Below are 57,671 nucleotides of genomic sequence, written 5' to 3' on the forward strand. Positions count from 1 at the left end.
CTTGCACGGATAGACGTTCGACGGTGCGATCGCGGGCAGCGTCGATCCGGTGCGGCGGCGCTTGGTGCCGCTCGCCGAATAGTCGGACACGGTCGATTCCATCACCTGCAGCACCGCTTCATAGAGCGCCGAATCGACGATCTGGCCTTCGCCCGTCTTGCTGCGGTGGTGGAGGGCGGCGAGCGCGCCCATGCAACCGTAAGTGGCGGCGAGCGTGTCGCCGATCGAGACCCCCATGCGTGCAGGCGGCAGGTCGGGATAGCCGACGATGCCGCGCCACCCGCCCATCGCCTCGCCGATGCCGCCGAAACCGGCGCGCGACGAATAGGGACCGGTCTGGCCATAGCCCGACACGCGCACGACGATCAGCCCGGGATTGGTCTTGCGTAGTTCGGCGGGGTCGAGATTCCATTTCTCGAGCGTGCCGGGACGGAAATTCTCGATCAATATATCGGCCTTGGCGATCAGCTCGCGCGCGAGCGCCTGGCCTTCCTCCGACCGCAAATCGACCGCCACCGAATATTTGTTGCGCGCGATCACGCGCCACCAGCTCGGTTTGTCGCCCTGGCCCCAGTTGCGCATCTGGTCGCCGGTCTCCGGCGGTTCGAGCTTGACGATCTCGGCGCCCATGTCGCCGAGAAGCTGGCCGCAGAAGGGACCGGCGATGAGCTGCCCCATCTCGACGACCCTGATGCCTTCCAGCGCGCCCCCGCTGCCCGTCTCGCTCATATCGTTCCTTTCGCGGCCGACTCTGGTAAGACGACCTGCCTCGCCCATGGCCTTTGTATACTTAGAATGCTATGTAATTTTCAACCTGCTAAATGACTCGGGATAATCGGGACGCAAGATGTTGAAAAATCATGCTGTGGAACTGGTCGAGGTCGGCCCGCGCGACGGGCTTCAGAATGAAGCGGCGATCGTTTCGACCGCCGACAAGCTGGAGCTGATCCGCCGTGCGATCGATTATGGTGTCCGCCGTATCGAGGTGACGAGCTTCGTCAATCCGAAGAAGGTGCCGCAGCTCGCCGACGCCGAGGAGCTGGTGGCGATGCTGCCCGACCGCGACGACGTGACCTGGATCGGGCTCGTCCTCAATCGCCGCGGCGCCGAGCGCGCGCTCGCTACCGGTCGGATCGACGAATTGGGTGCGGTGTGCGTGACGAGCGATAGTTTCGGCATCCGCAATCAAGGGCAAAGCTCGGACGAATCGCTCGCCGCCGCGATGGAGATCGTCGCGCTGGCGAAAGCGGCGGGGCGCAGCGGCCAGATCACGATCGCGACCGCCTTCGGCTGCCCGTTCGAGGGCAAGGTCGCGATCGATCGCGTCGTCGAAATGGCGAAGCGCGCCGCCGATGCTTCCCCACGCGAAATAGCGCTCGCCGATACGATCGGCGTCGGCGTGCCCGCGCAGGTTTCCGAGATGGTGGGCCGCGTGCGCGAGGCGGTCGGCGACCTGCCCGTGCGCGTCCATTTCCACAACACGCGCGGCACCGGCGTCGCGAATGTCTGGGCGGCGGTGAACGAAGGCGCGGCGACGGTCGATGCGTCGCTCGGCGGGCTCGGCGGCTGTCCCTTCGCGCCCGGCGCGGCGGGCAATGTCGCGACCGAGGATGTGATCTACATGCTCGAACAGTGTGGCATCCGGACGGGCGTGACGCTGCCGCAGGTCGTCGAGGCGGCCGGGTGGCTCACCGGCGTGATGGGCCGTCCGCTCCCGGCGATGGTCAGCAAGGCGCCCGCCTTTCCCTAGAAGGTCGCGAGCAGCGCCATCATCACGCCGGCGACGACGAGGAGCAGCCCGACGATCTCGTGCCAGCGCACCGGCTCGCGCAGGTAGAAATGCGCGAAGCCGATCGTGAAGACGACCTCGACCTGCCCGACGATGCGCACCAGTGCCGCCGGCGCCGCCGCGAAGCCGATATACCAGCAGGCCGAGCCGAGCGCCGACAACAGCCCGACCTGGCTCGAGTTCCGCCATGTGCGGCAAACTGCGCGCGCGGTGTCGCGGTCGCGCAGCAAAACCCACGTGAGGTGCAGTCCGGTCTGGATTGCCATGACGACAACGAGCGTGACGAGTGCCGAACCGATCAGGTCGACGCCGTCGAGCTCGGCGGTCGCAAGCTTCACCGCGATCGCGGCGAGCGCGAACATCGATCCCGCGCCGAGCCCGCACAGCGCGGCGGGCTGGCCCAGTGCGCGGCATATCTCACGCCCTGAAACCCCGCGTCCGGCCAGCGCGAGCACCAGCACGCCAGCAACACCCGCAACGATCCCGATCCACGCGAGCAGCGGCAGCCGCTCGCCGAGGAACAGCGCGGTGACGAGCGCCGCCTGCACCGCTTCGGTTTTTGAAAAGGCGGTGCCGACGACGAACCCGCGATGCCCGAACGCCATGATGAGCAGGATCGTCCCCGCCATCTGGGTGACCGCCCCGGCGACCGCGAAACCGCCGAAAGCGGTGCCGAACGCCGGGATCGCATCATGCTGGATCGTCAGCCAGATCGCGGCGAAAACGAGTGCGAAGGGCAGGCCGTACAGATAGCGAACCAACCCCGCGCCGCTGACGCTGAGCTCGGCGCGAAGCCGCTGTTGAAGCGCGGTTCGCCACGCCTGGAACAGGCCGCCGAACAGCGAGGCGGGAAGCCAGATCGGGTTCATCCCGCCCGCTGCCCGTGCATTTGATCTTCGACTCGTATCGCACTGTGCATGCGGCCCCATGCAATAGTTTTATTACTAAGTATATGGCGTGCACCGATCGCTGCCCCCGACCTGTTACGCCAATCAGCTAGACCCGCGGCGCGGCAAGTTGCAGGACAGGTGCGGGAGAGCAAATGACGCACATATATACCGCCGGGCCAGCGATCTGACATGGCCGAACTCGACCTGCCACTTTCGGACGAGCAACAGATGCTGCGTGATAGCATCCAGCGCTTCCTCGCCGACAATGCGCGTCCCGGCTGGCGCGAGCTTTCGGAGTCGCTCGGGCTAGCCGGCCTCGCGCTGCCCGAAAGCGCTGGCGGTTTCGGCGGCGGTCCGATCGACATCGCCGTCGTCATGGCCGAGCTGGGGCCGGCACTCGCGGGCGCCGACTGGCTTTCGCACGTCGCGGCAACGGCGCTGCTGGCGCGGGTCGTGCCCGATCATCCGGCGCTGGCTGATCTTGCGGTGGGCGGCCGCCGGATCGCCATCGTCTGCACGGCTTCGACCGCAGCGATGCCCGTCGTCGACGGCGAGCTGGCTCGCGGCAGCGCGGCACTCGTTGCAGGGGCAGCCGAAGCCGATTTGCTTCTCCTCGCGAGCGACGAGGCGTTGCTGCTCATCCCCGCCGATGGCGACAAGGTCGAACAGCGGCATCGCATCATGCACGACGGCAGCGTCTCGGCAGACCTTGCCTTCACGCTCAAGCCGGGGGACACCACTTCGCTCGCGAGCGGTAACGCCGCGCGCCTTTCGGCCGACTATGCGAACGACCTGATCCTTGCGGCGCGCTGCGCCGAAGCGGTCGGCCTGATGCAGCGAATGATTGCCGACAGCATCGATTATCTCGGCCAACGCAAGCAGTTCGGCACGCCGATCGGGCGTTTCCAGTCGCTGCGCCACCGCGCGGCCGACATGCAACTCGCGGCGATGAAGGCGGCGGCGCTGACCGAGGAAGCGATCCTCGCGGTCGATCAAGACCGCGCCGACCGCGCCCAGGCGGTCAGCGCCGCCTGCATCGAGGTCGGCGACGCGGTGCGCATCGTCGGCGAAAGCGCGGTACAGATCCACGGTGCGATGGGGCTGACCGAAGAGCTCAACCTCGGCGGCCATTTCAAGCGCGCGCTCGCGATTGCGGCGGCATTCGGCCCGCGCGCCGGTCATCTTGCGCGTTTTGCCGAGGCGGCTGCCTAACCCAGCATCGTCCTTGCGATCAGGTCGCGCTGGATCTCGTTCGATCCGGCGTAGATGGTCGCCGCGCGGTCGTTGAGGTAGCGCGGCACCGCGACCGCCAGCTCGGCGGGCGTCTGCCCGTCGGCGTCGGCCCATGCCGCGTGGCCCGCGATTTCGCACGCCAATGTGTCGATGCGCTGCGCGGTCTCGGTCCCCAGTATCTTGAGCGCCGAGGCATAGAGGGCCGCGCTGCCGCCAACGCCGCGCATCGCCTTCATCTCGAGCGCCTGCAGCGCCTTCAGCGTCACCGCCTCGCGGTCGAGCTGCGCGCGCAGCACCGGTTCGATGTCGTCGCGCGCGCGCAGCCGTTCGAGCCGTCCGATCAGCCCCGGCGCATATTTGCCGCCGCGCTCGAAGGTCAGCAGATGCTTCGCGACCGACCAGCCTTCATTCTCTTCGCCCAGCCGGTTCGCCTGCGGGACGCGGACGTCGTCGAAGAAGACCTGATTGAATTCATGGTCGCCCGCGAGCGTGCGGATCGGTTCGACTATGATCCCCGGCGTCGCCATGTCGAGCAGCAGGAAGCTGATCCCCGCCTGCGGCTTGCCTTCGTTCGACGTGCGGACAAGTGCGAACATGCGGTTGGCGAAATGCGCGTGCGTCGTCCAGATCTTCGACCCGTTCAGGATATAATCGCTGCCATCGGGCACCGCGCGCAATTGCAGCGCGGCCAGGTCGGATCCCGCGCCGGGCTCCGAAAAGCCCTGGCACCAATAATCCTCGCCCGATAATATGCGCGGCAGATAATGCGCGCGCTGTTCGGCGCTGCCATAATGCATGATCACCGGGGCGACCATCTTGAGACCCATCGGCGCGAGGTTCGGTGCCCCGGCCTGCGCGCACTCGGCGGCGAAGATGTAACGTTCGATCTCGCTCCATCCCGGGCCGCCGAATTCGGCGGGCCAGTCGGGCGCTGCCCAGCCTTTGGCATGGAGGATGCGCTGCCACGGCAGCGAGATGTCGGGATCGATAAAGACGCTTGTCGCACGCGCCGCACCGCGGCGGATATCGTCGGGCAGATGCGCGGCGAGGAAGGTGCTCACCTCATCGCGAAAGGCTGTCAGCGCCGGGTCGTTCAGCATGTCCATGCCCCGGACTTGTAGGTCGCGGTGAGGCGGGGCCAAGCTGGCACCTGCATCAGGCCGCGCGCGCGCCGACGAAGCCCAGCCCCGCGGCGATCTGGATCGACTGCGCGCGCCCGGTCGCGCCGAGCTTTGCCGCGGCGTTGCGCAGGTGGAACCGCACCGTCGATACCGACAGTGTCAATATGATCCCGATCTCGCCGTCGGTCTTGCCCGCCGCTGCCCAGCGCAGGCACTGCACCTCGCGGCGGGTCAGCGTCTGCGGCACGGTGGCGTTGCGCGGCCGGTCGCGCGCTTCATTGTGCGTCGCGACGAGCTTGAGCGCGAGATTGTGCAGGTCGCCGGCGTGCTTTGCGAACAGCGCCTCGACCCCGACGGGTTCGCGCGAGCACCAGAAGACGGCGCCGACCAGCCCGCGCGGCAGATGCACCGGCGCGATGATCGCTTCGCCGAAATTGGGCGTGTTTTTCGCCTGCGAGCAGTCCACCTCGTCGAGCAGATGCGTCGGCCGCCATGTGCCGAGATGTCCATCGCTGTAATAAAAGGGTTCGGCGACGAGCCGCGCGGCGGTCAGGAAAGCCAGTTGCAACGCCAGCTTGCGGTCGCGCCAATAGGCATAGTTCGGGTCGACCCATCGGAAACTCGTTTCGGCATAGGGGCGACCCGCCTCGTCGCTCATCGGTTCGGGGTCGCCGAGGTCGGCCTGCGCCGCGACGAAGGGCAGGCCGATCTTGTCGCCCGCTGCCTGCACCGCTGCAATCAGCGCGGGCATTTCCGCCCAGGATTCGCGCTGATGATCCATGCTCCGCTTTTCCCTCCGCTATCCTGACACAGGTGTCAGCTTGTTCGTCCGGCCGCAATCCTCTGTTTTGTCACGGTCCGGTTTCGCGCGACGCTCGCACAAAGACGAGCTCCGCGACAAGCCGTTTGAGGGAGGATGAGTGATGAAGGCAATGCGTATTTTCCTGGGCGCGGGTTCCGCGATGGGGCTCGCCCTGGCGGTGCCGGCGTTCGCCGCCGAGGAAGCGCCCGCCAATACGGTCGCGGCCGAAGGCGACATCATCGTCACTGCGCAGCGCCGCGCCGAATCGATGAACGACGTCGGCATGGCGATTCAGGCGGTCGACGGCGCGACGCTCGAAAACCTCCGCGTCACCGACATGCGCGACCTCACCACGGTGGCGCCGAGCTTCACCGTCTCGCAAAGCTATCAGGGCGTGCCGACCTATACGCTGCGCGGGATCGGCTTCAACACGATCAACCTCTCCTCGACCTCGACCGTCGGTACTTACGTGGACGAAGTCGCCTACGCCTATCCGATCATGAACACCGGCCCGGTCATGGACCTCGAACGCGTCGAAGTGCTCAAGGGGCCGCAGGGCACGCTCTATGGCCGCAACACGACCGCGGGCCTGATCAACTTCATCACCGCCAAACCGACCGACAGCTTCGAGGGCAGCATCAAGGCCGATCTCGGTAACTATCAGACGTATAATATCGGTGGTCATATCTCGGGCCCGCTCGGCGAGGGAATCGCGGCGCGCATCGCGTTCCGCAGCGAGAATAGCGACAAGGGCTGGCAGGTCAGCAATACGCGGGGCGAACGGCTCGGCGAGGTCGAGAAATATGGCGTGCGCGGGTCGCTCGCGATCGATCCCGCGCCGGGGACGCATTTCGATCTGTCGGTCACATATTGGCGCAACAAGTCGGACACCGTTGCCGGGCAGGGGATCGGTTTCACCCCCGCGACCAACCCGGTCAGCGGCACCAGCAACTCGCGCTTCTTCAACGCGCCGGGGCTTGCCACTTATCTGGCGAACAATTTCCCGACCAAGGCGAGCCAAGCCGACTGGGCGCCCGAAGCGTCGCGCTCGGCCGATATCGGCACCGGGCTCGGTCTCGATGGCCCGCTCGCCGAGGATAATCGTTTCTGGGGTCTCAAGCTGCGCTGGGACCAGGATCTCGGTGAGACGGCGAAGCTCGTCTCGCTCACCAGCTACAACGACTTCAAGCGCAACGCGCTCTCCGACTGGAGCGGCGCGCCGTTCGAAATCCTCCTCCAGAACACCGTCGGGCGGATCAAGAGCTTTGCGCAGGAACTGCATGTCGAGGGCGAGGCGGGCGCGGTGAACTGGCTCGTCGGCGGCTATTATGCGAACGACCGCATCATCGATTCCAACCGCACTCTGCTCGGCCAGAACGCCAACGTCGGACTGATCCGCGCGGCGGGGGCGCCGCTTCTCGCCAGCCCGATCTTCAATTCGGGCGGCTATACCCCGCTGCAACTCAGCCAGGCTTTTCGCACCTATGAGGATTTCGGGCGCATCCGCACCAGGACCTGGAGCATTTTCGGCAACGCCGATGCCGAACTGACCGACCAGCTCAAGCTCACCGTCGGGGTGCGCTATACCGAGGACAAACAGCGCTACAACGGCTGCTCGCGCGACTTCAACGGCAATATGCTGCCCAACGTCAACGTCGTGAACCGCGCGCTCTATCTGCAAACCTATGGCATGCTCGCGCCGCAGATTTCGCAAGGGCAGTGCAACACCTTCGACCCCGCGACGGGCACCTTCGGCGAGGTGCAGTCGCTGCTCAAGGAAAACAACGTCGCGTGGCGCGTCGCGCTCGACTGGTCGCCGAACGACGACACCTTGCTCTACGCCTCGGTGTCGCGCGGCTATAAATCGGGGACGACGCCGATCAACGCCGCAAACCTCGCGCGCCAGAATGCGCCGGTGAAACAGGAAAAGCTGACCGCCTACGAAGTCGGCGTGAAGGCGACGCTCGCCGACCGCGCGGTGCAGGCCAATCTCTCGGCCTTCTATTATGATTATCGCGACAAGCAGATCAGCACCTATTTCGCCGATCCGATCTATACCGCGCTCTCGCGCCTCGATAATGTCCCCGACAGCGAAGCCTATGGCGTCGAGGGCGAGCTGACGATCCGGCCGGCGACCGGCCTTACGATCGCGGCCAATGCGCTCTATCTGAAGACACGGATCAACGACTACAACGGCACCAACGCGGCGGGGCAGCCGCAGAATTTCGACGGCGCCGAATTCATCTACAGCCCCAAATTCCAGGGCAGCCTGACGCTCGCTTACGACACGCCGGTCAGCGACACGGTCAACCTGACCGGCGCGGTCAGCGCGCGTTACCAGAGCAAGTCGAACACGATCTTCGAGGATCTCGATCTCTACAAGGTCGATGCCTATGGCACGGTCAACGCGAGCCTTGGCCTGAAGGACGAAAGCGGCTGGTCGGTGTCGCTGTGGGCAAAGAACCTGTTCGACAAATATTACTGGTCGGCCGTCGCCAGCAACGCCAACGTCGTGGTGCGTTTCGCCAACCAGCCGCGAACCTATGGCCTGACCGTGGGTTACGAGTTTTAAAGGAGAAGAGCCGCGTGGCGCGTTTGGCGATGCAGAGTGAATATCTCGGGACGGCGATCGATTTCGCCGCGCCCCTCGGCGAGCCCGCGCTGCTCGCGCCCGACAGCGTCCAGTGGCGTATCTACAAGAACCCGATCGCGCTCGGCATCGGCGGGATCGCTGCGGTGCTGCTCGAATTCGCCGAGCCGCGTATCCGATCGGGGGTGTGGGACCATTCGACCTACAAGGCCGACCCGATCGGCCGCTCGCGCCGCACCGGGCTCGTCGCGATGCTCGCCTGCTATGGCCCCGCGAGCAGCGCGAAAGCCGTCATCGGGCAGGTGAACCGGATGCATGGCAAGGTCAAAGGCGATACGCCCGGCGGCACGAAATATCGCGCGCTCGATCCGGTATTGCTCGATTGGGTCGCCGCAACCGCTTCTTATGGCTTCCTGATGGCCTATGACCGTTTCGTTCATCGGATCAGCGATACCGACAAGGACCGCTTCATGGCCGATGGCGATGCGATCGGGCGCGAGTTCGGGGCGCGGCATACGCCGCCCACTGTCGATGCCTTCATGGCAATGATGGACGAACTCGAACCGTGCTTCGAACCGCATCCGATCATCTTCGAATTTCTCGACATTATCCAGTCGGGCCGCGCCGCGCCGGGCGTGCCGCGTTTCCTGCATCGCGCGATCGCGCGCGCGTCTGTGTCGCTGCTTCCGGGGCATATCCGGCGCCAGCTCGAACTCGGCCCGCGTTACGATCTGACGCGGTTCGACCGCACCGCGCTGCGCATCGCCGGCCGGCTTGCCGACCGTCACGTCGATCGCACCGCGCCGCATTGTCAGGCGAGCGTCCGCCTTGGCCTGCCGCATGATTTCCTGTTCAAATCACCCGCCGAGCAGCGGCGCTTGCTCGCCGCCTAGCTGCAGCGATTAAAGCCTGCGCCGCGCACCGCGCGCCCCGGCGTCGCGCCGCTATGCTCGCCATTCCGCAACACGCCAACGCCGTTGACGAAAACGTCGCGCATCCCGACCGAATATTGGTGCGGTTTCTCGAAGGTCGAGCGGTCGCCGATCGTCGCCGGATCGAACACCACGACATCGGCATAATAGCCGGGCTTCAGCGCCCCGCGATCCTTGATGCCCAAATTGGTCGCGGGCAGGGTGGTGAGGCGGTACACCGCCTGCTCGAGCGAAATCAGCTTTTCGTCGCGGACGTAGCGCCCGAGCAGCCGCGCGAAATTACCATAGGTACGCGGGTGTGCGCCCGATTTCAGGAAGACGCCCTCGGTCGCCTGCGACGCTGCGTCGGAGCCGAAGCTCATCCATGGCAGCTGGATCTGCCTCCGCACATTGTCCTCGGACATCAGGAAATAGACGGTGCCGACGCGCGAGCCGTCCTCGACGACGAGGTCCATCGCGACCTCTTCGGGGCTTTTGCCGCGCATCGCCGCGACCTCGGCGAGCGTCTTTCCGGTCAGCGGTTTCAGCGCGTCATTCTTGAACCCCGACAGGATCATCTTGTCGGCGCCCGCGCCGAAATAGAGATTTTCCCAGTCGCTGCCCGGCTTCTTCATCTCGGCGGCGACGCGCGCGCGGATCGCGGGGTCTTTCAGCCGCTTGATCCACTCCTCGAGCCCGCCTGCCTGCACCCACGTCGGCATCGCGGCGTCGAGCCCGGTCGCACCCGCGGTATAGGTGTACATGTCGGTCGTGATCTTCAGCCCTTCGGCGCGCGCCGCCTCGATCTTCTTCACGATCGTGTCGAGCTTGCTCCAGTTGCTGCGCCCCGCCATCTTGAGGTGATAGATTTCGGCCGGCGCGCCCGAGCGGCGCGAAATGTCGATCAGCTCGTCGACGGCTTCCTCGATCCGGTCGCCTTCGGAGCGCATGTGGCTGATATACATGCCGCCGCATTTCGCCGCTTCGCTCGTCAGCGCAACAAGTTCGTCGGTCTCGGCATAGGATCCCGGCGCATAGATGATTGAGCTGCCGACCCCCATCGCGCCTTCGTTCATCGCCTGACGGACGAGAGTGCGCATCCGGCCGAGCTGTTCGGGGGTCGGGTCGACATCGCCTTCGCCCAGCTCATGGACGCGCACCGTCGCGGCGCCGACGAAGCTCGCGACATTGGTCGACACGCCGCGCTTTTCGAGCCAGCCCAGATAATCGCCAAGCGATGTCCACTCGATGGGAAATTTGATGTCGCCCTGTCGTTCGGTCTCCAGCGCCTTCATCTTGGCGTTCACCGGCCCCATCGACCAGCCTTCGCCCATTACCTCCAGCGTGACGCCCTGCCTTATGTCGCTTTGGCTCTTGGGGTCGGCGATCAGCGACTCGGTCGCCCAGCTCAGCATGTTGATGAAGCCCGGCGCGACCGCCATGCCCTTGGCCGCAATCTCGGTCTTTGCGGTGCCGTCGACCTTGCCCACCGCGACGATGCGGTCGTCCTTGATCGCGACGTCGCCGACGACCGGCGCCTTGCCCGACCCGTCGTAGATCGTCCCGCCGCGGATGATGAGGTCGTAGGCGGGCGTCTGTGCGGCCACCGATGCGGATACCAGCATCGAACTGCAAAGCAGCATGAAGGAAGGTGCGAAGCGCCGGTGGGATGCCATCAGTTTCTCCGTGATCTGGGGTGTCAGCCGTGCAGGCTCATCAGGCTGTCCATCAGCCCGTCGTCGGCGCTCGAGCAGACGCCGAGAACCAGCGCCTCCTCATATCCCTCGGCGACGACATAGGCGTGGCCCATCGACGAATCGAGATAAATGCCCTGACCGGTCTTCAGCGCGACGGGGTCATAGAATTCGGTGTGAATCTCGACCTCGCCCTCAAGGACGAAGATGAATTCCTCGCCCTGATGGCGGACGAGATCGCCGAATTCGCGCGCACTGTGCGCGCGGATTCGCGTGATGATCGGGATCATCCGCTTTTGCCGCAGGTCGGTGCACAGATAGTGATAGTCGTAATTGTCGGTGGTGACGCGCACCGCCTGGTCGATCGTGCCGATGCTGCGGCGGCCGGTGACGCGCGGGGCCGTATCTTCGTCATCCTCGGCGAACAGGTCCGACATGCGGATGTTGAGTCGCTGGCTGAGCTGCTGGAGCTTGTCATAGCTCAGCGTCAGCCGGTCGTGCTCGACCTTCGACAGCGTCGAGACGGGGATGCCCGATTTCGCGCTCATTTCCTTGAGCGTCCAGCCGTTTCGCGAGCGAATGCTCTTCATCACCGTGCCGAGCGTTGGCGGGGCTCCGCGATCAGCCATTAATTTTTCCATTCCATATTTGACAATTTTCCAATCAGGATCATTATGTCCCTATCGGGCCAATAGATGTTGGTCCCTTGGTAAGGGGTCGCGCGGCTTGCTGCAAGATGTGACAGGCCGCGACAATGAAAAGGGGAAAGCGATGCGTTTCATCCGCAAGGCGATGATCGGGCTGGCGGCTTTTGCCGCGCTGCCGCTGGCGGCGCAGGGGCCTGTGCCCGCGCCCACCGTGAAGAAAGTCGAAACTGCCGCCGTTCCGGTTGCAAAAACCGCCACGGCGCCGGTCGCGCTCGACGCCAAGGATCTCGAAGCCTGGCTCGACGGCTATCTGCCCTATGCGCTCGAACGCGCGCGCATCCCGGGCGCGGTCGTCGTCGTCGTGCGCGGCAATCAAGTGGTGCTCCAAAAGGGCTATGGCTTCTCCGACGTCGCCAAGCGCGCGCCGGTTCTTCCCGAGACCACGCTGTTCCGGCCGGGATCGGTGTCGAAGCTCTTCACCTGGACCGCGGTGATGCAGCAGGTCGAGGCGGGCAAGATCGACCTCGACAAGGACGTCAACGCCTATCTCGATTTCAAGATTCCGCCCTATGAGGGCAAGCCGGTCACGATGCGCAACATCATGACGCACACCGCGGGTTTCCAGGAATCGATCCGCCATCTGATCAGCAGCGATCCCAAAGCGGTGATGACGCTGAAGAAGCAGATGCCGCTCGCGCTGCCCGACCGCGTCTTCGCGCCGGGTACGACGCCCGCTTACTCGAACTATGCGACCGCGCTCGCGGGCTATATCGTCGAGCGGGTGAGCGGCGAGGATTTCGACGATTATGTCGACAATCATATCTTCAAGCCGCTCGGCATGGCGCATTCGACCTTCCGCCAGCCGCTGCCCGCCCATCTCGCGCCGCATATGGCAAAGGGCTATCCCGACGTCACGCAAAAGGCGAAGCCGTTCGAGATCGTGGTCCCGGCACCCGCGGGCAGCCTGTCGGCGAGCGGCGCCGATATGGGCAAGTTCATGATCGCGCATCTGAACGACGGTGCGGGCCTACTGAAGCCCGAAACCGCGAAGCAGATGCATGATTTCAAGGCGCCCGGCGTCGGCCCGCTCAACAGCATGGCGCTCGGATTCTACGAACAATGGGTCAACGGCCACCGCGCGATCGCGCATGGCGGCGATACCGTCTGGTTCCACTCCTATCTGTGGCTGTTCCCCGACGCCGACATCGGCGTCTATATCTCGATGAACAGCGCGGGCACGCAGGGCGATGCGGGCGCGATCCGCAGCGCGCTGTTCCACAAATTCGCCGATCGCTACCTGCCCGGCAGCGAGAAGCCCGGTACCGTCGACGCCAAAACCGCCAAAGAACATGCGCAAATGATGGTCGGCCATTATGTCAGCAGCCGCGGCAGCTTCACCAATTTTGCCAGCCTGTTCGGCCTGCTCGGCCAGTTGACGATCTCGCTGACCGAGGACGGCAAGATCACGCTGCCGGCGCTCGACGGCCTTGGTGCCGGCGCACGCGACTGGGTCGAGGTCGAGCCCTTCGTATGGCGCGACACCGGCACCGGCGAACGTGTTGCCGCCGAGGTCAAGGACGGCCGCGTCGTGCGCTGGAGCGTCGATGGCGGTTCGCCCTTCATGGTGTTCGAACCCGCGCCGGCGAGCGTCAATGCGGCGTGGCTCAACCCCGCGCTGATCTTCGCTTTCGGCATCATCCTGCTCGCGGCGCTGGCATGGCCGGTGCGGGCGCTGGTACGCCGCAGCTTCAAGGCGGACTTCGCGCTTGAGGGCAAGGCGCGGCGCGCCTACCGCCTGTCGCGGGTCTTCGCCTGGCTCGCGCTCGGCGCGCTCGCCGGCTGGATCGGGCTGATCGCGGCCTTCTCGGCGGATATCGGCAGCCTCGGCGGCCCGCTCGACTGGCTGATCCACCTGCTGCGCATCCTGACGCCGCTCGCCGCCTTCGGGCTGCTCGCGACGGCGGGTTGGCACCTGTGGCTCGGCATCAAGGACAAGCGCCGCTGGACGATGAAACTCGGCGCGGTGCTGCTGATCCTCGCCGCGCTGATCCTCGTCTGGGTGACGCTCGTCTTCCATCTCTATGGCTTCGGGATGGTCTATTGATGGCGACGCAGCGCATGCGGGAATTGACGCTCGACCTTCGGGTCGAGCGTTTTCCATACCATCAGCCGTTTCGCATTTCGGGGCATGTCTTCACCGAAACCGCGCTGCTCGTCGCCGAGCTTTCGGACGGGACGCACGTCGGGCGCGGCGAGGGCGCCGGGGTCTATTATCTCGGCGACGATATCGACCATATGCTGGCAGAGGCGACGCGCGTGCGCGGGGCGATCGAAGACGGCGCGACGCGCGATGATCTGCAACAGCTTCTCCCCCCGGGCGGCGCGCGCAACGCGCTCGATTGCGCCTTCTGGGATCTGGAGGCCAAACAGACGGGGCTCCCGGTATGGGAACTCGCCGGGCTAAGCCCGCCCAAGGCGCTGCGCTCGACGCTGACGCTCGGGGCCGACCGTGCGGAGACGATGGCGAAAGCCGCGCTCGCGATCGATCCGGATGCCCCGATCAAGGTCAAGCTGACCGGCGATCTTGCCGACGATATCGCGCGCGTCGTCGCGATCCGCACCGCGCGGCCGCACGCGTGGATCGGGGTCGATGCCAATCAGGGTTATGACTTGGCGACGCTCGCCGAATTGCTGCCCGTGCTGGTGTCGGCGCGCGTGGCGCAGCTCGAACAGCCGCTGAAGCGCGGGCGCGAGGCCGATCTCGACGGATTGAAGCGCCCCTTGCCGTTCGTGGCCGACGAAAGCGCGCTGTCGCTCGCCGACACCGCCTCGCTCGTCGGCCGCTTCGACGTCGTGAATATCAAGCTCGATAAATGCGGCGGGCTGACCGAGGGGCTGGCGATCGCGCGGCAGGCGAAGAAGCTCGGCCTCGACGTCATGGTCGGCAATATGATGGGCACCAGCCTGTCGATGGCGCCATCCTATCTCGTCGGTCAGCTGTGCGACATCGTCGATCTCGACGGGCCGACCTTCCTTGCGCGCGATCGCGATCCGGGCGTCAGATATCGCGACGGCATGATCCATTGCCCGGCGGAAATTTGGGGATAATGACAAATTTATGTCCTAAACCGGTTGACAATTTTCTGATTAGGACAATAGTATAAATTGAAACTATAAAAGAGGGAGGTTGGGATGACGGCGTCGTTCCAGATTACGCGCCGCGCGGCACTCGCGGGCGTGGTGGGTGTCGCTGTGTCGGCGCCGATGATCAACAAGGGCGCCTATGCCTTTACCGCAGCGCCGGGGAAGAGCTACTCGCGCCGCGCGGTCGATCTGGTCGCCTCGTCGCTCGTCATCGACATGCTCGCGCCGCTTAAGATCACGCTCGACGAGAATTATGTCGCGCACCGGCTGACCGACGCCGAAGCGGCCGAGTTCCGGGCGAGCGGTATCACCGGCTTTCACAATGCTTATGGCCTTGGCGGCCCCGATGCGAAGGCGCAGGCGCTCGAATTCCTCGCCGGCTGGCAGGGTTTTGCCGGGCGCAACAGCCATGTCTTCACGCTCGTCGACACGGTCGCCGATCTCGACCGGGCCAAGGCCGACAAGAAATGCGCGGTCATCATGGGTATCCAGAATGCCGAACATTTCGAGCGGGTCGCCGATGTCGCGCTGTTCCGCCGGCTTGGCCTGCGCTGCGCGCAGCTGACCTATAACAGCCAGAATCGCATCGGATCGGGCAGCACCGAGCGCGTCGACGGCGGCGTCAGCGATTATGGCGCCGCGATCATCGCCGAGATGGAAAAGCAGCGCATGCTCGTCGACGTCTCGCATTGCGGCGACAAGACGACGCTCGACGCCATCGACATCGCCAAGGGGCCGATCGCGATCACGCACAGCAACGCCCGCGCGCTGGTCGACCACCCGCGCGTCAAGACCGACGCGGCGATCAAGGCGCTCGCGGCGAAGGGCGGGGTGATGGGGATCACCGGGGTGCGCATGTTCGTTCGCACGAGCGATCCGACCAATGTCGGGCATATGGCCGACCATATCGATCATGTCGCGAAGCTCGTCGGGGTCGACCATGTCGGCATCGGCTCGGACGCCGATCTGCACGGCTATGACGATATGAAGCCCGACGAATATGCCGCGCTCAAAGGCAGTTACAAGGGCAGCTACGCCTTCCGCGACAAGATCGACATCGACGGCTTCGACCATCCGCTCAAGACCTTCGATCTCACCGAAGAACTCATTCGACGGGGCTATTCCAACGAAAACATCCGGGCCGTGCTCGGTGGCAATTTCCGCCGCCTGCTGGCCCAAGTCTGGGGGTAAGACGATGAAACAGGGACTCTTTATTGCAGCAAGCATCGCCGCGGTCGCCGCCGCTATGCCGGCGCAGGCGCAGGACGCTGCCGCCGTCGAGGCGAGCGGCGAAATCGTCGTGACCGCACAGAAGCGCACGCAGAATGTACAGGATGTGCCGATCTCGATCGCCGTCGTCAGCGGCGAGGCGCTGCAGGAACAGGGCTCGGCCTCGCTCGTCGATTATGCGGGCTATGTTCCGGGCATGAACGTCAGCAATGGCGGCACGCCGGGGCAGACCACGATCACGCTGCGCGGCGTCGCGCCGCTCAATTCGGCCCAGACGGTCGGCATCTATCTCGACGACGCGCCGGTGGGGTCGAGCGCGATCTATAACCGCGCCGGGCAGTTCACGATCGACCTGATGCCCTATGACCTCGAACGGATCGAGGTGCTCAAAGGCCCGCAGGGCACGCTATATGGCGCAAGTTCGATCGGCGGCCTCGTCAAATATGTGACCGTCCAGCCCGACACGCGCGAGTTCAAGGTCCGCGCGGGCGTCGAAGGCTTCACGATCAAGGATGCGGGCAGCCTTGGCTGGGGCGGGCAGGTATATGTCAACGCGCCGATCGCGACCGACACGCTCGCGATTTCGGGCAGCTTCGCGTGGCGCAAGACGCCGGGCTGGGTCGACAGCGTCAACAATGCGGGGATCAAGGACCAGAACGACTATGAACAGCGCGGCGGCCGCGCCGCGCTGCTGTGGACCCCGACCCCCGAACTCAGCGTCAAGCTTGCCGGTATCTGGCAGTCGCTCGATTCCGACGGCAACGGCATTTACGCCGCCGATCTCACCGGCAAGCGGCTCGGCAACGGCCACTCGTACAATAATTATGTGCCCGAATCCTACGACATCGATCTCGACTATTATTCGGCGACGATCGACTATGATTTCGGCGCCGCGACGCTGACCTCGGCGACGACGTACAGCAAGACGCAAAGCGCGCAGGTGCAGGACGCAAGCTATGCATTCGGCGTGCTCTTCCCATTGCTCACCAATGGTGCGATTCCGCCGGGCATCACGCCTTTCTCGCTCGACCTCGGACTCAAGAAATGGACGCAGGAAGTGCGGCTCGCCTCGCCGAGCGGCGGGCGGTTCGAATGGCTGATCGGCGGCTTCTTTACCGACGAGGAGACGAGCAACGCGCAGCTCGTCCGCTCGTTCGACATGGCCGGAAACCCGATCGCGCCGCTCGATCCGCTGGCGATCGTCGGACTGCCCGCGACCTACAAGGAATATGCGGTCTTCGCGAACGCGACCTTCAAGCTGACCGAGCAGTTCGAGGTCACCGGCGGCCTCCGCTGGGCGCGCAACGAACAGACTTTCACCCAGATCAGCTCGGGCGCGATCGTCCCGACCGCCAATGATCCGGGCGAATCCGCCGAGAGTGTCTGGACCTTCTCGGTCAGCCCGCAATTCCACATCAACGAGGATGCGATGCTCTATGCGCGCGTCGCGACGGGCTATCGTCCCGGCGGCCCGAACGTCATCGTTCCCAACGTGCCGCCGAGCGTCGATGCCGATCGCATGACCAATTATGAGGTCGGCTTGAAGGCCGATTTCGCCAACCGGATGCTCACCGTCGACGCCGCCTTCTTCTGGATGGACTGGACCGACATTCAGGTCACGCGTGCCTTTGGCGGCGTCTCGGGCGGCGCGAATGGCGGCAAGGCGACGAGCAAGGGTTTCGAAGGCAGCCTGGCGCTGCGCCCCGCGCCCGGCCTGACGATCAGCGCGACGGGAAGCTATACCGACGCGACGCTCAGCGAGGATGTGCCCGACATCAGCGGTGCCAAGGGCGACCGCCTGCCCGCGGTGCCGAAGTTCAGCGGCGCGCTGCGCGCCGATTATGAATTCGAACTCGGCGGCGGCAACAAGGGCAGCTTCGGCGCCGGCATTCGCCACGCGGGCAACCGCCTGTCGCTGGTCGAGAGCGATCCGCTTGTCGCGCGCGCCAAAGCCTATACGTCGGTCGACCTCAACGCCTCGGTGACCCTGGGCGATCACTGGACAGTGCGCGCCTATGCGCGCAACCTGTTCGACAACAAGGGTGAGATGGCGCGTTCGACGCTCGCCGACGGGCTCAACCGGCCGAGCTTCCTCGCGATCTCGCCGCTACAGCCGCGGACGATCGGCGTTGCGCTCGACATGGCCTTCTGAGCGAATTGGAGTTGGACAAGATGAACGCGCCTATCGGCAGGCTGGAGGGCAGCCTGACCCTGCCGCAGCCCTATCTGCTGTTCCTCGGCGACACGACCAATGCGGCCTATGCCAAGACTGCTTTCGGGCTGGCCGACTGGGCGGGCGATCGCTGCACGGGCGAATGGGCGATCGGCGGGTGCACCGTTTCGACCGGCCTGCCGCGCCTGTCGCCCGCCGACGCGCGGGCGGCGGGCGCGCGCTCGCTGGTGATCGGCGTCGCCAATCAGGGCGGCATCATCGGCGCGGCGTGGGTCGCGGTGCTGGTCGAGGCGATGGAGGCGGGGCTCGACATCATCAACGGTCTTCACACCAAGCTCACGAGCGTTCCTGCGCTCGTCGAGGCGGCGCGGCGTACGGGGCAGCGGCTGATCGACATTCGCACGCCGCCGCCCGCGATTCCGGTGGGAACCGGGCGCAAGCGGACCGGCAAGCGGTTGCTGACCGTCGGCACCGACTGCGCGCTCGGCAAGAAATATACCGCGCTCGCGTTGCATCGGGCGTTCATCGCGCGCGGCCTCGATGCCGATTTTCGCGCGACCGGCCAGACGGGCATCATGATCGCGGGCGGCGGCATGCCGATGGATGCCGTGATCTCGGACTTCGAGGCGGGGGCGGCCGAAATGCTCAGCCCCGACGCGCCCGCGGACCATTGGGACGTGATCGAGGGGCAGGGGTCGATCTTCAACCCCGCCTACGCCCCGGTGTCGCTTGGCCTGCTCCACGGCAGTCAACCCGACGTGTTCGTCGTCTGTCACGACCCGACGCGCAAGGTGATCCTCGGCATGGAAAGCTTTGCCTTGCCCTCGGTCGAGGAGGTCATCGACATGACGATCCGCCTCGGCAGCCGGACCAATCCCGCGATCCGCTGCGGCGGCGTGAGCTTCAACACGTCGAGCTATGACGCCGACGCGGCCGAAGCGCTGATGGCGGCCGAACGGCATCGGCTGGGACTTCCGGTCGCCGATCCGATCCGCGGCGGCGCAGGTTTCGACGCGCTCGTCGAAAGCATTCTCGCGTGAGTGTGGGCGAGACGGGCAGCGGGTCGAGCTGGTTCCAGCGCTACCTGCTGCCCGGATTTGCGCTGAAGGCCGTCATCATCGGCGGCGGCTATGCGACGGGGCGCGAGCTGGCCGAATATTTCGTGCCCTCGGGGCCATGGGGCGGGCTGTCCGCAATGCTGCTCGCGACGCTGATCTGGAGCGTCGTCGCGGCGCTGACCTTCGCGCTCGCGCTCAAACTCGGCGCCTATGATTATCGCAGCTTTTTCAAAGGGCTTCTCGGCCCCGCATGGGTCGCGTTCGAGGTCGCCTACATCATCTTCGTTGTCCTGATCCTCGCGGTGTTCGGCGCTGCTGCGGGCGCGATCGGCGCGGCGACCTTCGGCTGGCCCGAACTCGTGGGTGTGGTGCTGCTCGCGGTATCGATCGTCGCGGTCACCGCGTGGGGCACCGGCGCGGTCGAGCAGATGTTCAAATATGTCTCGATCCTGCTCTACGCGGTCTATGGCCTCTTTCTGATCCTCGCGCTCGCGAGCTTCGGCGGGCTGATCGGGCAGGGGTTCGCGAACGCGCCGCCGCCGTCTGGCAACTGGATGGCGGGCGGGCTGACCTATGCCAGCTATAATATCGTCGGCGCGGTGGTGATACTGCCGGTGCTGCGCCACCTCAGGAACCAGCGCGATGCCGTCGTCGCCGGGCTGATCGCGGGGCCGCTGTCGATGCTGCCCGCGATCCTCTTCTTTGTCGCGATGATGGCTTTCTATCCCGCGATCGGCGACGAGACGTTGCCGTCGGACTTCCTGCTCCGCCAGATGACGGTGCCAGGTTTCCATGTCCTGTTTCAGGTGATGATCTTCGCCGCATTGCTCGAAAGCGGGGCGGGCTCGGTCCATGCGATCAACGAGCGTATCTCGGGCGCCGTCGAAAGCCGCGGCCGGCCGCCGCTCACCCCCGCGGCGCGCGCGCTTATCGGCGCGGTCATCCTGACCGGCTGCATGTTCGTCGCGGGCGAGATCGGCCTCGTCGACCTGATCGCGAGCGGATACCGCTTCCTCGCCTGGCTGTTCCTTGGCGTGTTCGTCCTGCCGCTTATCACCATCGGGACGTGGCGCCTGCTGCGTCCGTCCACCGCTCCCCATATGGAGGCTTTGCCATGAAACGCCTGCTTGCCCTGTCGCTGATGCTGTCGGTCGCCGTGCCCGCATGGGCCGAACCGCCCGCCGATATCGGCGAAAGCGTCGAGGTGCTGCGCAAGAAGGTCGGCGCCGCGGGCGTCTCGATCGCGATTGTCGAGGACGGCAAGACCACCCTCTCGCGCGGCTGGGGCGTGCGCAAGATCGGCGAACGCGCGGCGGTCGATGAGCAGACGATCTTTCAGACCGGCTCGACCGGCAAGGCGATGACCGCCGCCGCGCTCGCGATCCTCGTCGACGAGGGCAAGATTGCGTGGGACGATCCCGTCATCAAGCATATGCCCTGGTTCCGCATGTACGATGCATGGGTGACGCGCGAGATCACGATCCGCGACCTGCTCGTCCACCGCAGCGGGCTCGGGCTTGGGCAGGGCGACCTGATGTTCGTGCCGCGCACGCATCTGACACGCAAGCAGACGGTCGAGCGCGTCGCCTATCTGAAGCCGCAGACGAGTTTCCGTTCGGCCTATGCCTATGACAATATTCTCTATGCCGTCGCCGGCCAGTTGATCGAGGAAGTCACCGGGCAGACGTGGGAGGACTTCATCCGCGCGCGCGTGCTGCGTGCGGGCGGCATGAAGAATGCGACGAGCGACAGCGAAGACCGTTTCCGCATACCGAACCGGTCATGGCCGCACGCGCGGCTGTCGGGCGCGCTGCGCGGTCTCGGCCCGCAGGCCGCGCTCAACGAGCGCGATGAGCTCGGCCGCAACGGGGCCCCCGCGGGCGGGCTCGCGCTCAGCGCCGACGACATGGCGGCGTGGCTCAAGATCCAGCTTGCGCACGGCGCGCTGCCGAACGGCAAACGCCTGTTCAGCGAAAAGCAGGCGGCCGAAATGTGGGCGCCGGTCACCCCGATGCCGATCTCGCCGCTGCCCGATCAACTCAAGCCCGCGCAGCCGACGCAGCAGGCCTATGCGCTTGGCTGGCAGGTGCAGGATTATCGCGGCCACCGCATCATCCAGCATGGCGGCGGGGTCTTCGGTTCGATCACGCGTGTCGTGATGATCCCCGACAAGAACGTCGGCTTTGCGATCATGATGAACAGCGAGGACAGCGGCATGCTGCTCGGCCTCACCTATGATTTGCTCGACCATTATCTCGATCAGCCCGATTATGGCTGGACCCAGAAATGGGAGGATTGGTATCAGTCGCGGCTCGCGGGCGGGGTCGAGTTTCTGAAACAGTCCAAGGCGTCGCCCGCGAAGTCGGGCCCGTCGCTCGCGCTCGCGGGCTACGCGGGGCGCTACCGCGACCCATGGTATGGCGACATCGTCATCGGATCGAGTGCGAAGGGCCTGACGATCGACTTCACCTCGACACCGCGAATGGCGGGGCGGCTCAAACATTGGCAGTACGACAGCTTCGTCACCGATTTCGACGATCCGGCGATCGAGCCCGCCTATGTTACCTTCGCGCTCGATGCCGAGGGCAAGATCACCGGCGTGACGATGAAGGCGGTGAGCAAGATCGCCGACTTCAGCTGGGATTATCACGATCTCGATCTGAAGCCCGTGGAGGACAAGAAGTGAAGCGTTTCGCCATTCTGCTGACCGCAACCGCGCTCACCGCCTGTTCGCCGGGCGGTGACAAGCCAAAGGCCGCGCCCGACGCGCCGCTGCACAGCCGGATGCTCGTGCTCGACACGCATCTCGACACGCCGCTCCACTTTGAGCGTGCGAGCTGGAGCTTCGCCGACCGCCACGCGCTCGCCGACGACATGGCGCAGCTCGATATCCCGCGGATGAAGGACGGCAATCTCGATGGCGGCTTTTTCGCCATCTACACCGACCAAGGGCCGCTGACTCCGAAGGGCTATGCCGATGCGCTCGCGTTCGCGCGCAAACGGTCGGACCTGATCGACAAGACCATCGCCGCGAATTCGGGCACGATCGCGCCCGCGCTGACCGCGGCCGATGCGGTTCGGCTGAACAAGGACGGCAAGCTGATCGCCTTCAAGTCGATGGAGAACAGCTATCCGCTGGGTGAAGACCTGTCCTTGCTGGAGGAATTCTACAACAAGGGCCTTCGTCTCGCGGGGCCGGTGCATTCGAAAGACAATCAGTTCGCCGACAGCGCGACGGGCGAGGGACGCTGGAAGGGGCTGAGCCCGCTCGGCAAGCAATGGGTCGCCGAAATGAACCGCCTCGGCATCGTGATCGACGCGAGCCATTCGTCCGATGCGGCGTTCGACCAGATACTGGCGCTGTCCAAATATCCGATCCTGCTCTCGCACTCGAGCCTGCGCTCGGCCTACGACCATCCGCGTAACCTCGACGAGGGACGATTGAAGGCACTCGCGGCGAAGGGCGGCGCGATGTGCATTTCGACGATCTTCATGTCGGAAATGAACATGTCGCCCGCGCGCGCCGAACTGTTCGGCAAATATGAGCATATCGGCGGTATGGCGGCGGCCGATCAGGCCGACCTCAACCGCAAATGGCGCGAACTCGACAAGACCGAGAAGCTGTGGGCGGCCGATTTCGACGCCTATATGAAGATGGTGCTGCGCGCGATCGAGGTCGGCGGCGTCGACCATATCTGCTTCGGCGCCGACTGGGACGGCGGCGGCGGGCTGCCGGGGATTGAGGATATTTCGGCGCTGCCCAAGGTCACCGAGCGGCTGAAGGCCGCAGGCTATTCGGACGCCGATATCGAGAAGATGTGGAGCGGCAATATCCTCCGGGTCCTCGCGGCGCAGGGAAAGCCTGCGGCGAGTTAGGCGCGGAAGCTTTTGGGATCGATCCCGAGCTTCTGCATCTTGTCGTAGAGCGTCTTTCGCGGGAGCCCGAGCCGCGCCATCGTTTCGGCGATATTGCCGCGCGTCTGTGCCATCGTGTCATGGATGATCGTCGCCTCGAACCGGCGCACCCGCTCGGCGAGCGGGGCGTCGGCGGGCATCGCCGACAGGCCGGGGTCGGACGGCAGGTCGAGCACGACGCTGTAAGCGAAATTCTTGAGCTCGCGGACATTGCCCGGCCAGTCATGCTCGACGAGGTGGCGGCGGATGCCGTCGTCGATCCGGAACCCCGCCATTCCCATCTTCGCCGCGGCTTCGTCGAGGAAGAAGGCGAAGGTTTGCGGAATATCCGACCGCCGCTCGCGCAGCGGTGGGATGCGCAGCTTCACGACGTGCAGCCGGTAATAAAGGTCCTCGCGGAAATCGCCGCTGCGCACCGCGTCCATCAGGTCGGTCTTGGTCGCTGCGACGACGCGCAGGTCGACAGGCTCGGGCGCGCTGGCGCCGATCGGCTGCACCTCGCGCTCCTCGATCACGCGCAGCAATTTGGCCTGCACCGACGGGTGCATCGTGTCGATCTCGTCGAGGAACAAGGTGCCGCGGTGCGCGCTACGAATGCGCCCCGCCTGACCGAGCTTGCCGCTGCTTCGGTCGATCAGGTCGCTGCCGAACAGTTCGGCCTCGGCCAGCTCCTGCGGCAGCGCCGCGCAGTTCACCGCAACCAATGATGCCGGGCTCCGCCGGCTCTGGCGGTGGAGCATATGCGCGACCAGTTCCTTGCCCGTCCCCGTCTCGCCCTCAATCAGCACGTCGATGTCGGCCTGCGCGAGCTGCGTAATCGTCTCGCGCAGCCGCACCATCGCGGGGCTTTCGCCGATCAGCGGGCTGTCGATTGCCGCCGCTGCGGCGGTCAGCCGCCGGTTGTCGAGGATCAGCGCGCGGTGCGCGAGCGCGCGGCGCGCGATGCCGACGAGGTGATCGGCGGCGAATGGCTTGGCGAGGAAGTCGAAGGCGCCGTCGTGGAGCGCGCGCACCGCCATCGCGACATCGGCGTGGCCGGTGATCAGGATGACGGGGATGTCGGGATCGATCGCGTGGATCGCGGCGCGCAGTTCCAGCCCGTCCATCCCGGGCATGCGAATGTCGGTGACGACGATCCCCGAGAAGCCCGTTTCGATGCGCGGCAGCACGCTTTGCGCATCGGGAAATGCCTCGACCGCCAGTCCTGCGAGGTCGAGCGTCTGGACATTCGCTTCACGCAATGCCGCATCGTCGTCGACGAAGAAGATCGTCTGCTCGCCGGTGAAGAAGCTCATGCCGGCCTCAAGGTCAGGCGAAACCCTGCGCCGCCAAGCGGCGAGGGGATCAGGGTCAGCGTGCCGCCAAATTCGGCCATGATATCGCTCGCGATCGCGAGCCCCAGCCCGAGCCCGTCGGGGCGCCCGGTGACGAAGGGGGTGAAGAGCTGCGGCAACAGCTCGGCGGGAACACCGGGGCCATTGTCGCAGACGTCGATATGGACCGGGTCGCTGCCGTGCGTGCGGAGCGCGATGCGCGCATCTTTCACGCCTTGTACCGCCTCGACCGCATTTTGCAGCAGGTTGACCAGCACCTGTTCGAGCCGGACGCGGTCGGCGTGGACCGCCGCCGCGGGATTTTCGATGGCGACGTCGAGTGCAATGCCTTGCGCGCGCAGCCGGTCGCCGATCAGGAGCAGCGTGCCGTCGATCGCCGATTGCACCGCCACGGGGCCGAGCGGGGTGGGCTTGCGGCGGGCAAAATTGCGCAGCTCGTTGGTGATCGCGCCGACGCGCGCGGTCAGTTCGACGATCGTGTCGAGGTTACCGCGCGCCTTGTCGGGCTGCGCGCGCTCCAGATAGCGCAGGCTGTTTTCGGCAAAGGTGCGGATCGCGGCGATCGGCTGGTTGATCTCGTGCGCGACGCCCGCGGTGATTTGCCCGATCGACCCGAGGCGGCTCGCCTGCGCCAGTTCCTCGCGTGCGGCGCGATAGCGGCGATCGGTTTCGGTCTGCCGTTCGGACGCGAGGCGCAGCTCGTCGTTCGCGGTGCGCAGGTCGCGCGTGCGCGCGGCGACTTCGCGTTCGAGCGCCTCGTGCGCAGCCTGGCGCAGCGTCTGCCGCTCGACGACGCGGAGCAGCGTGATGATCGCCGCGCCGACAAGGATCAGCAGGACGAGGAACGCGACGCGCGCAGTGGCATTGGCGCTGGCGCGGGCGGGCTCGGCGGGCTGGAGCAGGCGGAGCGTGCCGCCGGGGAAAGAGACGCGCTCGTTGGCTTCGCGGAACAGGTCTCCCCCGACGCGGATACCGTCCCCGGTACGGCTGACCGGCAAGGGATCGAGCCGCGCATCGCCATAGCTGCGCGTCGCGCGAAGCCGCTGCTGCGTCGCGGCCGAAATGGGGGCGAAGGAGCGGAAGCGCCAAGCCGGTTCGCTGCTCATCACGACGATCCCGGCGGCGTCGGTGACGAGCGTCGCCGCGGCTGAGTCCGCCCAGCGGCTTTCGAGCTTGTCGAACTCGACCTTGAGCACGATCACGCCAAGCTGGCGCCCGCCAACATCGACGCGGCGCGCGAGGTAGAGGCCGGGGCGACCGCTGACCGTGCCCAGCGCGAACAGCTCGGCCTCTCCGCTCCGCATCGCGCCCTGAAAATAGGGGCGAAAGCGGTAATTCTCGCCGACGAAGCTCGTCGGCGCGCGCCAGTTGCTCGCCGCGATCGTCGTTCCGCCCGCATCGATCACATAGATCACCGTGGCGTCGGTGCGCGCCGCGAGCTGTTCGAGTTCGCGATCGAGACGGCGCGACGCGGCGTCGCTCTTGTCGGCAAGCGCGGCACGGACGTCGGGGAATTCGGTGAGCACGCGTGGCAGCAGGCGGAATTTTTGCAGCTCGCTTTCGAGCAGGCTTGCGTGCGCGCGTGCATTCTGTCGTGCTTCGACGTCGGCCTGCGCGCCCGCGCGACCCGCGGCCCATTGCGCAAGGCCGAACCCTGCGACGAGCAGAATCGCCAGCCCCGCCGCCACCGCGACGAACAGGCGCCGGCGGTTGCCGTGGGGACCGATTGGGGACGAATCGCTATGCAGGGGCATGTGCGGATTATTGCACAAATGTTCGGGATCGTATGCGGTATTTCGCACAAACTTGAAGTTATGTGGAGCGCTGTGCCCATCATATTCAAATAATAACAATAGGTTGATTGGATATCCTGCGGCGTTTGACGATGATTCCTTCCCGCCCCTATTTTTAGACATCGGCCGGGAAACACCCCGGTTCGCGTCGAGCCGGACGCAAAATATGGGGAGAGGCTGGTGGCAGCCACGATCGACATGAATGCGGTGCACGTGCCGGCCAAGTCCGGGCCGTGGTGGTCGCATCTTTATGTGCAGGTGCTCGCGGCGATCGCCGGCGGCGTGCTGCTCGGCCATTTCTGGCCCGAGATCGGCGTCCAGCTCCAGCCGCTCGGCAAGGGTTTCATCGACCTCGTCAAGATGATCATCGCCCCGGTGATCTTCCTGACCGTTTCGACCGGCATCGCATCGGTCGGCAGCGGCAAGACGCTCGGCCGCCTGACGGCGAAAACCTTCGCCTATTTCCTCTTCTTCTCGACGCTCGCGCTGATCATCGGACTGATCGTCGCCAATGTGGTGCAACCCGGCGCGGGGATGAATATCGACCCGAGCACGCTCGATCCGAACGCCGTCGCCAAGATCGCCGAATATGATGCGAAGGCGCACGACACCTCGCTCGTCGGTTTCCTGCTCGCGATCATTCCCACGACCTTCGTCTCGGCGCTCACTTCGGGTTCGATCCTGCAGGCGCTGTTCGCGGCGATCCTGTTCGGCATCGCGCTGTCGCACACCGGCGCCGCCGGCGCGCAGGTGCTCGGCATGCTCGAAAAGCTTTCGAGCGTCTTCTTCACCCTCGTCGGCATGCTGATGCGCTTCGCGCCGATCGGCGCGTTCGGTGCGATGGCTTTCACCATCGGCGAATATGGCGTCGAATCGCTCGTCAATCTCGGCGCGCTGATCGCGACCTTCTATCTGACTTCGATCCTGTTCGTGGTCGTTGTCCTCGGCTCGGTCGCGCGGCTCTGCGGCTTTTCGATCTTCCGGCTGATCGCCTATCTCAAGGCCGAGCTATTGCTCGTGCTCGGCACTTCGTCGTCCGAGGCGGCGCTGCCGAGCCTGATGGAAAAGCTCGAGAAAGCGGGCTGCGCCAAATCCGTCGTCGGCATGGTCGTGCCGACGGGCTACAGCTTCAACCTCGACGGCACGAATATCTATATGACGCTCGCGGCGCTGTTCGTCGCGCAGGCGACGGGTATCGACCTCAGCCTCGGCGACCAGGTCGCGCTGCTGCTCGTCGCGATGGTCAGCTCGAAGGGCGCGGCGGGGGTTACCGGCGCGGGCTTCATCACGCTTGCCGCGACGCTGACCGCGGTGCCGACGGTGCCCGTCGCGGGGCTTGCGCTGATCCTCGGCATCGACCGCTTCATGAGCGAGTGCCGCGCGCTGACCAATTTCATCGGCAACGCGCTCGCCGCGATCGTCGTCGCGATGTGGGAAAATGCGCTCGACCGCGATGCGCTGAACCGCGCGCTCAGCGGCGAGCCCGCACCGCTAGCGGCCGCGCCGGTCGAGACCGACAGCGACTGAGATCAGCAAGGCACAAAAATTCAAACAATAAAATTGGGGAGAATGATGATGAGGCGCAGTTTTGGAACAATGCTTCTGGCGAGCACGGCGATCTGCCTTCTCGCGAGCGCACCCGCGCAGGCGCAGACGGCCGAAACCGGTCCGGCCGCCGAAGCCGCCGATGCCAATGAGCCGCAACCCGATGGCGAAACCGCCGGCGATATCGTTGTCGTCGGCACGCGCATCGAGGGCGCGCGCGTTACCGAGGCGCTACCGGTGGTCGTGGTCAATCAGGACAAGCTCGATGCGATCGGTGCGGTCAGCGGCGACGAGCTGATCCGCAACATCCCGCAGATGGGCGACGTCAGTTTCAACCCCGGCAACAATGCGCAGACCAGCAATGCCGCGCGCGGCGACGTCGGTTCGGTCAACCTCCGCTCGCTCGGAGTCGGCAACACGCTGGTGCTGCTCAACGGCCGCCGCATCGTCACCCACCCTGCGAGCCAGGGCCTGTCGGACACCGGCACCGTGCCCGTGCTCAGCTATAACTCGAACGCGATCCCGACGACGGGGCTGCAGCGGCTCGAAGTTCTGCTCGATGGCGCCGCCGCGCTCTACGGCTCGGATGCCGTCGCGGGCGTCGTCAACACCGTGCTCAAGGACAATTACGACGGGCTGAGGATGCAGGCGCAATATGGCGGCGCCGAAGGCACGCACCTGCGCGAATTCCAGGGCAATATCCTTGCCGGCAAGAGCTTCGACCGCGGCAATATCACCCTCTCGTTCGAATATACCGACCGCTCGGCGCTGCGTGCGGAGGATCAGGATTTCACCGCCTCGGCCAACCTCCGCCCGCTGTTCGCCGACTATCCGGGATTCGCCGACTCGACCACCCCCGACGCGCGCGCGACGCGCGGGGCATGGCCGGCGCTGCAGGTGCCGGTCACCGGCGGCCGACCGCGGCGCGGCACGACGAACCTCACCACCGCGGCGGGTTCCTTCACCGTCCGCCCGACGCGCCTAGGTGGATGCACGCAGGCGCTGACCGCCGACCTCTGCCTCGTGAACACCGCGCTTGCGACGAACAATGCGTTCCGCGACCTGCGCTACGACACGGCGGTCGGAACGACGGTGATGCCGAGCGTGAAGCGCTATAACGCCTTCATCAACGGGCACTACGACGTGACCGACGACCTGACTTTGTTCGGCGAGTTCGGCTATTACCGCTCGAACACGACGCGCATCCAGCCGCCGGTGATCAACCTCAACCAGATCTGGATTCCGGCGAGCAACTATTACAACCCGTTCGGCGCGGCGACGATCAACGGCCAGCCCAATCCGAACCGCATTCCGGGGCTCTTCAACGTACCCGCGGCGGGCCTGCCGGTGCTGCTCACCACCTATCGCTTCGTCGATACCGGGCCGCAGGCGGTGAAAGTTTCCGGCGAGCAGCTGCGCGGTCTGATCGGCGTCCGCGGCGAGGCTGCGGGTTTCAAATGGGACAGCGCCTTCGTCTATTCCGAAGCCTCGGCGGTCGACAGCAGCCTCGCGGTGCGCAGCTCGGCGCTTCAGCGGAGCCTCGCGCTCGCGACCCCCGATGCCTATAATCCCTTCAACGGCGGCTGCATCGACAGCCTGAGTTCGGGCGACTGCACCCCCAGCTCGCAGGCGGCGATCGACGCAATCACCTTCCAGCTTCGGCGCGCCTCGAAAACGACGCTGACGATGGGCGACTTCCGCGCGTCGCGCGCCGATCTCTTCGCCTTGCCCGGCGGCGACGTCGGCGTCGCCTTCGGCCTCGAAGTGCGACGCGAGACGCAGCGCGACGACCGCGATTCCGCCGTCGACGGATCGAGCCCCTTCGTCGATGCCGTGTCGGGCGCGGTGACGATCAGCGACGCCGCGGCGGTCAGCGACAATCCCGACACCTATGGCAAAAGGACGGTCGCGGCCGGCTATGCCGAACTCGCGGTGCCTTTGGTGTCGGAGGAGATGAACATCCCGCTCGTCCGCCGCTTCGATATCCAGCTCGCGGGCCGCTACGAACATTATAGCGATTTCGGCAGCGTCGCGCGGCCGAAGGTCGCCGCGGCTTGGGACGTCGTCGACGGGTTCCGCCTCCGCGGTTCCTTTTCGCAGGGGTTCCGTGCGCCGAACCTCGAACAGGTCAACGCGGTCGAATATGCGCGCCTTGCGACCAGTCAGGATTTCCTGCGCTGCGAGGTGGACCTGCGTGCGGGCCGGATCGCCAATTTCACCCAGTGCGGGAACAATGTCGGCTATTCGCGCCGCGTCTCGGGCAATCCCGATCTGAAGCCCGAAAAGAGTAGCAACTATAACCTCGGTGCGGTGTTCGAGCCGGCCTTCATTCCGGCCGATCTCGGGCGCATGACCTTCACCGTCGACTATTGGTCGATCAAGCAAAAGGGCATCGTCGGCATCCTCGGCAACGACACCGCTGTGGCGCTCGACTATCTGCTGCGCTTGCAGGGATCGTCGAACCCCAATGTCATTCGCGATGCCGCCAACGCCGACGATATCGCCAATTTCGCGGGAACGGGCATCACGCCGGTCGGACGGATCACGACGGTGCGCGACCAGTTCATCAACCTGCAGCCGCAGACCGTCCGCGGGCTCGATTTCGCCTTCTACTGGCAATCGCCGAAGACCGATGTCGGCAAGTTCGATTTTTCGGTCAACGCGACGCGGTTGCTCAAATTCTCGCGTGCGCCGGGCGACGCGGTCGATCAGCTTGTCGCCGCGCGCGAAGCCGGCGACATCAACGCCGCGACGCCGCTGCCCGAGACCCAGAATCTGATCGAGGCCAACGGCCGTCCGAAATGGCGCGGCACCGCGTCGCTCACATGGTCGCTCGGGCAGTTCCAGGTCGGCGCCTTCGCGCGCTACACCGGCGCGGTCGACGAAACCGGGTTCGTCGATGCCGACGGCAACCCGTGGCGCGTCAAGTCGCAGCTGACCGGCAATCTCTATGCGCAGGTGCGGATCAAGGATGCCGGCGGCCTTGGCGGCGACATGCGCTGGCGCGTCGGGGTACGCAACATCACGAACGAAAAGCCGCCACTTTCGTCCGAGGGCTATCTGGGGTCGCTCTACAGCCCCTATGGCCGCTATTGGTACACCTCGGTCACCACGGAGTTCTGATATGAAATACGGGCACGGCATCTGGTTTCTGATCGGCGCTGCCGCGCTCGCCGTCGCGCCGGCGGCAACGGCAAAGGAGAGCGCGCCCGCGCCGACCGCCGCCGGCGCGACTTTCACCGCTACCCCCAAGGCCGCGCCGAAGACGATCCTGTTCATCGGCAACAGCTTCACGCAGGGCGCGCATTCGGCCGCGCGCAACTGGCGCGCGGGGTCGGTCACCGACCTCAACAACGCGGGCTATGGCGGGGTGCCCGCGCTGTTCAAGCTCTTCGCCGAACAGGCGGGGCTCGACTACCGCGTCAGCCTCGAAACGCAGGGCGGCAAGTCCTTGGGTTTCCATTATGACGAGCGGCGCCAGCTCTTCGACCGGTCGTGGGACATCGTCGTGCTGCAGGAATTCAGTACGCTCGACCGCGCAAAGCCCGGCGATCCCGCGGACTATATGCGCAATGTCGGCCGGCTCGCCGCGTTGTTCAAGGCGCGCAATCCTGCGGTCGACATCCGCCTTGCGGCGACATGGACGCGCGCCGATCAGACCTACAAACCCGGGGGTCATTGGTACGGAAAGCCGGTAACGGCGATGGCCGATGACCTCCGCGCCGCGGCCGACCGCGCACGATCCGCCAATCCGTCCGTGGCGGGTATCGTGCCGGTCGGCCAGGCCTGGAACCGGGCGATGGCGGATGGCGTCGCCGATCCCAATCCCTATGACGGCATCGGTTATGGCCAGCTCGATCTGTGGGCGTACGACCATTATCACGCGAGCGTCGCGGGCTATTATCTCTCGGCGCTCGTGACCTTCGGCGCGATCACGGGCATCGATCCGACGACGCTCGGCGCCAAGGAAAAGGGCGCCGACGAGCTGGGGCTCTCGGACGCGCAGGCCGCCGCGCTGCAGCGCGTTGCGCGCGATACGCTCGCGAACGGATAACTGGCCTGCGGGAAAAAGGGAGCGGGACGGGTAAGATGCTCGACTGACTGCCCCGCCACGCATCTCTTGCCTCTTGGCATTTTGTGCTACGCAGGGCCGAGCATGCCAGCAGCGACCGGAGACCCCGATGCCGACGCGCCCCTTCGACTTTCCCAACGCCGCCGGCGACCGCCTGTCGGGCCGGCTCGAACTGCCCGTCGGATCGACCAGGGCGTGGGCATTGATCGCCCACTGCTTCACCTGCGGGAAGGATAACAAGGCCGCGGTGCGGATTTCGCGGCGTCTGGCCGGGGCGGGCATCGGCGTGCTGCGGTTCGATTTCACGGGGCTTGGCGCCAGCGAAGGCGATTTCGGATCGTCGGGTTTCAGCCATAATGTCAAGGACCTGGTCGCCGCTGCCGAAGCGATGACCGCCGCGGGCATGCCTCCGATGCTGCTCGTCGGACATAGCCTTGGCGGCGCGGCGGTGCTGGCCGCGGCGGGGTCGCTGCCCGGAATCCACGCCGTCGCGACGATTGCCGCGCCGTTCGACGTCGAACATGCGCTCCACCAGTTCGATCCCGCAGGGTTGGCGAAGATCGAGCACGAAGGAAGCGGCGTCGTGGCGATTGGCAGCCGGCCCTTCACCGTCCGCAAGGAGTTCGTTAAAAATCTGCGCGAGCAGGATCAGGGGGCGCGCGTTGCCGCGCTGAAACGGCCCTTGCTGCTCCTCCATTCGCCGCTCGATCAGGTGGTGGGGATCGAGAATGTCACCAGCCTTTATCTCGCGGCCAAGCATCCCAAGAGCTTCGTCTCGCTCGACGGCGCCGATCATCTGCTCAGCAATGCGCGCGACGCCGATTTCGCCGCCGACATGATCTCGGCCTGGGCCGGGCGCTACCTGCCCGCGATGCCGCCGACCGCCGCCAGCCAGTTCGATGCCGAGGCCGAGGAAACACGGCTGGGCAAATTCCAGCTCGCGATGCGCGCAGGGAAGGCGGCCTTCATCGCCGACGAGCCCGAGAGCGCGGGCGGTCTGGGGTCGGGCCCGACGCCCTTCAACCTGCTCTCCGCCGCGCTCGCCGCTTGTACGACGATGACGCTGCGCCTCTATGCCGAGCGCAAGGGATGGCCGGTCGAGAGGATCCGCACCGGCGTGACACACCGGAAGGACAAGGGCGCCGAGAAACCCGATGTCTTCAGCCGCCGCGTCGAGATCGAGGGCGCGATCGACGAAGCGCAGCATGCCGAACTGCTTGGCGTGGCCGATCGCTGCCCCGTGCACCGTACGCTGGAGACCGGATCGCGCTTCGAGGCGACCGAAGCGGGATGGGCCGATGCCGGCCCGGCCGGAGGGCAAGCGCCCGCTTAGTGTAGGGCGACGGCGGAACGAACTGCCGCGCCAAGCGTCCAATAGGCGCCTGTCTCTGATGAGGCGGGCGTCCTCGGCTGTTGCGGCTGCGGGGCATGTGCGATCAGGCTGGAGGATCGGATGCAGGCGCTGGAAGGACTCGACGCCAGGCCATCGCACCAACGCCTGTGGGACCGGCACGCCAGCCCGATTTCGATCCTCGTCCTTGGCGGCCTGTTGCTGGCGGCGGGCCTCGGCTTCGCGGGCGGGCAGCCGAGCCCGCCGCGCACGGCCGATCTGGGCGATGCGCGCCTGACGGTGAAAACGCCGACGATCATTCGCAACGGCGAGTTCTTCGAAACCGACATCACTTTGACGGCCGATGTTCCGCTGGACGATGCGGTGGTGGCGGTGTCTCCCGCGCTCTGGCACGACATGACCGTCAACACGATGATCCCGGCGCCCGCCGAAGAGAGTTTCAAGGACGGCCGCTTTCATTTTTCCTATGGCCCACTCGCCGCCGGCGACAGCCTCCACATCAAGATCGATGGCCAGATCAACCCGCCGCTCTTCGCGGGGACCCGCGGCGATATCGCGGTCTTTGACGGAAGCCGGCGCATCGGCGTGATGCCGCTCCGCATCAAGGTGCTGCCCTGATGGATATCGTCCTTCGCGCCACGGTGATGTTTTTCATCCTGTTCCTGCTGATCCGGCTGCTCGGCAAGCGCGAGCTCGGCCAGATGACGCCGTTCGAATTCGTCGTGCTCGTCGTGCTCGGCGACCTGATCCAGCAGGGCGTGACGCACAACGACTTCAGCCTGACCGGCGCGACGCTCGCGATCTGTACCTTCGCCTTCTGGGCATTGGTGCTCAGCTGGACCGCCTATCTGTTCCCGCGCGCGAAGGACTTGCTCGAAGGCGCACCGCGCGTGATCGTGCGTGACGGCGAAATCGTGCCCGAAAATCTGCGGCGCGACCGGCTGACGCGCGACGAGATCCTGTCCGAAATGCGGCTCGCCGGGATCGGACGGATGGCCGATGTCGCATGGGCGATCCTCGAGCCGCAGGGCAAGATGAGCTTCATCAAGAAGGACGATCAGCCCTCGCCGCAGAAGGATCGCGATGATCCCGCGAACTAATAGATCGGCGTGATCTGCATCTGGGGGAGCGGCCGCGGCGTCCCGTCGCTGAGGTCGGGGCCAAGGTCATCCCAATCCTCGCCGCGCGCCACCAGGTCGGTGAACAGCGTCTGCGCGGCGTTTTGCGCTTCGGCCGACCGGAATTTATACGAAACCGGCGGCGGCGCCCCCGTGCGGACCGTCGCAAAGGCCGCCTCATACGCCGGGATCGGCGGAACGACCTTCGCGCTGGCGGCGATCCGGATCGCATAGCGCTGGAGGCCCGAGGCGACGTTCCGCCACCGCACCCAATAATGATTGTCGAAGGAGAATTGGTAGAGGCGTTCGCCCGCGACCGTGCCTTTCAGCGAAATGCTGTCCAATATGTCCTGCGACATGTCGAGGTTCATGCCCCCCTCGACCTTGTCGAGCGCGACGTGGACGATCCGGTCGCGTTGGCCGGGCGCGCGCGACTGCAACAGGTCGCGCCAGTTCTGCATCGTGCTGATGATCCCGAATACAAAGCCGGACACCTCGGCCAGCGCGAGCGGCCGCGCGATCGAGCTATAGCTGCGTTGCCAGCCGCGATTATTGTGCAGCGGGAGCCACACGGCCGCCTCTGCCTCGTCCCGCGGATTCCGGGGTTCGGGATTCTCGACCTGCGGATCGTCGCTGCTTTGCGGATAGACGAGGTTGATCGCAAATGTCGGCCAGCGCGGCAGCGGCGCGTCGAACAGGTGGAGCGGAAAATTGCTCGAAACGCCGCCGTCGGAAAACCAGCAGATGCGGAAACCTTCGATCAAGGAGAGCGGCGCCTCGCCGCCGGTAGCGAGGCTGTCGGTGCTCTGGCTTAGCGTCGTCTCCTTGGTGTCCTCGCCGTCATCGAGTGCGTCTCCCTCGGTCTCGCCGCGGAGCGATCGTCTCCCGACGGGCTCGTGAAGCGGCACCGCGCTGATCAGCAGCGGGAAACTGAGACTCATCCGCATCGCCACCAGTACGGGCATCCGGCCCCTGCCGGGCAGGCGGTAATAATCCTTTTCCCCGACCCGATCGGGCACCCCCGCCATCGCCACCATCGCATCGACGATCGGCTTAGGAAACAGCAGGTCGAATTCTTCGCGCAGAAACCAGAAGGACGCGTCGGTAAAGGGCAGCGTCCGCGGCTCGTGATGCGAGACGCCCGTCGTGATCATTTGGAGCGAGATCGCGGTTTCGGTCCTCGGCTCGCCGGGATAACGCGGCGCGGCCCACAGATCGTCGAATAGCAGCGGTTCGGCGATGTCCTTGCCCGACAAGGATTGCAGGATCTCGTGCAGCCATTCGGTCAGCGCCGGCTTGCCATCCTTCCGCACGCTCAGGCCCGAACAAAGCCCGAGCAGATTGCGCCGCGTGACGCGCGCAACGCGCAAAACAGCGGCAATTGCGGCGCCGAGATAGGCGCAGATCGCCGACGGCAACAGCACGGCCGCGACGCCGGCCGGACCCGCGAGCCAGTACCCGCCCGCAAGGAACAGGCCGAGCAGAAGCAGCGCTTCGAGCGGCGCGATCGCCACCACCGCCACCCCGGCCACCAAGGCCTTGCGCAGCACTCCCGCATTCCCGGCGAGGGTAACGATCAATCGATAGGCATTGCGCCCGCCGCGTGCCGGCTGGAACAGGCCGAAGATGAAGCCCTCGGACGACAGCTGCGCCGCGACGCGTTCGAGACCCGCAAAACCGAGCGTCGGGGGGCAGGGGGCAGTCGATCCTGACGCGACATGCTTGCGGTCGCCCAGCGCTGCCGCCGCGGTGGCCGCCGCGGCGATCGCGCCCGCCGAGGTTCCGCCGATATTCTTGAACCGGAAATCCCGCGCAAGCGCCAGGACGGCGTTGGGATAGACGATGCCGCTCGTGATGCCGCCCTTCATCACCAGGTCGCAATAGCGGGTGGCTGCATGGCTCATGTCATCGCTCTCCGGTTGGGCGCGGCTTTTTTCTTTCTTACCCCGGCGGGCCGGTCAAGTCGCTGCTGTTCTTGAGGAATAGGGCCGATCGGACGCACCATATAACGCAATTGCTTATGCTGTGTTGGGGCTGTAATACGGGCGTTGCGCATGAAATGGTTCCGTAAACCCGAAGGCCCCGATCCCACCCTCGCCGTGACGCCGGGTGGTCCGTTCGCCGATATAGCAGCCCAGCCGCCGCCCATTGTGCCCGAGACGCGCGGGCGCAAATGGATGCGCCGCATTTCGCGCGGTTTCGCGATCTTCTGCGTGGCTTTCATCCTGCTCGTCGGCTGGCTCGCGCTCACCGCACCGCTCTCGAAATCGCTCGAACCGATCGCGCCGCCGCAGATCACCTTGCTCGCGTCCGACGGCACACCGATCGCGCGCATCGGGGCGATCGTCGACACGCCGGTGAAGGCAAAGGATCTGCCCAAACATGTAACCGGCGCCTTCCTCGCGATCGAGGACCGGCGCTTTTACACCCACTGGGGTGTCGACCCGCGCAGCATCGCGCGCGCCGTGTGGAGCAACGTCACCGGCGGGCGGACGCAGGGCGGCAGCACGATCACGCAGCAGCTCGCGAAATTCACCTTCCTGACGCCCAAACGCACGCTCGGGCGCAAGGCGCGCGAGGCGCTGATCGCCTTCTGGCTCGAAGCCTGGCTGAGCAAGGACGAGATCCTCGAACGCTATCTGTCGAACGCCTATTTCGGCGACAACACCTATGGGCTGCGCGCCGCCTCGCTCCATTATTTCTACCGCCAGCCCGAAAAATTGACCCCGGCGCAGGCGGCGATGCTCGCGGGGCTGGTGCAGGCGCCGTCGCGCCTCGCGCCGACCAAAAATCCCGACCTCGCCGAAAAGCGCATGAAGCTGGTACTGAACGCGATGGTCACGACGGGCTATCTCACCGAGCAGGAGCGGAAAGCGCTCCGCACCCCGCGCATCGATGTGCGCAGCCGCAACACGCTGCCGACGGGCACCTATTTCGCCGACTGGGCGCTGCCCGCGGCGCGCAAATTGAGCGACGTCGGCTATTCGCGCCAGACGATCGCGACGACGCTCGACGCGCGGTTGCAGGGCGTCGCGCGCCGCGTGACGGGACGCGCGGGGCTGGGCAAGGCGCAGGTCGCGCTCGTCGCGATGCGCCCGAATGGCGAGGTCGTCGCGATGATCGGCGGCAAGGATTATGCCGCATCGCCCTTCAACCGCGCGACGCAGGCGCGGCGCCAGCCGGGGTCGACCTTCAAGCTGTTCGTCTATCTCGCCGCGCTCCGCGCCGGCTGGGATCCCGACGACATGATCGACAACAGCGCGATCGAGACCGGCTCCTATCGCCCCAAAAATTCGGGCGGCGCCTATTCGAAGGAAATCAGCCTCGAAGACGCCTTCGCCTCGTCGAGCAATGTCGCCTCGGTGCGCCTGCTCCGCGAGGTTGGCGACGACAAGGTCATCGACATGGCGCGCGACCTCGGCGTCACCGCGCCGATGGCCAAGGGCGACCCCAGCCTCGCGCTCGGCACGTCGAGCATGACCTTGCTCGAACTCACCGCGGCTTATGCCGCGGTCGCGGCGAACAGCTATCCGGTCGAGCCGCATGCGTTCGAGGCCGACGAAAAGGGCTGGTTCGAGAATCTGATCTCGGGCCCGTCGAGTTTCGGGTCGCGCGAGCATGAGGACATCGAACAAATGCTGCGCGCCGCGGTCAATCGCGGCACCGGCCGCGCCGCGCGGCTGCCGCAGGCCAATTTCGGCAAGACCGGCACCAGCCAGGACAATCGCGATGCGCTGTTCGTCGGCTACGCCAACGGGCTCGTCGTTGGTGTGTGGATCGGCAACGACGACAATACGCCGCTGCAGGGCATTTCTGGCGGCGGGCTGCCGGCGCGTATCTGGCGCGATTTCATGACCGAGGCATCGGGCAAGAAGGCGGCGCCGCGACCGAAGAAGGTGGTCGATCCGACCGGCCCCGTCGAACCGCTCGATATTCCCGACATCGGCGACATCCCGATCGGCGACCGGACGCGCATCGGCATCGAGGGCAATGATGCGGTCATCACGACCGAAATCAACGGCAGCCGGATCGACCTGCGCCTGCCGATGTCGGAGGGGCGTCCGACGATTCAGGAAGGGCGCCCACCGCCCGAGGCCGCCACCGCGCCGCCACCCGGATAGGCAACGCCGCCCGCGGGGATCAGTCCGCCGGCAGGATATCGAACGCCGCGGTTGCCATCACCTGCCCGTTGACGATCAACTCGACCTCGTGCCGCCCCGGATAATGGCGGCGGGTGGTAAAGTCGCGGATTGTCTGGCTGATGCCCAGCGGCACGGACTCGCCCGCCGCAAGTTCGAAGCTTTTCAGCTTGAACACCTTGGCGGCGCTCTTGCCGCCCGCGCGCGCATAATGGACGCGATAATCGACCACGAGCCGCTGATTTTCGGATGAATCCGATGCAAGGCTGGCCGTTATGGCAATCCGGTCGCCAAGATGGACGGCCGGCGGGGCAATGCTGAAATCGCGCACGCGTACCGCGGCGCCATGGCCGACCCCAATCAGCGCGAGCGCGGCGGGATCGCCCTTCTTGATCAGCGTGCGGAGCGCGTGGCGGACGATCCAGACGGTGCGCGCGTCATCCTGCGGCCACTCGGCAAGGCGGTCCAGCAGCCAGTCGGGCCGATCCTTGGCGATATCGTTCAGATGGTTCGCGACCGATTTACGGACGTACAGGCTCGGATCGGCTTTCAACATTTCGAGGATCGGCGCCGCCAGCGTCGGGTCGGCCTTCAGCGCCGGGACGCGCGCAGCCCACGGCAGGCGCGGCCGCGCGCCTTCGCTCGCGAGCCGGCGGACATGCTCGTCCTCGCTGCTGGCCCATCGCATCATGACGGCCAGCGCACGCGGTGTATCCGCCGCCAGAAACGGGCGGATCGCAAACTCGGCCGTGCCGAAGCGCGTCAGGTCGGCGAGTGCGTCTATCGACCGGTCGAAATCATCGAGGCCATAGCGCGCGACATATTCGGTGACCGCCATCGCCTGAAACCCATGGGTGAGCCGCGGCGCCATCGCGCGGACGACATCGAGCGCCGCCACATAATCCCCGGGAAGCGCCTCATGGAGCGCGTCGGCGATATGGCGCACGCGCTCCATGATCGACAGCGCATCGAGCCCGTCCGACGCCGCGGACAAAAAGGCGGCGCGATCGAAATGTCGCGACGCCGTCACCCCCGCGTCGCCGATCGTCTGCAGTGCTTGCGGACCCAGAATATCTTTGAGCAGGGCAGGGGTTTCTTGGGTCATTGCGGCTTTCCGGGTTTCAGGCGCGCGCGTTGGCGCGCGGTTCGGCGTCGACATAGCAACGCCGGTACTCGGACCGGAATGATTTTCGTCTCCTAGGCTTCGCATACCTTCCACGCCCTCCTCCTTGCCCGTTTCTAATTTCATTCACACTCGTGAGAGTGAATGTTGACTCGCCGTCGAACCGCTGCCATGAATGCGCCATGCCGGCGATCGAGCGGCGACTTTTGGGAGAGGGCAAGATGAGGGTTCAGCTGTTTGCGTCCGTATGCGCGGGCGCGCTTTTCGCAATCCCGGCGGGCGCCGCCGCGCAGGATGCGGCCGAAACCGCGCCGCAGGCCGACGAGGCGCCTGAAGGCAACGACATCATCGTCACCGCAACGCGCCGCGCCGAACGCATTCAGGACGTGCCGATCAGCATCTCGGCCTTTTCGCAGGAAGAGCTGACCGAAAAGGGCATCGTCGGTTATGAAGGCATCGGGCGCGAGACGCCGGGCGTCGTGCTCAATAAGCCGACCGCGAACTTCAACAATTTCACTGCGCGCGGCATCGCGACCAATGGCTATAACGCCAATCTGCAAAGCTCGGTCGCCATCTATATTGACGAGCTTCCGGTCTCGACGATCGGCAACACGACCGTCGTCGACCCGAACCTGTTCGACGTCGAGCGCGTCGAATTCCTGCGCGGGCCGCAGGGGACGTTGTTCGGCTCGGGCTCGCTGTCGGGCGCGATGCGCATCCTGCAGAAAAGCCCCGACCTCAACGATTTCGACGTCTCGGCGCTCGTCGATCTCGGGCTGACCGGCTCGGACTCGATCCGCCAGCGCTATAATGCGATGGTCAATGTGCCGCTCGCCCAGGACAAGCTCGCGCTGCGCGTCGTCGGCTTCTACCGCGACGAGGAAGGCTATCTCGACAATGTCGGGACGGGGGTGAAGAATTCGAACACGCTGATCGATTATGGCGGCCGCGCGACCCTGCTGTGGCGCCCGACCGATCGCCTGTCGATCAAGCTGCTCGGCAGCTATGAATATAGCAATCCCAAGGACAGCTCGCTGACCAGCCCGTCGCTCGGCCGCAACAAACGCGTCTCGGACGAGCCCGACCGTTTTACCGGCAAGCAGCTGATCGCCAATGCGACGATCGACTATGAATTCGACTTCGCCAAGCTCACCAGCTCGTCGACCTATTCGGATTTCGAGCAGCGTTTCTATGTCGATCTCGCGGGCACGTTCCAGCCCGGTTCCTTCGCCGGTGCGCCGATCGCCTTCGGTCTCGACGCCGATGGCTATGACAAGGTGTTCGTGCAGGAAACGCGCCTCGCATCGACGCTCGACGGCCCGTTCCAGTTCGTGATCGGCGGCTTCTATCTCGATCGCCGCCGCGATGTCGATTATTTCTACCGCTCGAACCCCGCGTTTCTGGCCGAGCGCAACATGACGGGTCTGCCCGACAAATATTATCAGAAGCAATATACGCATTCGCTCAGCAAGGAACTCGCGGGCTTCGGCGAGTTGACCTATCGTTTCTCGGACAATTTCTGGCTGACGGGCGGCATGCGCTATGGCGAGACCTCGGCGCAAGGCTTTACCGAGGCGGGCGGCTATCTCGCGACGGCACCGGGCTTCTTCAATCTCAACTATCTTCAGGCGGCGCTTGCCGGTCTGAAGGGGCCCACGGGAGCGTATCTCCCGGTCAATTTCACGACGTTCACACCTTATGCCGCGGTCACCGGCTTGAAAGCGAAGGGATCGAAACCGTCGTGGAAGGCGAGCGCGACCTTCAAGCCGAGCGAGACGCTCACCACCTATGCGACCTTCTCGACCGGTTTCCGCGCGCCGATCGTCAACGCCTTTGCCGGCCGGGCGAGCGTCGTCGATGCCAACGACATCGTCATCCCCTTCGGCGCAACGTCGGACAGTCTCGAAAGCTATGAGGTCGGCGCGAAGGGGCGCTGGCTGGGTGGGCGCGTCAGCATCAACGCCGCTTTCTACCTGATCGACTGGAGCAACATCCAGGCGCAGGCGAACCGCGTGTCGGACTCGGTACAGTTCGCGACCAACATCGGCGCGGCGCGCAGCAAGGGCTTTGAGTTCGAGGTCAATGTGATCCCGGCGACCGGAGTGTCGATCGGCTTCAACGGCGCCTACAACGATTCCAAGATCACCAAGCTGTCGCCCGCGGAGGCGGCGATTTCGGGCGCGGTGCTCGGGCACCGCCTGTCGGCGCCGCGCATCCAAGGGTCGGCCTATATGTCGTACAGCTTCAAGCTCGCGAGCGACGTCGACGCGATGCTGGCGGTCAATGCGCAGCATATCGGCGCGTATAACAGCAGCTTCCCGAACACTCCGGGCGCGCCGAACGTGCCGCTCGCGACGTTCGGAAAGACCGACGCCTACAGCAACGTGAATCTCAGCTTCGGTTTGAAGAAGGGCGATATTTCGGCGCAGCTCTATGTCGAAAATCTCTTCGACGATCATTCGATCACCTACATCCACCCCGAAGCCTTCCTGAACAGCCGCTTCGGCACGATGCGCCCGCGTACCTTCGGCATTCGCCTCGGCTACGGGCTCTAAGCGATGGCGGGTGCAGAAGCCTCCCTCTCCCCGGCCGCGGCGTCCACGCGGCCGGGGGGCAATCCCACCTTCGTGCTCGGGATGCTCTGCTTCGTCTATGTGCTGAACTTCCTCGACCGGCAGCTGCTCTCGATCCTCGCGAAACCGATCCAGGACGCGCTGCAGATCAGCGACGGCCAGCTCGGGCTGATCAGCGGGCTTTATTTCGCGATGTTCTATTGCTTCATCGCGATCCCCGTCGGCTGGTTCGCCGACCGGACAAGCCGCGTCGGCGTGCTGTCGGCCGCCTGCGCGATCTGGAGCGGGGCGACCGTCGCCTGCGGCATGGCCGCCAATTATACGCAGCTGGTGGTGGCGCGCATGGTCGTCGGCTTCGGCGAGGCGGGCGGCGTGCCGCCCTCCTATGCGATCATCACCGATACCTATCCGCCCGGCAAGCGCGCCGCGGCGCTCGGCATCTTCAACCTCGGCCCGGCGATCGGTGCGGCGGCGGGGGTGGCGTTCGGCGCTGCGATCGCCGAACGTTTCGGCTGGCGCATTCCCTTCATCGCGGTGGGCGTGATCGGCATCGTGACGGCGCTGGCGGTCTGGCTGACGGTGCGCGAGCCCAAGCGCGGCGCGACCGACATGGCGGCTCCTTCCGCCAGCGCATCCGCCGACGACAAGGCGGCCTTCTGGCCGACGGTGCGCATGTTCCTCTCGCATCCGATCCTGATGCTCGCGGCGCTCGGCAGCGGTGCGACGCAGTTCGTGACCTATGGCCTCGGCAATTTTGCGGTTCTGTTTCTGATGCGCGAGAAGGGCATGGAGCTGGGCGACGTCGCGATCTGGTACGCGCTGGTGCTGCTGATCGGCATGGGCGGCGGGATGATCGTCTCGGGCCGCGTGATCGACCGAATGGTCCGCAAATCGCGCGCCGGCTATGCGATTGCGCCCGCGTTGTCACTGGTGGTGGCGATGCCCTTTTACGTCGCGTTCGTCTGGGCGCCGGGCTGGCCGCTCGCGCTCGCGCTGCTCACCGTCGTGATGATCTTCAACTATTTCTACCTCTCGGCCTCGGTCGCGCTGGTTCAGGAGGAAGTGAAGCCGAACCAGCGCGTGCTCGCCGGCGCCTTGTTGCTGCTCATCATGAACTTCATCGGGCTGGGGCTGGGGCCGACATGGGTGGGCTTCGCTAGCGACTGGTTCAAGGCGCAGGGCGACCTCCACGGGCTGCAAACGGCGCTGTACACGCTGACGCCCTTTTATCTGATCGCGATCGGACTCTTCCTCTGGCTCGCGCGGCGGCTGCGCCGAGAGGGCAGCCGGCAGGAGTTGGCAGCATGAAGAAATTGCACATTCTATTGTCGGCGGCGGGGCTTTTGACCGCGGCGCCCGCTGTCGCGGCGAGCCCGGTGGTCGAAGCGCCCGCAGGCACGCTCGAGGGCAAGACCGTCGGCAAGGTCCGCGAATTCAAGGGCGTGCCCTTTGCGCAGCCGCCGGTCGGGCCGCTGCGCTGGAAAGCCCCGCAGCCGCTGCCCGCATGGCAAGGCGTGCGCAAGGCGCAGAGCTTCGGCGCCGCGTGCATCCAGCCACGCCCGGCTGCGGTGCACATCTATGCCAATCCGCCGGCGAAGATTTCCGAGGATTGCCTGACGCTCAACATCTGGGCACCCGAAAAGGTGCAGGATGCGCCGGTGATCGTGTGGATTCACGGCGGCGCCCTCGCGACCGGCTACAGCCACGAGGGCATGTACGACGGCGCGAAGCTCGCGGCGCGTGGCGCCATCGTCGTGTCGATCAATTACCGCCTCGGCGTGCTCGGCTATATGGCGCATCCGGGCCTCAGCGCGGAATCGCCCGATGGCGTGTCGGGCAATTACGGGCTGCTCGACCAAATCGCGGCGCTCGAATGGGTGAAGGCGAATATCGGGGCTTTCGGTGGCGACGCGAACAATGTCACCATCGCGGGCGAGTCCGCGGGCGCGCTCAGCGTGATGTATCTGATGGCCTCGCCAAAGGCGCGCGGCCTGTTCCACAAGGCGATCGCGCAGAGCGCCTATATGATCTCGACCCCGTCGCTCAAGGAAGCGCGCCACGGCGAACCCGCCGCCGAAGCAACGGGCGAGAGGGTCGCCGCCGCGCTCGGCGCCGCCGACATCGCGGCGCTGCGCAAGGTCGATCCGGTCCAACTGACCGACGGCGCTGCCAAGGCGGGTTATTTCCCGTGGGGCACCGTCGACGGCAAGATCCTGCCGGGCCAGCTCGTCGACATCTTCGATCGCGGCGAGCAGGCGCCGGTGCCGATGATCGCGGGCTTCAACATCGGCGAGATCCGCTCGCTGCGCATTCTCGCGCCGCCGGTCCCCGCCGATGCCGCCGCCTATGAGGCCGCGATCCGCGAACGCTACGGCGACCTCGCCGACGCGTGGCTCAAACTCTATCCAGCAAAGGATCTCGCTGAAACGATCCTCGCGACGCCGCGCGATGCGCTTTACGGCTGGACGTCCGAACGGCTCGCGATCAAGCAGACCGCGCTCGGCCAGCCAGCCTATCTTTACCTCTTCGACCATGGCTATCCGGCGGCGAGCGAGGCCGGACTGCACGGCTTCCACGCCGCCGAAATCCCGTTCATATTCGGTACCGCCAGCGATACGCCGCCCTATTGGCCCAAAATCCCTGACACGGTGGCCGAGCGCCGCTTCGCCGCCGCGATGGGCGATTATTGGGTCTCGTTCGCGAGGACGGGCAAGCCCGAGGCGGCGGGGCAGGCGGCATGGCGCCCCTATGGCAAGGACGCCGCCTTCATGGCCTTCGCCGATGTCCCGCGTCCCGGTACGCGCCTGATGCCCGGCATGTACGCGCTGCACGAAGCCGCGGTCTGCCGCCGCCGCGCCGCGGGTAACCAGCCGTGGAACTGGAACAGCGGTATCGTCTCGCCCATCCTCGTGAAGGGCGCAAACTGTCCATGATCCACGGTATGATGCAGGATTATCCGCTTACCCTCGACAAATTCCTCGATCACGCGGCGCGCTGGCACGGCGACGCCGAAGTCGTGACCGCGCGCGAGGACGGGAGCATCGCGCGGATCGGCTACGCGATGCTTCGCGACCGCAGCCTTGCGATCTCGTCGCTGCTCGCAGGCTTCGGGGCGGGCGAGGGCGACCGTGTCGCGACGCTCGCCTGGAACAGCCAGGCGCATGTCGAGGCATGGTATGCGACGATGGGAATCGGCGCGGTCTGCCACACGCTCAATCCGCGCCTTACCGCGCCGCAACTCGCGGCGATGGCGGTACAATCGGGCGCGAAGCTGCTGATCGTCAGCGCCGACCTGCTGCCGCTCGCGCGGTCGATCGTAGAGCGCGCGCCGGCGATCGGGCAGGTACTGGTGATCGATGGGCCCGCGGGCGACTGGCCCGCCGCCGCGCCGCCGCTCCGCGAACTCGAAGCGCTGATCGCCGGCGCGCCGGGCGGGACCTCATGGGGCGGCTTCGACGAGCGTTCGCCCGCCGGGCTCTGCTTTACCTCCGGAACGACGGGCGCGCCGAAGGGGGTGACCTACACGCACCGCGCAAGCTTCCTCCACACGCTGCGTGCGTTGCAGGCCGACGTGATGGCCTTCACCCACCGCGACGCCGTGCTCGCCGTGGTGCCGATGTTCCACGCCAACGCCTGGGGCTTGCCCTTCGCGCTGCCCGCGGTCGGCGGCAAGCTCGTCCTTCCCGGGCGGCAGGCCGACGGCGCAAGCCTCGCGTGGTTGATCGCGGCCGAGGGCGTGACGGTCGGCGTCGGTGTTCCCACCGTATGGCTCGGCGTCGTCGAACATATCGAGGCGACGGGCGGCGAACTGCCGTCGCTCAAACGCATCATCGTCGGCGGCGCGCCAATGGCGCCCGCGCTGATGGAGCGGATCGAGCGCCGGCTCGGCGTCACCGTGCAGACGAGTTGGGGCATGACCGAACTGTCGCCGCTCGGCACGATCGCGCCGCCCGACGACCCTCTGCGCACCGCATCGGTGTCGGGGCGTCCGGCGATCGGCGTCGATCTGCTGCTCACCGACGCGGCGGGCGCGCCGCTCCCCGAACAACGCGGGGTCGAGGGGCATCTTCGCGTTCGCGGATCGGCGGTGGTCGAACGCTATCTGGGGCAAGCCGAGTCCGCGACCGACGACGATGGCTGGTTCGCGACCGGCGACCTCGCGCGGATCGACGCGCGCGGGAACCTGTCGATCACCGGCCGGGCGAAGGATTTGATCAAATCGGGCGGCGAGTGGATCAACCCCGCCGAGATCGAGGCCGTCGTCGGCGCGTTGCCGCAGGTGTCGCTCGCCGCAGTGATCGGCCGCGAGGATCCCAAATGGGGCGAGCGGCCGGTGCTGCTCGTCGAACTCGGTTCGGACGTGGAAATCAGTGACGCCGATCTGCTCGCACCGCTTGCGGGCCGCGTCGCCCCCTGGTGGATTCCCGACGCCGTCGTGCGCCTTTCCGCCATGCCGCTGGCGCCGACCGGAAAAATCGATAAGATTCGCTTGCGGAACGACCATGGCGCGGGTTGATCGGCACGGGGACGTTGCGGCAGGGGCGGCAACGGAACAGAAATTGGAAGTCGGACGAGTGACAGAACAGGCGAAAACGCGTCGGCGATCGACCAAGGCCGAACAGCGCGCCGAGACGATGGAACAGATCCTCGACGAAGCCGAGTATCTCTTTTCGAAGCACGGGCTGCACGGTGTCACGCTCAAGGATGTCGCGAAGCGCGTCGGCGTGCATCACACGCTGCTCAACTATTATTTCGAGGACAAGAGGAAGCTGTTCGACGCCGTCTTCGCGCGCCGCGCGGTGGTGACGAGCACCAGGCGAATGCAGGTGCTCGACGAATATGACCGCGCGACGGGTGGCAAGCCGACGGTCGAGGGCGCGCTCCATGCCTTCCTCGACACCGACCTCGATCTTTATATCCACGGCGGCGAGGGCTGGAAGAATTACGGCGCGCTCGGCGCGCAGGTCGCCAACACCCCCGAATGGGGCGCCGAGCTGATGGACAGCCATTTCGACCCTGTCGTGCTCCGCCTGATCGACCTTCTGAAGCGCGCGCTGCCCGATTGTGCCGAAGAAGACATTTTCTGGGGCTATCATTTCGTCACCGGCGCGCTGATGGTCACGCTCGCGCGCACCGGGCGCATCGACAAGCTGTCGGGCGGCGTCTGCAAGTCCGAGGATTTCGAAGCGATCAAGGCGCGCATGGCTTCGTTCATGGCGGCGGGCTTCCTGCAAATCTGCAAGAAAAAGGCTTAGGCGGAAGGACGGGCTCGCTCCTTTCGCCTTTCGCTTGCTCAATATATTAACTCACTAGAGAGTGAATGGAGATTGATATGGGACATGACAAATTGCCGCTGCACGGCCGGGTCGCGATCGTCACCGGTGCCGGGGGCGGATTGGGCCGCGCGCACGCGCTCTACCTCGCCAAACGGGGCGCGCGCGTCGTCGTGAATGACCTCGCTATCGCCGCTGCCGAGCAGGTTGTCTCCGAAATCGTCGCGAATGGCGGCGAGGCGCTGGCGGTTGCGGGTTCGGTGACCGACGAGGCCGCGGTGGGTGCGATGGTTCACGAGACGCAGGGCGCGTGGGGACGCATCGACATTCTCGTCAACAACGCAGGCATCCTGCGCGACAAGAGCTTCGCCAAGATGAGCATCGACGATTTCCGATTGGTCGTCGACGTGCACCTGATGGGCGCCGCTATCTGTTGCAAGGCGGTGTGGGACATGATGCGCGCGCAGCAATATGGGCGCATCGTGATGACGACCTCGTCGTCGGGCCTGTGGGGCAATTTCGGGCAGGCGAATTATGGCGCCGCCAAGATGGCGCTCGTCGGCCTGATGCAGACGCTGGCGATCGAGGGCGAGAAATATGACATCCGCGTCAACAGCCTCGCGCCCACGGCCGCGACGCAAATGACGCACGGCGTGCTTGCCGACGCCAGCCTCGAACTGCTCGATCCTGCGCTCGTCAGCCCCGGGCTGCTCGCGCTTGTCGGCGAGGACGCGCCGACCCGCGCTATCCTTTGCGCGGGGGCGGGGCATTTCGCCACGGCCGATGTGACCTTGTCGAATGGGCACTATGTCGGCGCGGCGGAAGATGCGGGCGAGCAGCTCGTGGCGCGCTGGCCCGATGTGTCCGCCCGTGCCGACGCGATCGTTCCGGCTTACGGTTTCAAGCAGGCCGAACGCGAACTGGCGAGCGCGGGATCGGGCTTGCCCGCGTTGGCAATCGCCCGGTAAAGGTTCGAGCGTCGCGGTTCAGCGACGCTCGACCAACCCGCCGCCCAGCGCGACATACAGCGTCACCAGATTGTCGACCTGCGCGCGCCTCAGCTCGATCAGCGCCTGTTCGGCGGCGAACAGATTGCGTTCGGCGTCGAGCACCTCGAGGTAGGTCGACACGCCTTCGCGATACCGCTTGCGCGCGAGGTCGGCGATCCGCCGCTGCGCGAGCGTGCCGCGTTCCTGCGCCTCGACCTGGTCGGCCAGATAACGTCGCCCGGCGAGCGCGTCGGCAACTTCGCGGAATGCGCCCTGTACGGTGCGTTCATAGGTCGCGACGGCGATATTTTCGCGCGCCTCGGCGACGGTCAAATTGCCTTTGTTGCGCCCGAAATCGAAGATCGGCAGGCTGATCGACGGGCCAAAGCTCCAGCCGAACCCATCGTTACTGAACAGGTTGTCGAGCGAACCCGAGGCGAAGCCAAGGTTGCCGGTCAGCGAGATCGACGGGAAGAAGGCGGCGCGCGCGGCGCCGACATTGGCGCGCGCGGCGCGCAGCCGCTCTTCGGCGGCGACGACATCGGGCCGCGCGACGAGCAGGTCCGACGGCAGCCCCGCGGTCAGTGTCGGCGACTGGCTCTGCGCGACGAGCGGCAGCGGCGCGGGCAGGGGGCCGGTCACTGGTCCGCCGGTCAGCACGGCGAGGAAATTGTCGGCCTGCGCCTTGCCGAGCTTCAGGCTCGCAAGCTGCGTCTCGGCCTGCGTCAGCAGCGTTTCGGACTGGCGATAGTCGAGCGCCGAGGTCACCCCCGCGTCGAGGCGGCGCTTTGCGATCCGCAACCCTTCCTTGCGGCTCGTCACCGTGGCTTCGGCGAGCTTGATCTGCTCCTCGGCACCGCGCGATGCGAAATAGGTCGAGGCAACGTCGCGCACCAGCGCGAGGCGGAAGGCGCGCTCGGCCGCCTCGGTCGCGAGATATTGGCTGCGCGCGGCTTCGGACAGATTCTTGACGCGCCCCCAGAAATCGAGCTCGAACGAGGTCACACCGACGCCGACCGAATAGCGATTGGTCGTGTCGGTCCCCGGCCCCGTCAGCGACGGGCCGCGCGTGCGTGCAGCGTCGGCGCTCGCACCGATGGTCGGCAGGCGGTCGGCGTCCTGGATGCGGTACAGTCCGCGCGCTTCCTCGATCTGCGCGACCGCGACGGCGAGGTCGCGGTTGCGCAGGGTCGCCTGCGCGATCAGCACTTCGAGTTGCGGATCGGCAAAGAAGTCCTGCCAGCTGACCTCGGTCGCCCGCTGCCCGAGCGTCACATCGCCCGCGAACTCGGCCGGATAGGCGGGTGCCGTGGGCAGCGCCGGGCGCTCGTGCTTGGGCGCCATATTGACGCATCCGGCGAGCGTCGTCGCTGCGAGCAGCGCGATCAGGTTACGCATGACCGGGTTCCTCATGATGTCCTTTTTCGGCGGGTGCGGGCGGCCGCTTGCGGCTGATCCACTTGCGCACCGAGAGATAGAAAAGCGGGATGAAGAAGATGCCGAGCAAGGTCGCCGCGATCATCCCGCCCATCACGCCCGACCCGACCGCGATGCGGCTGGCGGCACCGGCTCCGCTCGCGATGACGAGCGGCACCATGCCCAGGATGAAGGCGAGGCTAGTCATGATGATCGGCCGCAGGCGCAGCTTGACCGCTTCCATCACCGCGTCGAGCGTCGATTTGCCCTCGGCCTCCTGCTCGATCGCGAACTCGACGATCAGGATCGCATTCTTCGCCGCGAGCCCGATGATCGTGATCAGGCCGACGTTGAAGTAAATGTCGGCCGACAGCCCGCGCAGCATCGAGAAGAGCACCGCGCCGAGCACGCCGAGCGGCACGACCAGCAGCACCGCGACGGGCACCGACCAGCTTTCGTAAAGCGCCGCGAGCAGCAGGAAGACGACGACGAGCGACAGGCCGAGCAGCATGCCGATCTGGCCCGCCGACTGCTTCTCTTCATAGGAAATGCCGGTCCATTCGAAGGAGAAGCCGGCGGGCAGCGTCTGCGCCAGCCGCTCCATCTCGGCCATCGCCTCGCCGGTCGACTGGCCGGGCGCGGGCTCGCCCGAAATCGTCATTGCGGGATAGCCGTTATAACGCTGGAGCTGCGGGGCTTCGGCCGACCATTCGGCGGTGCTGAACGATCCGAAAGGCACCATGTCGCCGTTCGCGCTGCGCACGCGCAGATCGAGGACGTCCTGCGGGGTCATGCGGCTCGCGGCATCGGCCTGGAGCAGCACGCGCAGCACGCGGCCTTCGCGGGTGAAGTCGTTGGCGTAGGCGCTGCCGAAGCTGATCGCGAGCGTCGCGTTGACGTCGCCGATCGACAGGCCGAGCGCGCGTGCCTGAATGCGGTCGATGTCGACCTTCAGCACGGGCGCGTCCTCCTGACCCTCGGGGCGGACGTTGGCGAGCAGCTTGCTCTGCATCGCGCCGCCGAGCATCTGGTTGCGCGCGGCGATCAGCGCGTCACGCCCGTTGCCGCCGCGGTCCTGCAGCTTGAAGGTGAAGCCGCTCGACGTACCGAGTTCGGGGATCGACGGCGGGCTCAGCGAGAAGGCAAAGGCTTCCTTGATGTTCGCGTAGGTGCCCATCGCCTTGCCCGCGATCGCGTCGGCGCTGTCGCCGTCGCCCTTGCGTTCTTCCCAAGGCTTCAGCGGCGTGAACATGATCGCGTTCGCCTGTCCCTGCCCAAAGAAGCTGAAGCCGTTCACCGTCACGACATTGGCGACCTGCGGCTGCTCGGCGAAAAAAGCCTTCACCTGCTTCGTCGCCTCGTTGGTGCGCTGCGTCGTCGCGCCCGGGGGCGCCTGGATCACGGTCACCAGATAGCCCTGGTCTTCCTGCGGCAGGAACGATCCCGGCAGGCGCGTGAAGAGCAATGCGGTGATCGCCACCATCAGGGCGAACACGCCGAGCCAGCGCAGCGGCGTCGCCAGCATCTTGCCGACGCCGCCCTGATAGCGGTCGGTCGTGCGCCCGAACCATTCGTTAAAACGGCCAAAAAAGCGGTCGAAGAATGCGCCGATGCGGCCCTTGCGCTCGGTCTTGTCATGCGGCTTCAGCAGCGTCGCGCACAGCGCAGGCGTCAGCGTCAGCGCGAGGAGCGCCGAGAAGGCGATCGAGATCGCGAGCGTCATCGAGAATTGGCGATAAATGCCGCCGGTCGACCCGGGGAAGAACGCCATCGGGATGAATACCGCGATCAGCACGAGCGTGATGCCGACGATCGCCGAGGTGATCTGGCTCATCGCCTTCACCGTCGCGTCATAGGGTGACAGATGCTCCTCGTTCATGATGCGCTCGACATTCTCGATCACGACGATCGCGTCATCGACGAGGATGCCGATCGCGAGCACCATGCCGAACAGGGTCAGCACGTTGATCGAGAAACCGAACATCCAGAGGCCGAGGCATGCGCCCGCGAGCGCGATCGGAACGACGACGGTGGGGATGACGGTCGCGCGCCAGTTCTGGAGGAACAGGAACATGACGAGGAAGACGAGCAGCATCGCTTCGCCCAGCGTCTTCACCACCTCTTCGATCGACAGGCTGATGAAGGGTGTCGTGTCGTAGGGGATCGACCAGGTGATGTCAGGCGGGAAGCCCTTCGACAGCTCGGCCATCCGGTCGCGAATGCCCTGGGCGGTCGACAGTGCGTTGGCGCCGGGGGTCAGCTGGACCGCGAGGCCCGCCATCGGCTTGCCGTTGAGTTCGGACGAAAAGAGATAGCTCGCCGCGCCCAGTTCGACGCGGCCGACATCGCCGAGCGTGACCGCTGACCCGTCGGGGTTCGCGCGCAGGATGATGCTTTCGAACTGTTCGGGCTTGGTAAAGCGGCCCTGCGTCGTGATCACGGCGTTGAGCTGCGCGCCCTTGGCGATCGGCTGGTCGCCGAGCTGGCCGCCCGGGGTCTGGCTGTTCTGCTCCTGCACCGCGCCCAGCGCTTCGGCGGCGGAGAGATTATACGACGCGAGCTTTTGCGGGTCGAGCCAGATGCGCATCGCATATTCGGGCGCAAAAGCTTGGACGTTGCCGACGCCGTTCACACGCCGCAGCTCGTCGAGCACACGCGTGTTGGCGAAGTTGTTGACCTCCATCGGGTCGGTGTTGCCGCTCTTCGACGTGATCGCGACGATCAGCAGGAAGCCCGAATTGGCCTCGGTGACCGAAATGCCCTGACGGCGCACATCCTCGGGCAGGCGCTGCTCGACGCGGCGCAGGCGGTTCTGTACTTCCATCTGCGCATTGTCGATGTCGGTCCCCGCCTCGAAAGTCAGGTTAATCGACGCTGTGCCGTTCGATTCGCTGGTCGAGACCATGTAGAGGAAGCCCTCGACCCCGTTGAGTTCCTGCTCGATGACCTGCGTGACATTCTGTTCGAGCGTTTTGGCGTCGGCACCCGGATAGGTGACGCCGATGGTCAGCGATGGCGGCGCCACCGACGGATATTGCTCCACGGGAAGCCCGCGCAGCGCGATGATGCCCGACAACAGGATGCCGATGGCGATGACCCAGGAAAAGATGGGCCGGTCGATGAAGAAGCGGGGTGTCATGTCAGGTCAGCGCTTCGCCGCGGGGGTCGAGGCCGTTCCCTTCGGCTGCGCAACGCGCACCGGCTGCCCCGGCTGCACCTTTTGCAGTCCGTCGACGATCACCCGGTCGCCGGGTTTCAGCCCGTCGAGGATCGCCCACTGGCCCGCGACCATCGTGCCGAGCTTCACCGGGCGCGGGGTCGCGATATTCTTGGCATCGAGCACCATCACGCTGGCATTGTCGGCCGCCAGCTTGACCGCGCGCTGGGGGATCAGCACGCCGTCGGCGCGGTTGCCCGCAAAGATGCGCGCACGCACGAACTGGCCGGGCAGCAGCGCCGCATTCGGGTTCGGGAATTCGGCGCGCAGCGCGGCGGTGCCCGTCGCCTCGTCGATCGACAGGTCGAGGAAGTCGAGATGGCCGACGACCGGAAAGGCGGTGCCATCCTCGAGGATCAGCTGGACTTCGACGCGCTCGAGTTGCGGCGCGCTCACCTTGCCCGAGCCCATCTCGCGGCGCGTCGCGAGCAGGTCCGAACTCGACTGCCCGAAATTGACATAGACGCGGTCGATCTGTTCGATCGTCGTCAGCAGCGTGCCCGAGGCCGCGCTGACGAGCGCGCCCTCGGTGACTTCGGCGCGGCGCGCGCGTCCCGAAATCGGCGCCGCGACCGACGCATAGCCAAGGTTCAGGCGCGCCGATTCCAGATTGGCCTGCGCCTGCTGCACATCGGCCTCGGCGGTGCGCTGCGCGGCGACCGCGGCGTCATATTCCTGCTTGCCGATTGCCTGGTCGGCGAGCAGCGGCTGATAGCGGCCGACCACCTGCCGCGCGTTCGCCGCCGTGGCCTGCGCGCGGGCAAGCTGGGCGCGCGCCGCATTGGAGGTCGCGATCAATTCGCGCGGGTCGATCCGGAACAGCGGGGTCCCGGCACGGACATAGCTGCCTTCGTTGAACAGGCGACGCTCGACGATGCCATTGACGCGCGCGCGCACTTCGGAGGTGCGATACGCCTGGACGCGACCGGGCAACTCGATGACGTTCGGCACCGCTTGGGTGCTGACCGTCACGATATTGACTTCGGGCGGCGGCGGTGCCGGCGGCGCTTCGGACGAGCAGGAGGCCAGCAAAAGCGCCAGCGCAGCGCCGGCGGCGCTTGCAAGAGGACGTACGCGACTCATATGGACCCCTGAAAAAATCGCAGTTGTGCGGGATTTGTTTATACGCGAAAGCTTGCGTTGAAGCGCCATGTAATTTAAATTACAAAAAAACGCAAGGGAGGGGGATAAAAAATGAGCATGTCGGAATCGGCCTTATGTCAAATGGATAGGCTATCACCACGCGAACGGCGGCAGGGCGCGATCCTCGATGCCGCCGAGGCGTTGTTCCTCGAACAGGGGTATGAGCGCACGAGCCTCGCCGAAATCGTCAAGCGCTCGGGCGGCTCGCTCGCGACGCTCTATGAATTGTTCGGCAACAAGCAGGGGCTGCTTCGCGCGATCGCGACGCGCTGGTGCGACGAGGCGATGCTGCGGTCGCTCGATGACGACGCGACCCGGGGACTGTCGACCGTCGAAATTCTGAAGAGCTACGCACACCGCCAAAGCGAGCTGATGGAATCGCCGCATGCCGTGGCCTTGATGCGCATGCTGATATCCGAGAGTTTGCGCGACCATGAATTCGCGATGCAGATTTACCGCGACCTGCACGTGCCCGCGCTCGAGGAACTGATCGAGCTGTTCGCGGAATGGGCGGCGACCGGCAAGGCCGACATCGACCGTCCGGAGGCGGCCGCGCGGCTGTTTTTCGATATCGTCGTCGGCGATTCGATGCTCAGCACGCTGATGGGGATCGAGGACGAATGGCTCGACCCGGAAGAAATCGACTGGCGGCTCCAGCCTTTCCTGACCCATTTCAACATCCGTTAGCGCGGCCCGCACCATGTTGACATGACTGTCAATAACTGAAAGCGTGCCGGCTCCTGTTTCGGGAGCATCGCGCATTGGCCAGTACTGCCCTGCCTTCGGCCGCCCGCGCCGACGAAGCCCCGGCGTTGCGCCCGCGGACGGTTGCCGCCTACGCCGCGACGGCAGGGCCGACGGTTATGCTGGGCTTGCCATTCAGCGTCTACCTGCCGCCATATATTGCCGAGGGCGGCGTGATTTCGGTGGCGCTCGTCGGGCTGCTCTTCTCGCTGACCACGATCTGGGACGGCGCCGTCGATCCGCTCATCGGTACGATGATCGATCGCGTGCGCACCGGGCTCGGCGCGCACCGGCGCTGGATGCTGCTCGCGATCGTGCCGCTGGCGCTGCTGCTGCTCGCATTGGTGACTGTCGGCGACCGGCTGCCCTTCGCGGCGCTCTTCCTGATGATGGTGCTCTTTTATTCGAGCTACAGCATCTACGAGGTTGCGCAATTGTCGTGGGGGTCGGCACTGGTGCGCACGCCCGCCGACAGCGCGCTTCTTTATGGGATGCGCGACTGGTTCGCGAAGGTCGCGCTGATCCTCGCCTTTGCGGCCCCCGCGGCGGCACAGCTCCTGATCCCGGGGCTCAGCCTGCAGGGGCGGATCATGGCCTATGCCAGCCTTTTCCTGCTCCTGGCGCCGATCGCGCTCTTTGCGATCCGCCGCGTGCCGCTGCGTGCGGTCGTGGCCGAACCCGGGATCGGCTGGCGGCACGAGATCCGCGCGTCCTTCTCCTTCCCGCCGCTGATGCTGCTGCTCGGCGTGCAGTTCCTCAACAGTTTCGCCTTCGGGTCGCTGACCTCGCTGTTCGTCTTCTTCGCCGCCGCGGTGCTCGATCTCGACGCGCAGAGCGCGGTGCTGCTCTTTGCCAGCTTCATCGGCGGGGCCTTCGCGTCGCCCGTGTGGACCTTTCTGGCGCGCCGCTTCGGCAAGCCGCCGATGATGATCGCGATGGGGCTCCTGATCTCCAGCCTGCTCGTTGCGACCTTGTTCCAGCAACCGCAGGGCCTCGCGCAGGCCGTCGGTTTCTCGCTGATGCTCGGGACGGGGTTCGTCGGATTGCTCTTCACTTACTCGATGCTCGCCGACCTGATCCCGCGGGATGCCGCCCGCTGCGGCCGCAACCGGTCGGCCTTTCTCTTCGCGCTGTTGAACCTGATGCAGAAATTCGGCGTCGCCGCCGCGATCGCGGTCAGCTACCTTCTGCTCGACCTGGTCGGCTTCGATCCGCAGAACGGCGAGGCCGCCGCTCGCGAACTGCACTTGCTGTTCGCACTCCAGCCGACACTCAGCTGGATTGTCATGGCGGGGCTGCTGCTCTGGATGCAGCGCGCGCTGTCCCGCCCTGGGGTCAGGACCCGCTAATTGCGCGGTCGAGGCGTCGAAATGGCGAAGATATCGTCTTCGCGTGGCCGCCGCGGATGGTGGTTCCATCTGCAAGGCCGCGCGGAGGCGATATCGAAGCCATTTCGGCGTCCCTTCGGGATTTGACCGATTTTGTCCATGACCGCGTCAGCGCGCCTTGGAATATATTCATATGCCTGCGCCTCGCTTCCTTGCCCTGAACAAAATCGCCGCAAACCTCGACCGCGCAATTAGCGGGTCCTGACCCCGCACTTGCAATCGCCGCAGCGCGCAAGTAAAGGCCGCTTTCATTCGGACAGATGCGCCGTTTTCCTTCCGCCTTTCGCCGACACGCTCGGGGAGGGTGGGCGGACTATTGCCCCAAGCGCGCTTGACGCGTGGGGGGCGGCAACCCATCTGGCCCGGATCATTGACGTAAAAAGACAGGACGATCGACATGGCGAAGACCAGCCCGGCTGAGTTCATCAATCAGGTACGCGCCGAAGCCCGCAAGATCGTGTGGCCCACCAGCCGCGAAACGGTACAGACGACGATCATGGTGCTGATCATGACGACGATCCTTTCGCTGTTCTTTTTCGGCGTCGACACGGTTTTCAACGCGATCGTCAGCTGGCTGACGTCGCTCGCGCGCTAACGCCCGCGGTTACAGGGACAGGATACGGATACACATGGCGCGCTGGTACATCATTCACGCCTATTCGGGTTTCGAGAACAAGGTTCGCGATTCGGTGCTTTCCGAAGCCGAACGCATGGGCCTGACCGATTTCGTCGAAGCGGTCGAAGTGCCGGTCGAAACCGTCACCGAGGTGAAGCGCGGCAAGAAGGTTCAGGCCGAGCGTAAATTCTTCCCGGGCTACGTCCTCGCCAAGCTGACGATGACCGACGATGTCTATCACCTCGTCAAGAACACGCCGAAGGTCACGGGCTTCCTCGGTTCGATGGGCAAGCCGCAGGCGATCAGCGAAGCCGAAGCCGCGCGCATCCTGAACAGCAAGGAAGAAGCCGCGGCCCGTCCGAAGCAGGAAATCCGCGTCGATTACGAAATCGGCGATCAGGTCAAGGTGCTCGACGGTCCCTTCGCCAGCTTCAACGGGCTGGTCGAGGAACTCGATTTCGAAAAGGCACGCGTCAAGGTGTCGGTGTCGATCTTCGGTCGCGCCACCCCGGTCGAACTCGACTTCGAACAGGTCGAACGCTTCAAATAATATCGCGGCGCCCCTTTCGGGGCGCGCGCGGAATCCAGCGAACGGAACAAGCGCATGAGCCTCACTCCCGAAGAGATGCAGGCTCGTGCT

Annotated in this window: 43 protein-coding genes (2 of these 43 cut by a window edge); 30 read left to right on the plus strand and 13 right to left on the minus strand. The window is 65.7% G+C overall.

Translation table 11 applies throughout. The features are described from left to right. Nucleotides 1-729, minus strand: partial view of a CaiB/BaiF CoA transferase family protein gene (locus tag ATE70_RS20615; protein WP_058539445.1) — the 5' portion only. It extends 435 nt beyond the left edge of the window; 729 of the gene's 1,164 nt are visible here — the first part of the coding sequence; its start codon is at nucleotides 727-729; its stop codon lies beyond the left edge, outside the window. A gap of 118 nt (nucleotides 730-847) precedes the next feature. Here ATE70_RS20615 and ATE70_RS20620 point away from each other — a divergent pair, with 118 nt between their 5' ends. Further along, nucleotides 848-1,750, plus strand: a complete 903-nt coding sequence (locus tag ATE70_RS20620) for a hydroxymethylglutaryl-CoA lyase (RefSeq protein ID WP_058539446.1) — start codon at nucleotides 848-850, stop codon at nucleotides 1,748-1,750. Here ATE70_RS20620 and ATE70_RS20625 read toward each other — a convergent pair. Then, entirely contained in the window at nucleotides 1,747-2,658 is a 912-nt protein-coding gene (locus tag ATE70_RS20625) for a DMT family transporter (RefSeq protein ID WP_058539447.1), read from the minus strand. The genes ATE70_RS20620 and ATE70_RS20625 overlap by 4 nt on opposite strands. Nucleotides 2,659-2,868: 210 nt before the next feature. Here ATE70_RS20625 and ATE70_RS20630 point away from each other — a divergent pair, with 210 nt between their 5' ends. After that, nucleotides 2,869-3,891, plus strand: coding sequence for an acyl-CoA dehydrogenase family protein (locus ATE70_RS20630; RefSeq protein WP_058539448.1), 1,023 nt, complete (start codon nucleotides 2,869-2,871; stop codon nucleotides 3,889-3,891). Here ATE70_RS20630 and ATE70_RS20635 read toward each other — a convergent pair. Beyond that, the gene (locus tag ATE70_RS20635; RefSeq protein WP_058539449.1) at nucleotides 3,888-5,018 is read right to left on the minus strand and encodes an acyl-CoA dehydrogenase family protein; all 1,131 of its coding nucleotides are present in this window, start codon (nucleotides 5,016-5,018) and stop codon (nucleotides 3,888-3,890) included. The two genes, ATE70_RS20630 and ATE70_RS20635, sit on opposite strands and share 4 nt — an antisense overlap. 49 nt (nucleotides 5,019-5,067) lie before the next feature. Further along, a complete protein-coding gene (locus ATE70_RS20640; protein ID WP_058539450.1) occupies nucleotides 5,068-5,814 on the minus strand; it encodes a helix-turn-helix transcriptional regulator in 747 nt (248 codons plus the stop codon). Between the two features lie 142 nt (nucleotides 5,815-5,956). Here ATE70_RS20640 and ATE70_RS20645 point away from each other — a divergent pair, with 142 nt between their 5' ends. Both ATE70_RS20645 and ATE70_RS20650 read left to right on the plus strand, forming a co-directional pair. Next, a complete protein-coding gene (locus ATE70_RS20645; RefSeq protein ID WP_058539451.1) occupies nucleotides 5,957-8,407 on the plus strand; it encodes a TonB-dependent receptor in 2,451 nt (816 codons plus the stop codon). 14 nt (nucleotides 8,408-8,421) lie between these two features. Continuing rightward, nucleotides 8,422-9,318, plus strand: a complete 897-nt coding sequence (locus tag ATE70_RS20650; protein ID WP_231732785.1) for an oxygenase MpaB family protein — start codon at nucleotides 8,422-8,424, stop codon at nucleotides 9,316-9,318. Here ATE70_RS20650 and ATE70_RS20655 read toward each other — a convergent pair. Both ATE70_RS20655 and ATE70_RS20660 read right to left on the minus strand, forming a co-directional pair. After that, nucleotides 9,315-11,012, minus strand: coding sequence for an N-acyl-D-amino-acid deacylase family protein (locus tag ATE70_RS20655; protein WP_082639470.1), 1,698 nt, complete (start codon nucleotides 11,010-11,012; stop codon nucleotides 9,315-9,317). The genes ATE70_RS20650 and ATE70_RS20655 overlap by 4 nt on opposite strands. Nucleotides 11,013-11,035: 23 nt before the next feature. Next, nucleotides 11,036-11,659, minus strand: a complete 624-nt coding sequence (locus ATE70_RS20660; protein ID WP_058539452.1) for a helix-turn-helix domain-containing protein — start codon at nucleotides 11,657-11,659, stop codon at nucleotides 11,036-11,038. Between the two features lie 142 nt (nucleotides 11,660-11,801). On the opposite strand from ATE70_RS20660, the gene ATE70_RS20665 reads away from it, so the two are divergent. From ATE70_RS20665 to ATE70_RS20700, 8 genes are all read left to right on the plus strand, one after another. Continuing rightward, nucleotides 11,802-13,781: a serine hydrolase domain-containing protein gene (locus ATE70_RS20665; RefSeq protein WP_058539495.1), complete on the plus strand. Its 1,980-nt coding sequence runs from the start codon at nucleotides 11,802-11,804 to the stop codon at nucleotides 13,779-13,781. Nucleotides 13,782-13,795: 14 nt separating this feature from the next. After that, nucleotides 13,796-14,785 (plus strand): dipeptide epimerase, encoded by a 990-nt coding sequence (locus ATE70_RS20670; protein WP_231740088.1) that lies wholly within the window; start codon nucleotides 13,796-13,798, stop codon nucleotides 14,783-14,785. Between the two features lie 84 nt (nucleotides 14,786-14,869). Then, nucleotides 14,870-16,012 (plus strand): dipeptidase, encoded by a 1,143-nt coding sequence (locus tag ATE70_RS20675; RefSeq protein ID WP_058539454.1) that lies wholly within the window; start codon nucleotides 14,870-14,872, stop codon nucleotides 16,010-16,012. A 4-nt stretch (nucleotides 16,013-16,016) separates the two neighbouring features. Then, complete coding sequence (locus ATE70_RS20680; RefSeq protein WP_058539455.1) at nucleotides 16,017-18,203, plus strand: TonB-dependent receptor; 2,187 nt, start codon at nucleotides 16,017-16,019, stop codon at nucleotides 18,201-18,203. A 20-nt stretch (nucleotides 18,204-18,223) separates the two neighbouring features. Next, nucleotides 18,224-19,264 (plus strand): DUF1611 domain-containing protein, encoded by a 1,041-nt coding sequence (locus tag ATE70_RS20685; protein WP_058539456.1) that lies wholly within the window; start codon nucleotides 18,224-18,226, stop codon nucleotides 19,262-19,264. Continuing rightward, nucleotides 19,261-20,400 (plus strand): YkvI family membrane protein, encoded by a 1,140-nt coding sequence (locus ATE70_RS20690; RefSeq protein ID WP_058539457.1) that lies wholly within the window; start codon nucleotides 19,261-19,263, stop codon nucleotides 20,398-20,400. The genes ATE70_RS20685 and ATE70_RS20690 overlap by 4 nt, the downstream gene beginning before the upstream one ends. After that, the gene (locus tag ATE70_RS20695) at nucleotides 20,397-21,968 is read left to right on the plus strand and encodes a serine hydrolase (RefSeq protein ID WP_058539458.1); all 1,572 of its coding nucleotides are present in this window, start codon (nucleotides 20,397-20,399) and stop codon (nucleotides 21,966-21,968) included. Before ATE70_RS20690 ends, ATE70_RS20695 begins: the two co-directional genes overlap by 4 nt. After that, nucleotides 21,965-23,158: a dipeptidase gene (locus ATE70_RS20700; RefSeq protein ID WP_058539459.1), complete on the plus strand. Its 1,194-nt coding sequence runs from the start codon at nucleotides 21,965-21,967 to the stop codon at nucleotides 23,156-23,158. The genes ATE70_RS20695 and ATE70_RS20700 overlap by 4 nt, the downstream gene beginning before the upstream one ends. Here the strand turns inward: ATE70_RS20700 and ATE70_RS20705 are convergent. Then, entirely contained in the window at nucleotides 23,155-24,492 is a 1,338-nt protein-coding gene (locus tag ATE70_RS20705; RefSeq protein WP_058539460.1) for a sigma-54-dependent transcriptional regulator, read from the minus strand. The genes ATE70_RS20700 and ATE70_RS20705 overlap by 4 nt on opposite strands. Further along, nucleotides 24,489-26,333: a sensor histidine kinase gene (locus ATE70_RS24975; protein WP_197411527.1), complete on the minus strand. Its 1,845-nt coding sequence runs from the start codon at nucleotides 26,331-26,333 to the stop codon at nucleotides 24,489-24,491. Before ATE70_RS24975 ends, ATE70_RS20705 begins: the two co-directional genes overlap by 4 nt. A gap of 189 nt (nucleotides 26,334-26,522) precedes the next feature. On the opposite strand from ATE70_RS24975, the gene ATE70_RS20715 reads away from it, so the two are divergent. From ATE70_RS20715 to ATE70_RS20740, 6 genes are all read left to right on the plus strand, one after another. After that, a complete protein-coding gene (locus tag ATE70_RS20715; protein WP_058539496.1) occupies nucleotides 26,523-27,851 on the plus strand; it encodes a dicarboxylate/amino acid:cation symporter in 1,329 nt (442 codons plus the stop codon). Nucleotides 27,852-27,899: 48 nt separating this feature from the next. Then, nucleotides 27,900-30,992, plus strand: a complete 3,093-nt coding sequence (locus ATE70_RS20720; RefSeq protein WP_082639461.1) for a TonB-dependent receptor plug domain-containing protein — start codon at nucleotides 27,900-27,902, stop codon at nucleotides 30,990-30,992. 1 nt (nucleotide 30,993) lies between these two features. Beyond that, nucleotides 30,994-31,923 carry a DUF4886 domain-containing protein gene (locus tag ATE70_RS20725; RefSeq protein WP_058539463.1) on the plus strand — a complete coding sequence of 310 codons (930 nt, stop codon included), beginning with the start codon at nucleotides 30,994-30,996 and terminating at the stop codon, nucleotides 31,921-31,923. Nucleotides 31,924-32,050: 127 nt separating this feature from the next. Next, nucleotides 32,051-33,274 (plus strand): bifunctional alpha/beta hydrolase/OsmC family protein, encoded by a 1,224-nt coding sequence (locus ATE70_RS20730; protein ID WP_058539464.1) that lies wholly within the window; start codon nucleotides 32,051-32,053, stop codon nucleotides 33,272-33,274. 120 nt (nucleotides 33,275-33,394) lie between these two features. Beyond that, nucleotides 33,395-33,910, plus strand: a complete 516-nt coding sequence (locus ATE70_RS20735) for a hypothetical protein (protein WP_058539465.1) — start codon at nucleotides 33,395-33,397, stop codon at nucleotides 33,908-33,910. After that, on the plus strand, nucleotides 33,910-34,392 hold the full coding sequence (locus ATE70_RS20740) for a DUF421 domain-containing protein (protein ID WP_058539466.1): 483 nt from the start codon (nucleotides 33,910-33,912) through the stop codon (nucleotides 34,390-34,392). The genes ATE70_RS20735 and ATE70_RS20740 overlap by 1 nt, the downstream gene beginning before the upstream one ends. Here ATE70_RS20740 and ATE70_RS20745 read toward each other — a convergent pair. Beyond that, a complete protein-coding gene (locus ATE70_RS20745) occupies nucleotides 34,389-36,314 on the minus strand; it encodes a patatin-like phospholipase family protein (RefSeq protein ID WP_058539467.1) in 1,926 nt (641 codons plus the stop codon). The two genes, ATE70_RS20740 and ATE70_RS20745, sit on opposite strands and share 4 nt — an antisense overlap. Before the next feature lie 150 nt (nucleotides 36,315-36,464). On the opposite strand from ATE70_RS20745, the gene ATE70_RS20750 reads away from it, so the two are divergent. Next, nucleotides 36,465-38,531, plus strand: coding sequence for a transglycosylase domain-containing protein (locus ATE70_RS20750; RefSeq protein ID WP_082639459.1), 2,067 nt, complete (start codon nucleotides 36,465-36,467; stop codon nucleotides 38,529-38,531). Nucleotides 38,532-38,550: 19 nt separating this feature from the next. Here ATE70_RS20750 and ATE70_RS20755 read toward each other — a convergent pair whose 3' ends face one another. Beyond that, nucleotides 38,551-39,654, minus strand: coding sequence for a DNA alkylation repair protein (locus ATE70_RS20755; RefSeq protein WP_058539498.1), 1,104 nt, complete (start codon nucleotides 39,652-39,654; stop codon nucleotides 38,551-38,553). 239 nt (nucleotides 39,655-39,893) lie between these two features. Between ATE70_RS20755 and ATE70_RS20760 the strand changes: the two genes are divergently transcribed. The 6 genes from ATE70_RS20760 (at nucleotide 39,894) to ATE70_RS20785 (ending at nucleotide 48,486) form a co-directional block, all read left to right on the plus strand. Continuing rightward, a complete protein-coding gene (locus tag ATE70_RS20760; protein ID WP_058539468.1) occupies nucleotides 39,894-42,227 on the plus strand; it encodes a TonB-dependent receptor in 2,334 nt (777 codons plus the stop codon). Between the two features lie 3 nt (nucleotides 42,228-42,230). Next, the gene (locus ATE70_RS20765) at nucleotides 42,231-43,553 is read left to right on the plus strand and encodes a spinster family MFS transporter (RefSeq protein ID WP_058539469.1); all 1,323 of its coding nucleotides are present in this window, start codon (nucleotides 42,231-42,233) and stop codon (nucleotides 43,551-43,553) included. Then, the gene (locus ATE70_RS20770; RefSeq protein WP_058539470.1) at nucleotides 43,550-45,178 is read left to right on the plus strand and encodes a carboxylesterase/lipase family protein; all 1,629 of its coding nucleotides are present in this window, start codon (nucleotides 43,550-43,552) and stop codon (nucleotides 45,176-45,178) included. Before ATE70_RS20765 ends, ATE70_RS20770 begins: the two co-directional genes overlap by 4 nt. Further along, nucleotides 45,175-46,761 (plus strand): AMP-binding protein, encoded by a 1,587-nt coding sequence (locus tag ATE70_RS20775; RefSeq protein WP_058539471.1) that lies wholly within the window; start codon nucleotides 45,175-45,177, stop codon nucleotides 46,759-46,761. The genes ATE70_RS20770 and ATE70_RS20775 overlap by 4 nt, the downstream gene beginning before the upstream one ends. A gap of 118 nt (nucleotides 46,762-46,879) precedes the next feature. After that, a complete protein-coding gene (locus tag ATE70_RS20780; RefSeq protein WP_156419741.1) occupies nucleotides 46,880-47,500 on the plus strand; it encodes a TetR/AcrR family transcriptional regulator in 621 nt (206 codons plus the stop codon). Between the two features lie 77 nt (nucleotides 47,501-47,577). Next, nucleotides 47,578-48,486, plus strand: coding sequence for an SDR family NAD(P)-dependent oxidoreductase (locus ATE70_RS20785; RefSeq protein WP_197411529.1), 909 nt, complete (start codon nucleotides 47,578-47,580; stop codon nucleotides 48,484-48,486). Between the two features lie 18 nt (nucleotides 48,487-48,504). On the opposite strand, the gene ATE70_RS20790 is transcribed toward ATE70_RS20785, so the two are convergent. From ATE70_RS20790 to ATE70_RS20800, 3 genes are read right to left on the minus strand one after another with little or no spacing between them, the layout of a single operon-like run. Beyond that, a complete protein-coding gene (locus ATE70_RS20790; RefSeq protein ID WP_082639456.1) occupies nucleotides 48,505-49,905 on the minus strand; it encodes an efflux transporter outer membrane subunit in 1,401 nt (466 codons plus the stop codon). Beyond that, complete coding sequence (locus ATE70_RS20795; protein ID WP_058539473.1) at nucleotides 49,898-53,062, minus strand: efflux RND transporter permease subunit; 3,165 nt, start codon at nucleotides 53,060-53,062, stop codon at nucleotides 49,898-49,900. Before ATE70_RS20795 ends, ATE70_RS20790 begins: the two co-directional genes overlap by 8 nt. Nucleotides 53,063-53,068: 6 nt before the next feature. After that, a complete protein-coding gene (locus ATE70_RS20800) occupies nucleotides 53,069-54,223 on the minus strand; it encodes an efflux RND transporter periplasmic adaptor subunit (RefSeq protein ID WP_058539474.1) in 1,155 nt (384 codons plus the stop codon). Between the two features lie 141 nt (nucleotides 54,224-54,364). Here ATE70_RS20800 and ATE70_RS20805 point away from each other — a divergent pair, with 141 nt between their 5' ends. The 5 genes from ATE70_RS20805 to ATE70_RS20825 all read left to right on the plus strand — a co-directional run. Beyond that, the gene (locus ATE70_RS20805; RefSeq protein WP_058539475.1) at nucleotides 54,365-54,970 is read left to right on the plus strand and encodes a TetR/AcrR family transcriptional regulator; all 606 of its coding nucleotides are present in this window, start codon (nucleotides 54,365-54,367) and stop codon (nucleotides 54,968-54,970) included. A gap of 74 nt (nucleotides 54,971-55,044) precedes the next feature. Continuing rightward, complete coding sequence (locus ATE70_RS20810; protein WP_156419735.1) at nucleotides 55,045-56,376, plus strand: MFS transporter; 1,332 nt, start codon at nucleotides 55,045-55,047, stop codon at nucleotides 56,374-56,376. A 436-nt stretch (nucleotides 56,377-56,812) separates the two neighbouring features. Beyond that, the gene (gene secE / locus ATE70_RS20815) at nucleotides 56,813-57,010 is read left to right on the plus strand and encodes a preprotein translocase subunit SecE (RefSeq protein WP_037516049.1); all 198 of its coding nucleotides are present in this window, start codon (nucleotides 56,813-56,815) and stop codon (nucleotides 57,008-57,010) included. A 34-nt stretch (nucleotides 57,011-57,044) separates the two neighbouring features. Continuing rightward, complete coding sequence (nusG, locus tag ATE70_RS20820) at nucleotides 57,045-57,581, plus strand: transcription termination/antitermination protein NusG (protein WP_037516051.1); 537 nt, start codon at nucleotides 57,045-57,047, stop codon at nucleotides 57,579-57,581. 54 nt (nucleotides 57,582-57,635) lie between these two features. Continuing rightward, nucleotides 57,636-57,671: the beginning of an acyl-CoA thioesterase gene (locus ATE70_RS20825; RefSeq protein ID WP_082639448.1), read on the plus strand. It continues 894 nt past the right edge of the window; only the first 36 of its 930 coding nucleotides appear in the window; the start codon lies at nucleotides 57,636-57,638; its stop codon lies off the right edge, out of view.

The sequence above is a fragment of the Sphingopyxis sp. H053 genome, assembly GCF_001468225.1.
In the GTDB taxonomy this organism is placed as follows: Bacteria; Pseudomonadota; Alphaproteobacteria; order Sphingomonadales; family Sphingomonadaceae; genus Sphingopyxis.

Coding starts and splice junctions, on each gene's coding strand:
- ATE70_RS20620 (WP_058539446.1), top strand. CDS start 848: ATGTTGAAAAATCATGCTGTGGAACTGGTCGAGGTCGGCCCGCGCGAC.
- ATE70_RS20745 (WP_058539467.1), bottom strand. CDS start 36,314: ATGAGCCATGCAGCCACCCGCTATTGCGACCTGGTGATGAAGGGCGGC.
- ATE70_RS20730 (WP_058539464.1), top strand. CDS start 32,051: ATGCCGACGCGCCCCTTCGACTTTCCCAACGCCGCCGGCGACCGCCTG.
- ATE70_RS20800 (WP_058539474.1), bottom strand. CDS start 54,223: ATGAGTCGCGTACGTCCTCTTGCAAGCGCCGCCGGCGCTGCGCTGGCG.
- ATE70_RS20640 (WP_058539450.1), bottom strand. CDS start 5,814: ATGGATCATCAGCGCGAATCCTGGGCGGAAATGCCCGCGCTGATTGCA.
- ATE70_RS20750 (WP_082639459.1), top strand. CDS start 36,465: ATGAAATGGTTCCGTAAACCCGAAGGCCCCGATCCCACCCTCGCCGTG.
- ATE70_RS20670 (WP_231740088.1), top strand. CDS start 13,796: ATGCGGGAATTGACGCTCGACCTTCGGGTCGAGCGTTTTCCATACCAT.
- ATE70_RS20630 (WP_058539448.1), top strand. CDS start 2,869: ATGGCCGAACTCGACCTGCCACTTTCGGACGAGCAACAGATGCTGCGT.
- secE (WP_037516049.1), top strand. CDS start 56,813: ATGGCGAAGACCAGCCCGGCTGAGTTCATCAATCAGGTACGCGCCGAA.
- ATE70_RS20785 (WP_197411529.1), top strand. CDS start 47,578: ATGGGACATGACAAATTGCCGCTGCACGGCCGGGTCGCGATCGTCACC.
- ATE70_RS20705 (WP_058539460.1), bottom strand. CDS start 24,492: ATGAGCTTCTTCACCGGCGAGCAGACGATCTTCTTCGTCGACGACGAT.
- ATE70_RS20740 (WP_058539466.1), top strand. CDS start 33,910: ATGGATATCGTCCTTCGCGCCACGGTGATGTTTTTCATCCTGTTCCTG.
- ATE70_RS20725 (WP_058539463.1), top strand. CDS start 30,994: ATGAAATACGGGCACGGCATCTGGTTTCTGATCGGCGCTGCCGCGCTC.
- ATE70_RS20720 (WP_082639461.1), top strand. CDS start 27,900: ATGAGGCGCAGTTTTGGAACAATGCTTCTGGCGAGCACGGCGATCTGC.
- ATE70_RS20795 (WP_058539473.1), bottom strand. CDS start 53,062: ATGACACCCCGCTTCTTCATCGACCGGCCCATCTTTTCCTGGGTCATC.
- ATE70_RS20765 (WP_058539469.1), top strand. CDS start 42,231: ATGGCGGGTGCAGAAGCCTCCCTCTCCCCGGCCGCGGCGTCCACGCGG.
- ATE70_RS20780 (WP_156419741.1), top strand. CDS start 46,880: ATGGAACAGATCCTCGACGAAGCCGAGTATCTCTTTTCGAAGCACGGG.
- ATE70_RS20715 (WP_058539496.1), top strand. CDS start 26,523: ATGAATGCGGTGCACGTGCCGGCCAAGTCCGGGCCGTGGTGGTCGCAT.
- ATE70_RS20665 (WP_058539495.1), top strand. CDS start 11,802: ATGCGTTTCATCCGCAAGGCGATGATCGGGCTGGCGGCTTTTGCCGCG.
- ATE70_RS20680 (WP_058539455.1), top strand. CDS start 16,017: ATGAAACAGGGACTCTTTATTGCAGCAAGCATCGCCGCGGTCGCCGCC.
- ATE70_RS20675 (WP_058539454.1), top strand. CDS start 14,870: ATGACGGCGTCGTTCCAGATTACGCGCCGCGCGGCACTCGCGGGCGTG.
- ATE70_RS20770 (WP_058539470.1), top strand. CDS start 43,550: ATGAAGAAATTGCACATTCTATTGTCGGCGGCGGGGCTTTTGACCGCG.
- ATE70_RS20760 (WP_058539468.1), top strand. CDS start 39,894: ATGAGGGTTCAGCTGTTTGCGTCCGTATGCGCGGGCGCGCTTTTCGCA.
- ATE70_RS20775 (WP_058539471.1), top strand. CDS start 45,175: ATGATCCACGGTATGATGCAGGATTATCCGCTTACCCTCGACAAATTC.
- ATE70_RS20805 (WP_058539475.1), top strand. CDS start 54,365: ATGGATAGGCTATCACCACGCGAACGGCGGCAGGGCGCGATCCTCGAT.
- ATE70_RS20625 (WP_058539447.1), bottom strand. CDS start 2,658: ATGAACCCGATCTGGCTTCCCGCCTCGCTGTTCGGCGGCCTGTTCCAG.
- ATE70_RS20685 (WP_058539456.1), top strand. CDS start 18,224: ATGAACGCGCCTATCGGCAGGCTGGAGGGCAGCCTGACCCTGCCGCAG.
- ATE70_RS20660 (WP_058539452.1), bottom strand. CDS start 11,659: ATGGCTGATCGCGGAGCCCCGCCAACGCTCGGCACGGTGATGAAGAGC.
- ATE70_RS20755 (WP_058539498.1), bottom strand. CDS start 39,654: ATGACCCAAGAAACCCCTGCCCTGCTCAAAGATATTCTGGGTCCGCAA.
- nusG (WP_037516051.1), top strand. CDS start 57,045: ATGGCGCGCTGGTACATCATTCACGCCTATTCGGGTTTCGAGAACAAG.
- ATE70_RS20735 (WP_058539465.1), top strand. CDS start 33,395: ATGCAGGCGCTGGAAGGACTCGACGCCAGGCCATCGCACCAACGCCTG.
- ATE70_RS20635 (WP_058539449.1), bottom strand. CDS start 5,018: ATGGACATGCTGAACGACCCGGCGCTGACAGCCTTTCGCGATGAGGTG.
- ATE70_RS20655 (WP_082639470.1), bottom strand. CDS start 11,012: ATGGCATCCCACCGGCGCTTCGCACCTTCCTTCATGCTGCTTTGCAGT.
- ATE70_RS20695 (WP_058539458.1), top strand. CDS start 20,397: ATGAAACGCCTGCTTGCCCTGTCGCTGATGCTGTCGGTCGCCGTGCCC.
- ATE70_RS20790 (WP_082639456.1), bottom strand. CDS start 49,905: ATGCGTAACCTGATCGCGCTGCTCGCAGCGACGACGCTCGCCGGATGC.
- ATE70_RS20645 (WP_058539451.1), top strand. CDS start 5,957: ATGAAGGCAATGCGTATTTTCCTGGGCGCGGGTTCCGCGATGGGGCTC.